The organism is Streptomyces sp. NPDC001903, from assembly GCF_042891345.1.
Classification (GTDB): Bacteria; Actinomycetota; Actinomycetes; order Streptomycetales; family Streptomycetaceae; genus Streptomyces.
Window position 1 is genome coordinate 436,824 of sequence record NZ_JBIASZ010000004.1, and the last position, 55,742, is coordinate 492,565.

Annotated in this window: 52 protein-coding genes and 1 tRNA gene (2 of these 53 cut by a window edge); 32 read left to right on the forward strand and 21 right to left on the reverse strand. The window is 72.9% G+C overall.

All coding sequences use genetic code 11. The annotated features are described in order from the left end of the window. Window positions 1–73, reverse strand: the start of a protein-coding gene (locus ACFYZS_RS11675) for a MarR family winged helix-turn-helix transcriptional regulator (protein ID WP_389009808.1). 479 nt of this gene lie to the left of the window's left edge; the window shows 73 of its 552 coding nt (coding positions 1–73); its start codon is at window positions 71–73; the stop codon falls past the left edge of the window. After that, on the reverse strand, window positions 66–779 hold the full coding sequence (locus tag ACFYZS_RS11680) for a DJ-1/PfpI family protein (protein WP_389009811.1): 714 nt from the start codon (window positions 777–779) through the stop codon (window positions 66–68). Before ACFYZS_RS11680 ends, ACFYZS_RS11675 begins: the two co-directional genes overlap by 8 nt. Before the next feature lie 173 nt (window positions 780–952). On the opposite strand from ACFYZS_RS11680, the gene ACFYZS_RS11685 reads away from it, so the two are divergent. The 4 genes from ACFYZS_RS11685 (at window position 953) to ACFYZS_RS11700 (ending at window position 6,377) form a co-directional block, all read left to right on the forward strand. Further along, window positions 953–2,326: an aspartate aminotransferase family protein gene (locus ACFYZS_RS11685; RefSeq protein ID WP_389009814.1), complete on the forward strand. Its 1,374-nt coding sequence runs from the start codon at window positions 953–955 to the stop codon at window positions 2,324–2,326. A 119-nt stretch (window positions 2,327–2,445) separates the two neighbouring features. Then, a complete protein-coding gene (locus ACFYZS_RS11690; protein WP_389009817.1) occupies window positions 2,446–3,126 on the forward strand; it encodes a GntR family transcriptional regulator in 681 nt (226 codons plus the stop codon). Beyond that, window positions 3,123–5,630 (forward strand): glycosyltransferase, encoded by a 2,508-nt coding sequence (locus ACFYZS_RS11695; RefSeq protein WP_389009820.1) that lies wholly within the window; start codon window positions 3,123–3,125, stop codon window positions 5,628–5,630. The genes ACFYZS_RS11690 and ACFYZS_RS11695 overlap by 4 nt, the downstream gene beginning before the upstream one ends. A 96-nt stretch (window positions 5,631–5,726) precedes the next feature. Then, entirely contained in the window at window positions 5,727–6,377 is a 651-nt protein-coding gene (locus ACFYZS_RS11700) for a hypothetical protein (protein WP_389009823.1), read from the forward strand. 57 nt (window positions 6,378–6,434) lie between these two features. Here ACFYZS_RS11700 and ACFYZS_RS11705 read toward each other — a convergent pair whose 3' ends face one another. Then, the gene (locus ACFYZS_RS11705; RefSeq protein ID WP_132758370.1) at window positions 6,435–7,199 is read right to left on the reverse strand and encodes an SLATT domain-containing protein; all 765 of its coding nucleotides are present in this window, start codon (window positions 7,197–7,199) and stop codon (window positions 6,435–6,437) included. 266 nt (window positions 7,200–7,465) lie between these two features. On the opposite strand from ACFYZS_RS11705, the gene ACFYZS_RS11710 reads away from it, so the two are divergent. From ACFYZS_RS11710 to ACFYZS_RS11720, 3 genes are all read left to right on the forward strand, one after another. Next, window positions 7,466–7,810, forward strand: coding sequence for a YbaB/EbfC family nucleoid-associated protein (locus tag ACFYZS_RS11710; RefSeq protein WP_078987490.1), 345 nt, complete (start codon window positions 7,466–7,468; stop codon window positions 7,808–7,810). Between the two features lie 82 nt (window positions 7,811–7,892). Beyond that, window positions 7,893–8,492, forward strand: coding sequence for a recombination mediator RecR (gene recR, locus ACFYZS_RS11715; protein WP_030152816.1), 600 nt, complete (start codon window positions 7,893–7,895; stop codon window positions 8,490–8,492). Then, the gene (locus ACFYZS_RS11720; RefSeq protein WP_389009828.1) at window positions 8,485–9,147 is read left to right on the forward strand and encodes a DUF5063 domain-containing protein; all 663 of its coding nucleotides are present in this window, start codon (window positions 8,485–8,487) and stop codon (window positions 9,145–9,147) included. Before recR ends, ACFYZS_RS11720 begins: the two co-directional genes overlap by 8 nt. Window positions 9,148–9,221: 74 nt before the next feature. Here ACFYZS_RS11720 and ACFYZS_RS11725 read toward each other — a convergent pair whose 3' ends face one another. Further along, window positions 9,222–10,133, reverse strand: coding sequence for a hypothetical protein (locus tag ACFYZS_RS11725; protein ID WP_389009831.1), 912 nt, complete (start codon window positions 10,131–10,133; stop codon window positions 9,222–9,224). A 234-nt stretch (window positions 10,134–10,367) separates the two neighbouring features. Between ACFYZS_RS11725 and ACFYZS_RS11730 the strand changes: the two genes are divergently transcribed. From ACFYZS_RS11730 to ACFYZS_RS11745, 4 genes are all read left to right on the forward strand, one after another. Beyond that, window positions 10,368–11,642, forward strand: a complete 1,275-nt coding sequence (locus ACFYZS_RS11730) for an aspartate kinase (protein WP_389009834.1) — start codon at window positions 10,368–10,370, stop codon at window positions 11,640–11,642. Then, on the forward strand, window positions 11,639–12,715 hold the full coding sequence (locus tag ACFYZS_RS11735) for an aspartate-semialdehyde dehydrogenase (RefSeq protein ID WP_389009837.1): 1,077 nt from the start codon (window positions 11,639–11,641) through the stop codon (window positions 12,713–12,715). Before ACFYZS_RS11730 ends, ACFYZS_RS11735 begins: the two co-directional genes overlap by 4 nt. Window positions 12,716–12,884: 169 nt before the next feature. Beyond that, window positions 12,885–13,661, forward strand: coding sequence for a SigE family RNA polymerase sigma factor (locus ACFYZS_RS11740; protein WP_389009840.1), 777 nt, complete (start codon window positions 12,885–12,887; stop codon window positions 13,659–13,661). After that, window positions 13,658–14,749 (forward strand): hypothetical protein, encoded by a 1,092-nt coding sequence (locus tag ACFYZS_RS11745; protein WP_389009843.1) that lies wholly within the window; start codon window positions 13,658–13,660, stop codon window positions 14,747–14,749. The genes ACFYZS_RS11740 and ACFYZS_RS11745 overlap by 4 nt, the downstream gene beginning before the upstream one ends. On the opposite strand, the gene ACFYZS_RS11750 is transcribed toward ACFYZS_RS11745, so the two are convergent. Both ACFYZS_RS11750 and ACFYZS_RS11755 read right to left on the reverse strand, forming a co-directional pair. Further along, a complete protein-coding gene (locus ACFYZS_RS11750) occupies window positions 14,721–15,581 on the reverse strand; it encodes an SURF1 family protein (protein WP_389009846.1) in 861 nt (286 codons plus the stop codon). The genes ACFYZS_RS11745 and ACFYZS_RS11750 overlap by 29 nt on opposite strands. A 79-nt stretch (window positions 15,582–15,660) precedes the next feature. Next, the gene (locus ACFYZS_RS11755) at window positions 15,661–17,454 is read right to left on the reverse strand and encodes a prolyl oligopeptidase family serine peptidase (protein WP_389009849.1); all 1,794 of its coding nucleotides are present in this window, start codon (window positions 17,452–17,454) and stop codon (window positions 15,661–15,663) included. 108 nt (window positions 17,455–17,562) lie between these two features. On the opposite strand from ACFYZS_RS11755, the gene ACFYZS_RS11760 reads away from it, so the two are divergent. From ACFYZS_RS11760 to ACFYZS_RS11835, 16 genes are all read left to right on the forward strand, one after another. Next, entirely contained in the window at window positions 17,563–17,730 is a 168-nt protein-coding gene (locus ACFYZS_RS11760; RefSeq protein WP_385573759.1) for a hypothetical protein, read from the forward strand. Window positions 17,731–17,823: 93 nt separating this feature from the next. After that, window positions 17,824–17,991 (forward strand): hypothetical protein, encoded by a 168-nt coding sequence (locus tag ACFYZS_RS11765; protein WP_158734350.1) that lies wholly within the window; start codon window positions 17,824–17,826, stop codon window positions 17,989–17,991. Window positions 17,992–18,066: 75 nt separating this feature from the next. Beyond that, window positions 18,067–19,362, forward strand: a complete 1,296-nt coding sequence (codA, locus tag ACFYZS_RS11770; protein ID WP_389009853.1) for a cytosine deaminase — start codon at window positions 18,067–18,069, stop codon at window positions 19,360–19,362. A gap of 32 nt (window positions 19,363–19,394) precedes the next feature. Next, the gene (locus ACFYZS_RS11775; RefSeq protein ID WP_389009855.1) at window positions 19,395–19,934 is read left to right on the forward strand and encodes a DUF5956 family protein; all 540 of its coding nucleotides are present in this window, start codon (window positions 19,395–19,397) and stop codon (window positions 19,932–19,934) included. Window positions 19,935–20,516: 582 nt separating this feature from the next. Then, the gene (locus ACFYZS_RS11780) at window positions 20,517–21,299 is read left to right on the forward strand and encodes a hypothetical protein (protein WP_389009858.1); all 783 of its coding nucleotides are present in this window, start codon (window positions 20,517–20,519) and stop codon (window positions 21,297–21,299) included. After that, entirely contained in the window at window positions 21,299–21,610 is a 312-nt protein-coding gene (locus ACFYZS_RS11785; RefSeq protein WP_389009861.1) for a PqqD family protein, read from the forward strand. The genes ACFYZS_RS11780 and ACFYZS_RS11785 overlap by 1 nt, the downstream gene beginning before the upstream one ends. A gap of 64 nt (window positions 21,611–21,674) precedes the next feature. Then, window positions 21,675–23,708, forward strand: a complete 2,034-nt coding sequence (locus ACFYZS_RS11790) for a BTAD domain-containing putative transcriptional regulator (RefSeq protein ID WP_389009864.1) — start codon at window positions 21,675–21,677, stop codon at window positions 23,706–23,708. Between the two features lie 94 nt (window positions 23,709–23,802). After that, window positions 23,803–25,110, forward strand: a complete 1,308-nt coding sequence (purB, locus tag ACFYZS_RS11795; RefSeq protein ID WP_389009867.1) for an adenylosuccinate lyase — start codon at window positions 23,803–23,805, stop codon at window positions 25,108–25,110. Then, on the forward strand, window positions 25,097–25,501 hold the full coding sequence (locus ACFYZS_RS11800) for a GNAT family N-acetyltransferase (RefSeq protein WP_389009870.1): 405 nt from the start codon (window positions 25,097–25,099) through the stop codon (window positions 25,499–25,501). The genes purB and ACFYZS_RS11800 overlap by 14 nt, the downstream gene beginning before the upstream one ends. Window positions 25,502–25,588: 87 nt before the next feature. Further along, window positions 25,589–27,316: a hypothetical protein gene (locus tag ACFYZS_RS11805; RefSeq protein WP_389009873.1), complete on the forward strand. Its 1,728-nt coding sequence runs from the start codon at window positions 25,589–25,591 to the stop codon at window positions 27,314–27,316. Further along, entirely contained in the window at window positions 27,306–28,772 is a 1,467-nt protein-coding gene (locus tag ACFYZS_RS11810; RefSeq protein ID WP_389009876.1) for an amidase, read from the forward strand. The genes ACFYZS_RS11805 and ACFYZS_RS11810 overlap by 11 nt, the downstream gene beginning before the upstream one ends. Then, on the forward strand, window positions 28,769–30,340 hold the full coding sequence (locus ACFYZS_RS11815) for a glutamine synthetase family protein (RefSeq protein ID WP_389009878.1): 1,572 nt from the start codon (window positions 28,769–28,771) through the stop codon (window positions 30,338–30,340). The genes ACFYZS_RS11810 and ACFYZS_RS11815 overlap by 4 nt, the downstream gene beginning before the upstream one ends. Beyond that, window positions 30,318–32,270 (forward strand): FAD/NAD(P)-binding protein, encoded by a 1,953-nt coding sequence (locus ACFYZS_RS11820; protein ID WP_389009881.1) that lies wholly within the window; start codon window positions 30,318–30,320, stop codon window positions 32,268–32,270. Before ACFYZS_RS11815 ends, ACFYZS_RS11820 begins: the two co-directional genes overlap by 23 nt. Then, window positions 32,267–33,766, forward strand: a complete 1,500-nt coding sequence (locus ACFYZS_RS11825; RefSeq protein WP_389009884.1) for a lyase family protein — start codon at window positions 32,267–32,269, stop codon at window positions 33,764–33,766. Before ACFYZS_RS11820 ends, ACFYZS_RS11825 begins: the two co-directional genes overlap by 4 nt. Window positions 33,767–33,774: 8 nt before the next feature. Beyond that, a complete protein-coding gene (locus ACFYZS_RS11830) occupies window positions 33,775–34,458 on the forward strand; it encodes a thymidylate kinase (RefSeq protein ID WP_389009887.1) in 684 nt (227 codons plus the stop codon). Beyond that, window positions 34,458–35,693, forward strand: a complete 1,236-nt coding sequence (locus ACFYZS_RS11835; protein ID WP_389009890.1) for an MFS transporter — start codon at window positions 34,458–34,460, stop codon at window positions 35,691–35,693. Before ACFYZS_RS11830 ends, ACFYZS_RS11835 begins: the two co-directional genes overlap by 1 nt. Before the next feature lie 47 nt (window positions 35,694–35,740). Here ACFYZS_RS11835 and ACFYZS_RS11840 read toward each other — a convergent pair whose 3' ends face one another. From ACFYZS_RS11840 to ACFYZS_RS11895, 12 genes are all read right to left on the reverse strand, one after another. Beyond that, window positions 35,741–36,967: a GNAT family N-acetyltransferase gene (locus tag ACFYZS_RS11840; RefSeq protein WP_389009893.1), complete on the reverse strand. Its 1,227-nt coding sequence runs from the start codon at window positions 36,965–36,967 to the stop codon at window positions 35,741–35,743. Window positions 36,968–37,019: 52 nt separating this feature from the next. Beyond that, complete coding sequence (locus ACFYZS_RS11845) at window positions 37,020–38,069, reverse strand: methyltransferase domain-containing protein (RefSeq protein WP_389009896.1); 1,050 nt, start codon at window positions 38,067–38,069, stop codon at window positions 37,020–37,022. Continuing rightward, entirely contained in the window at window positions 38,066–39,028 is a 963-nt protein-coding gene (locus tag ACFYZS_RS11850; protein WP_389009899.1) for a TauD/TfdA family dioxygenase, read from the reverse strand. Before ACFYZS_RS11850 ends, ACFYZS_RS11845 begins: the two co-directional genes overlap by 4 nt. A gap of 6 nt (window positions 39,029–39,034) precedes the next feature. Next, a complete protein-coding gene (locus ACFYZS_RS11855; protein ID WP_389009902.1) occupies window positions 39,035–40,345 on the reverse strand; it encodes a biotin carboxylase N-terminal domain-containing protein in 1,311 nt (436 codons plus the stop codon). Between the two features lie 9 nt (window positions 40,346–40,354). Continuing rightward, a complete protein-coding gene (locus ACFYZS_RS11860) occupies window positions 40,355–41,119 on the reverse strand; it encodes a metallophosphoesterase (RefSeq protein WP_389009904.1) in 765 nt (254 codons plus the stop codon). Next, window positions 41,116–42,228, reverse strand: a complete 1,113-nt coding sequence (gene aepY / locus ACFYZS_RS11865; RefSeq protein WP_389009906.1) for a phosphonopyruvate decarboxylase — start codon at window positions 42,226–42,228, stop codon at window positions 41,116–41,118. Before aepY ends, ACFYZS_RS11860 begins: the two co-directional genes overlap by 4 nt. Continuing rightward, entirely contained in the window at window positions 42,225–43,079 is an 855-nt protein-coding gene (locus tag ACFYZS_RS11870) for an isocitrate lyase/phosphoenolpyruvate mutase family protein (RefSeq protein ID WP_389009909.1), read from the reverse strand. The genes aepY and ACFYZS_RS11870 overlap by 4 nt, the downstream gene beginning before the upstream one ends. Beyond that, complete coding sequence (locus tag ACFYZS_RS11875; protein WP_389009912.1) at window positions 43,079–43,780, reverse strand: class I SAM-dependent methyltransferase; 702 nt, start codon at window positions 43,778–43,780, stop codon at window positions 43,079–43,081. Before ACFYZS_RS11875 ends, ACFYZS_RS11870 begins: the two co-directional genes overlap by 1 nt. Before the next feature lie 35 nt (window positions 43,781–43,815). Continuing rightward, complete coding sequence (asnB, locus tag ACFYZS_RS11880; protein WP_389009915.1) at window positions 43,816–46,074, reverse strand: asparagine synthase (glutamine-hydrolyzing); 2,259 nt, start codon at window positions 46,072–46,074, stop codon at window positions 43,816–43,818. A 257-nt stretch (window positions 46,075–46,331) separates the two neighbouring features. Further along, window positions 46,332–46,919: a DUF4352 domain-containing protein gene (locus tag ACFYZS_RS11885; RefSeq protein ID WP_389009918.1), complete on the reverse strand. Its 588-nt coding sequence runs from the start codon at window positions 46,917–46,919 to the stop codon at window positions 46,332–46,334. A 207-nt stretch (window positions 46,920–47,126) separates the two neighbouring features. Continuing rightward, window positions 47,127–47,200 (reverse strand) — tRNA-Pro (locus tag ACFYZS_RS11890). A gap of 102 nt (window positions 47,201–47,302) precedes the next feature. After that, window positions 47,303–48,241, reverse strand: coding sequence for a metallophosphoesterase (locus ACFYZS_RS11895; RefSeq protein WP_389009921.1), 939 nt, complete (start codon window positions 48,239–48,241; stop codon window positions 47,303–47,305). 67 nt (window positions 48,242–48,308) lie between these two features. Between ACFYZS_RS11895 and ACFYZS_RS11900 the strand changes: the two genes are divergently transcribed. Further along, window positions 48,309–48,770: a GatB/YqeY domain-containing protein gene (locus tag ACFYZS_RS11900; protein WP_053690981.1), complete on the forward strand. Its 462-nt coding sequence runs from the start codon at window positions 48,309–48,311 to the stop codon at window positions 48,768–48,770. A 79-nt stretch (window positions 48,771–48,849) separates the two neighbouring features. Here ACFYZS_RS11900 and ACFYZS_RS11905 read toward each other — a convergent pair whose 3' ends face one another. Continuing rightward, window positions 48,850–51,168, reverse strand: a complete 2,319-nt coding sequence (locus ACFYZS_RS11905) for a transglycosylase domain-containing protein (RefSeq protein ID WP_389009924.1) — start codon at window positions 51,166–51,168, stop codon at window positions 48,850–48,852. A 397-nt stretch (window positions 51,169–51,565) separates the two neighbouring features. Here ACFYZS_RS11905 and ACFYZS_RS11910 point away from each other — a divergent pair, with 397 nt between their 5' ends. Continuing rightward, window positions 51,566–51,925: a WhiB family transcriptional regulator gene (locus tag ACFYZS_RS11910; protein WP_053690983.1), complete on the forward strand. Its 360-nt coding sequence runs from the start codon at window positions 51,566–51,568 to the stop codon at window positions 51,923–51,925. A 46-nt stretch (window positions 51,926–51,971) separates the two neighbouring features. Here ACFYZS_RS11910 and ACFYZS_RS11915 read toward each other — a convergent pair whose 3' ends face one another. Both ACFYZS_RS11915 and ACFYZS_RS11920 read right to left on the reverse strand, forming a co-directional pair. Continuing rightward, window positions 51,972–53,258, reverse strand: a complete 1,287-nt coding sequence (locus tag ACFYZS_RS11915) for an ArsA family ATPase (RefSeq protein WP_389009927.1) — start codon at window positions 53,256–53,258, stop codon at window positions 51,972–51,974. Then, window positions 53,255–54,235 carry an ArsA family ATPase gene (locus ACFYZS_RS11920; protein ID WP_389009930.1) on the reverse strand — a complete coding sequence of 327 codons (981 nt, stop codon included), beginning with the start codon at window positions 54,233–54,235 and terminating at the stop codon, window positions 53,255–53,257. Before ACFYZS_RS11920 ends, ACFYZS_RS11915 begins: the two co-directional genes overlap by 4 nt. Before the next feature lie 100 nt (window positions 54,236–54,335). Between ACFYZS_RS11920 and ACFYZS_RS11925 the strand changes: the two genes are divergently transcribed. From ACFYZS_RS11925 to ACFYZS_RS11935, 3 genes are all read left to right on the forward strand, one after another. Then, a complete protein-coding gene (locus ACFYZS_RS11925; RefSeq protein ID WP_007264966.1) occupies window positions 54,336–54,497 on the forward strand; it encodes a DUF4177 domain-containing protein in 162 nt (53 codons plus the stop codon). Beyond that, window positions 54,494–54,964, forward strand: a complete 471-nt coding sequence (locus tag ACFYZS_RS11930; RefSeq protein WP_389009934.1) for a RidA family protein — start codon at window positions 54,494–54,496, stop codon at window positions 54,962–54,964. The genes ACFYZS_RS11925 and ACFYZS_RS11930 overlap by 4 nt, the downstream gene beginning before the upstream one ends. A 175-nt stretch (window positions 54,965–55,139) precedes the next feature. After that, window positions 55,140–55,742, forward strand: the 5' portion of a protein-coding gene (locus ACFYZS_RS11935; protein WP_389009937.1) for an NUDIX hydrolase. Its footprint extends 297 nt past the window's final position; 603 of the gene's 900 nt are visible here — the first part of the coding sequence; its start codon is at window positions 55,140–55,142; its stop codon lies off the right edge, out of view.

Below are 55,742 nucleotides of genomic sequence, written 5' to 3' on the forward strand. Positions count from 1 at the left end.
CAGGAGACGCAGGAGGCAGCGAAGAGGACGAAGAGGACGAAGAGGACGAAGGGGCGGGCGAAGCCTCAGGCATCGCCGCGCTCCGCCGCCGCCATCAGCACCGGGAACGCGCTCGCGTCCGAGTCGTGGAACAGCCGGTACCAGGCGTCGAGGACCTCGGGCCCGTAGACCTCCAGCCGGGCGAAGACCTCCCGGGCGAAGGCGACCGGTTCCGTCGGACCCGCCGTGATCAGGTCGCCGTCCGTCACCGCGTCGGCCTCGACGTACCGCCCGCCACCCGCGTACCCCGGCTGCGCCGCGAGGTATTCGGCGGCCCCGCTGGTGTGGGCGTGCGCGTCGAGCAGCCCTTCGCGGGCCAGGCCGGCCGTGGCTCCGCAGATCGCCGCGACGGGAACACCGGCCGCCAGGAACTCCCGCGCCTTCGCCGCGAAGGGGGCCAGTTCGTCGCCGGAGTCCCACAGCGAGGCGCCGGTCAGGATGAGGAGGGAGGAGTCCTCGGGCGAGAGGTCCGCGAGGGCCAGGTCGGGCTGGACGCGGACGCCGCCCATCGTGGTCACCGGCGTCCCGGCGGCGATGCCGACCGTACGGACCTGCCGGCCCCGCTGGGTCAGGTGCGCGGTGGTGTGGCCGGTCTCCCAGTCCGCGTAGGTGTCGTACACCGCGAGGTGGACCGGCCGTGCGGCGGGAGCGGAGGGAGCAGAAGGAGCGGTCGCCACGTCGGTCGTCGCATCAGGCGTCACACCGGTCGTCGCACCGGTCTTCGCATCGGTCGTCGTCATCGTCATCGCCTCTTCCGTCGGTACGGCAGGTATGACAGTAGGCTGTCACTTCGACAGTGTGCTGTCAATCACCTTGTTCCCCCTTCCGCGCCGACAGACTGCCGAGACCCGGCCCCCACCCGCAGACAGTCCGCCGATATCCCTTCCCACCTGCGCACTTTTAGCGTGGCGGCATGACCCCTCACGTCACCACGGGCGACACCGCCGCCACCGGCGCGGCCGTCAAGGCCGCCGACCGCGCCCACGTCTTCCACTCCTGGTCCGCCCAGGCCCTGATCGACCCGCTCGCCGTCGCCGGGGCCGAGGGTTCGTACTTCTGGGACTACGACGGCCACCGCTACCTCGACTTCTCCTCCCAGCTGGTGAACACCAACATCGGCCACCAGCACCCCAAGGTCGTCGCCGCGATCCAGGAGCAGGCCGCCCGGCTCTGCACCCTCGCGCCCGGCTTCGCCGTCGACGTCCGCTCCGAGGCCGCACGCCTCATCGCCGAGCGGACCCCGGGCGACCTGGACAAGGTCTTCTTCACCAATGGTGGCGCCGAGGCCGTCGAGAACGCCGTCCGCATGGCCCGTCTGCACACGGGCCGGCAGAAGGTGCTGTCGACGTACCGCTCGTACCACGGGGCCACCGCCGCCGCGATCAACCTGACCGGCGACCCGCGCCGCTGGCCCTCCGACACGGCCGCCGCCGGGGTCGTGCACTTCTGGGGCCCGTTCCTCTACCGCTCGCCGTTCCACGCCACCACCGAGGCCGAGGAGTGCGAGCGCGCCCTCGCGCACCTCGCCGACACCATCGCCTTCGAGGGCCCGGCGACCATCGCCGCGATCATCCTGGAGAGCGTGCCCGGCACCGCCGGGATCATGACCCCGCCGGCCGGCTACCTCGCGGGCGTGCGCGAGCTCTGCGACCGCCACGGCATCGTCTTCATCCTCGACGAGGTCATGTCCGGCTTCGGCCGCACCGGCAAGTGGTTCGCCGCCCAGCACTGGGACGTCACCCCCGACCTGATCACCTTCGCCAAGGGCGTGAACAGCGGGTACGTGCCGCTCGGCGGCGTCGCCATCTCCGGCGCCATCGCCGAGACCTTCGCCACCCGCCCCTACCCCGGCGGCCTCACGTACTCCGGCCACCCCCTGGCCTGCGCCGCCGCCGTGGCGACGATCAACGCCATGGAGGAGGAGGGCGTCGTCGAGCACGCCGCCCACCTCGGCGAGAACGTGATCGGCCCGGCGCTCGCCGAGATCGCCGAGCGGCACCCGTCGGTCGGCGAGGTCCGCGGCCTCGGCACGTTCTGGGCGCTGGAGCTCGTACGGGACAAGAAGACGCGCGAGCCGCTCGTCCCGTACAACGCGGCCGGGGCCGACAACGCGCCGATGGCCGAGTTCGCGGCGGCCTGCAAGGCCTCCGGCCTGTGGCCCTTCGTGAACATGAACCGGACGCACGTCGTGCCGCCGTGCACCATCACGGAGGCGGAGGCCAAGGAGGGCCTGGCCCTGCTGGACGAGGCGCTGACGGTCGCGGACCGGCACACCACGTCTGCCTGACCGACGGCGGCCGACGGGAAACCGAGGGACGCCGACGGGAAACCGTCGGCGTTCGATCGGTTTCAGCCTCGCTGCCTGGCCTAAGGTGTCCGAAAGTTCTACCGAGGAGACGGACCCCTATGTCAGGCAGCGGCGCTGTCACCCGCAACACACTTCGCCAGCAGATCGCGGACGCGCTGCGCGACGAGGTGCTGGCGGGACGCCTGCCACCGGGCACCGAGTTCACGGTCAAGCAGATCGCCGAGCAGTACGAGGTCTCCGCGACCCCGGTACGCGAGGCACTGGTCGACCTCTCCGCCCAAGGGCTGCTGGAATCGGTCCAGCACCGGGGCTTTCGCGTGCGCGTCCTCTCCGTGGACGACTACCGGGGCATGATCGAGGCCCGTACGCTCATAGTGGACGGGATCTTCCGGCGGCTCGTCGAGCGCGGCACCGCGCCCGGCTCCGGCGAAATGCTGGTGTCGGTGCGCCGTCGTGCCGAGGAGGCGTGCAGGGCCGCGCAGAGCGGTTCCCTCGAAGTGCTGATCGGCTACGACCTGCGCTTCTGGAGGGAGCTGAGCGGGCTGGTCGGCAACACGTACATCTCGGAGTTCCTGCACCGCATCCGGGTGCAGTGCTGGGTCTTCGCCGTACCGCACCTGAAGACGGCGCCGGACCTGCACACCGGACTGTGGTCCGGCCACAACGAGCTGGTGGACGCGGTCACCCGGGCCGACGCCGACGAGGTGCGCCGCCTCGTCTACGCGTACAACCAGCACGCACTGGACTGGGCCGCGGGCCTGAAGGCGGTCGGCGCATGACCGACACCACCACGACCGAAGCGGCCGACGGAACCGGAGCAGCGGGCGGAACCGGAGCAGCGGGCGGAACCGGAACGGCCGGCGGAGCCGAAGCGGCCGCGGCCGCCGCACCCGCCTGGCTCGGGGCCGTCGGGCTCTCCGTCGTCATCCCCGCCCACGACGACGCGCACCGGATCGGCCCGGCCCTCGACGCCTTCCGCGCCCACCTCGACGCCCGCCTCGGCAGCGGCCCCGGCGACTGGGAGCTCGTCGTCGTCGACGACGCCTCCACCGACGCCACCGCCGCCCTCGTCGAGGCCGCGGCCGCAGACGAGCCCCGGATCCGGCTGGTCCGCTCGGCGGACCACCGCGGCAGGGGCGCTGCGCTGCGCACCGGAGTGCTCGCCTCCGCCGGGGAGCGGGTGCTGCTGGCCGACGCCGGAGCGAGCACCCCGCCGGCCGAGCTGGACCGCCTGGAGCGGGCCTTCGACGAGGAGCGCCGGGAGGACCAGGGGACGACCGCCGTCCTCGGCCGGTCGGGAAACCGCCTGGTCCGCACCCTGGGCGTCCCCGGGATACCGGGCTTCCGCGCCGACACCTGCGGCTTCGCCCTCTTCGACGGGGACCGGGCGCGCGCCGCCTTCGGTGCCTGCGTCCTCGACGGCCCGGCCGTCGACGCCGAGGTGCTGCGCTGGGTGCGCCGCCAGGGCTGGCACGTGGCCGAGGTACCCGTACGCCGCGCCCCGAAGCCGGCCGCACGCGCCCGCGCGGCCAAGGCACCGGGCGACCGGCGCCGCGCGCTGAGGGAGCTCTTCCGGCTGAACGCGGGCGGCCTCACCGTCGCCGCCGTGTTCATCGCCCTCTCCGCGTACGTCTTCCACGGCCTGTGGGCGGATCTCGACGGCCGCTACCTCAAGGACGCGCTCCAGGACCAGAACCAGTGGGAGTGGTTCGTCGGCGTCGCCACCGACAACATCACCCACCTGCGCAATCCGCTCTTCACCCTGGCCCAGGGCATGCCCGACGGCGTGAACCTGATGGCCAACGCCACCATGCTCGGCCTGACCGTCCCCCTCATCCCGGTCACGCTCCTGTTCGGAGAGACGGTCACCTTCGCGCTCGTCCTCACGCTCGGCATGGCCGCCAGCGCCTGGACCTGGTACTGGCTGATCCGCCGCCGCCTCGTGCGGAGCCGCTGGGCCGCCGCCGCGGGCGGGGCGCTCGCCGCGTTCGCGCCGCCGATGGTCTCGCACGCCAACGGCCACCCGAACTTCGTCGTCCTGTTCATGCTCCCGCTGATCATCGACCGGGCCCTGCGCCTGTGCGAGGGCAGGAACGTGGTCCGCGACGGGGTGCTGCTCGGCCTGTTCGCGACGTACCAGATCTTCATCGGCGAGGAGCCGCTGCTCATCGCCGCGCTCGGCATGCTGGTCTTCTCCCTCGCCTACCTGCTGGTCGACCGGCAGCGCGCGCTCGCGGCCGCCCGACCGCTGGGCCTCGGCCTGGTCATCGCCGCGGGCGTCTGCGTACCGCTGCTGATCTTCCCGCTGTACTGGCAGTTCTTCGGCCCGCAGAGCTACCACTCGGTGCTGCACGGGGACAACGCCGGAAACAGCCCGCGCGCCCTGGTCGAGTACGCGGCCCGCTCGCTCTTCGGCGATGCCGAGACGGCCGGGCGGCTCTCCCTGAACACCACCGAGCAGAACGCCTTCTACGGCTGGCCGCTGCTGGCGCTCGGCGCGGCCGTGTGCGTGTGGATGTGGCGTCGCAGGGTCGTCCGCGCGCTCGCGATCACCGGCGCCGTGGCGCTGGCGCTGTCCCTCGGGCCCTGGGTGCCCGTTCCGCGCACGGACGTGGTGCTGCCGGGGCCCTGGCGGCTGATGGTGAAGCTGCCGCTGTTCGAGTCGGTGATCGAGGGGCGCGTGGCGATGGTGTGCGCCCCCGTCCTGGGCGTGCTGCTCGCGCTCGCGCTGGACCGGATCGTACGGATGCGCACGCGCGAGCTGCGCACGCTCGGCCTGCTCGCGGTGGCGGCGGCGCTGATCCCGGTGCTGCCGCTGCCGCTGGCCGTACGGGAGCGGGCGCCGGTGCCGGCGTTCATCACCTCGGGGGCCTGGAAGGGCTACGTCAAGGACGGCGAAGCACTCGTTCCGGTACCGCTGCCGGACCCGGGACAGGCGGACGCGCTGCACTGGCAGGTCGAGGCGGACTTCGGCTTCCGCCTGGCCGGGGGCTACTTCAACGGCCCGTGGGGGCCCGACCGGATCGGCATCTACGGGGCCACGCCGCGCCACCTCTCGAACCTCCTGCGGGACGTCCGGTACGGGCAGCAGCCGCCGGAGATCACCCCGCAGTGGCGGGAGCAGGCCCGGCGGGACCTGGAGTTCTGGAAGGCGGGCGCGGTCGTGCTGCCGTTCCAGGACCGGGGCCTGGAGCTGCGGGACATGATCAGCGAGCTGCTGGGCCGACAGCCGCAGAAGGTCGAGGACGTCTGGGTCTGGAGGGTGGGTCCGGGGCAGATGTAGCCCAGGGTTCCACCCCAGGTTCTGCGCAGCCCTTCGCGGAGGGTGTTCGGCGCACTACGCTGGCCGGATCGGCGGCATCGACTGATCGGAGCCCGCGTGGCCTGTGACCTGTGGCTGGTCCCCCTTGTCGACGTGCTGTGCCACAGCCCCGACAACCCGTTCGCGGAAGAGATCGCCTCGTACGACAAGGCGCTGGGCGAGGCGGGCCTCCCGTCGGTGCCCGTGTTCGCGTACATGCCGGGCCTGAGCGGGGACGTGGCCCCCGTCGCCGGCTTCGACTACGACGCCCTGCACTTCCTGCGGCGGGCGTACCTGCTGCAGATCTGCGGGCTGCCGGTCACGCCGGTGGACGAGCTGGGCGGGGACTACGAGCAGCTGCTGGAGATGTTCGAGTCGACGGCGCAGCAGTCGCACCTGGTGTGGCACTACGACCACGCCGGGGCGTACGTACCGGTGGACTTCGCGGTTCCGCTGGCCAACGAGGAGCTGTTGGCCGGGGGCGGGCCGCTGGGGTCGGCGCAGGGGCTGCTGCGCGAGCTGATGGTGGTGGCGCCGGCCATCGGGATCGACCCGGGGAATCCGCCGGTGGCGCCCGTGGCTCCGGGGCGGCCCACGTCCCTGGAGGAGCCGGCGGGGCCGATTCCGTACGACGAGAGCCCCTTCGCGCGGGAGCGGCACGTGTGGCTCGGGCTGCACGCGGCGGCGACGCGGAGCCTCGGCCAAGGCTCGATGATCATCTTCAGCTGACCGCGGCCGGGTCGGGGGCCCGCCCCCGACCCCCTCGCACGCGGGGCGGGGCCGCTTTCAGCGGGGCTGCTCCGGGGGCCGCTGGCGGGGCATGTTGGGACGGGTGCCCGGGGGGAGGGGGAACCGGGTGGGGGGCAGGCCCGCCTCGGCGCGGGAGGACGGGGCGCCGAGCGACTGCATCACCAGCGGCGCCGGGCCCGAGGAGAACTCCACCATCCACTCCGCCGTCTCGGAGCGGACCAGTTCCGTCACGTCCTCCGAGAAGCGGCGCAGCACGGTCAGGCAGCGCTCCGCCGCCTCGCTCGCCGTGCCCTCCGTGGGCCCCAGGACCTCCCGCACGTTCTCCGAGGCCCAGTCGAACTGCAGCGTCTGCAGGCGGCGCTGCACCGCCTGCGCCGTCGCCACGTCCCGCATCCAGCCCGAGGTCAGGCCGAAGAACCGGTCGCAGGCCAGGCAGGCCGCGGCCAGCAGCAGCGAGAGGTAGCCGTACGAGGCCACGCCCGGCGCGGACCCCGTCAGCTCCAGCAGCGGCATCGCGGCCCCGGCCACGGCCCCCGCCGCCGCGCCGACCCGCAGCACCCGCGCGCCCCGGCGCTTCCACGCCCGGTCGGACAGATACCACTCGGCGGTGCGCAGCGCATCGGCCTCGACCCGCCGGTAGAGCTCGTCCAGCCGCTCGGCCGGCTCGCCCCAGTCCCCGAGGGGGAACGGTCCACCGGTCAGATCGCCCGCCGCCATCGGTCCGCTGCCCTCCTCCCGGGAGTCCTGGGGTTCCCGGGGATCCCGGGGTGGCCCCTCGGGCTGCATCTCCGGCTGGCTCACCCGGCACTCCCTCTGCCTGCGCTGACGTGTGGTGGTGCGCGTGTGCGCAATGATGCGCATGCTCTTCCTACCTTCGAATGGCGGCCGATGGGCGACGAATCCCCGGTTTTCCGCCCGCAAGGAGGTCTCCATCAGGTACGCGCATGCCCCGTCTCTCACTCGAAAGAGTTGGTCCTCACGGCGTAGGGCGCGCCGAGCGGGGAGCACGTAGGCTCGGATTGACCAAGCTGCCCAGCCTTGGACCGACGAAACGGAGTGAGTGACCTGTGATTCCCGGTGGTGGCCAGCCCAACATGCAGCAGCTGCTCCAGCAGGCCCAGAAGATGCAGCAGGACCTCGCCGCGGCCCAGGAAGCGCTCGCGCAGGCCGAGGTCGAGGGCCAGGCGGGCGGCGGTCTGGTGAAGGCGACCGTCACCGGTTCCGGTGAACTGCGCGCGCTGGTGATCGACCCGAAGGCCGTGGACCCCGAGGACACGGAAACCCTCGCCGACCTGGTCGTCGCGGCGGTCCAGGCGGCCAACGAGAACGCGCAGGCGCTCCAGCAGGAGAAGCTCGGCCCGCTGGCCCAGGGCCTGGGCGGCGGCAGCGGCATCCCCGGCCTCCCGTTCTAGCCCGTAGTCCGACCAACCCGTAGTCCGACCGATCCGACCGATCCGACCCCCGGCGAAGACCGAAAACGAAAGAAGGCAGTCCGTGTACGAAGGCGTGGTCCAGGACCTGATCGACGAACTGGGCAGGCTGCCCGGCGTCGGGCCCAAGAGCGCGCAGCGGATCGCCTTCCACATCCTGCAGGCCGAGCCCACCGACGTCCGCCGCCTCGCGCACGCGCTGCTGGAGGTCAAGGACAAGGTCCGCTTCTGTGCGGTGTGCGGCAACGTGGCGCAGGAGGAGCGGTGCAACATCTGCCGCGACCCGCGCCGCGACACCACGGTCATCTGCGTGGTGGAGGAGCCGAAGGACGTCGTCGCGATCGAACGGACCCGCGAGTTCCGGGGCCGGTACCACGTCCTCGGCGGCGCCATCAGCCCGATCGAGGGCGTCGGCCCGGACGACCTGCGCATCCGCGAGCTGCTGGCGCGCCTCGCGGACGGTGAGGTGACCGAGCTGATCCTCGCCACCGACCCGAACCTGGAGGGCGAGGCGACCGCCACCTACCTCGCCCGCATGATCAAGCCCATGGGCCTGAAGGTCACCCGCCTGGCCAGCGGGCTCCCCGTCGGGGGAGATCTGGAGTACGCGGACGAGGTCACGCTCGGGCGGGCCTTTGAAGGAAGGCGACTTCTCGATGTCTGACGCAACGCTGCACGCCCTGGGCCAGGATCCGGACGACTTCGCCGTCCAGATCGCGGACCAGATCGAGTCCTTCATCGTCGCGGTCACCGAGGTGGCCAAGGGCGAGGACCCGGACAGCGCGGTGCCCTTCCTCCTCCTGGAGGTGTCCCAGCTGCTGCTGGCGGGCGGCCGGCTGGGCGCGTACCAGGACGTCCTGCCCGACGAGCGCTACGAGCCCGACCTCGGTCCGGAGCCGGACGTGGACGAGATGCGCGAGCGGTTCGCGTACCTGCTGGAGCCGGTCGACGTGTACTCGGAGGTCTTCGACCCCTACGAGCCGCGCAAGGCCCCGGTCGCGCACCGGATCTCCGACGACCTGGCCGACGTGGTGGCGGACCTGCGGCACGGCCTGGCCCACTACCGGGAGGGCCGGACCACCGAGGCGCTGTGGTGGTGGCAGTTCTCGTACTTCACCAACTGGGGTCCGACGGCCTCGGCGACCCTGCGGGCCCTGCAGTCGCTGGTGGCCCACGTACGGCTGGACCAGCCGCTGGAGGCCCTGGACGGCCTGGACACCGACGAGGACCTGGCCGAGGACGACCTCGCCGAGCAGGCCGGCCGGGTGATGGCCGAGGAGCTCGGCACGATCGGCCTCGACCCGGCCCGCCGGCCGTAGTGACGGGTTGAGCGGTCCGCCCGGCCGATGCGGCGGGCGGACCGCTCAGGTGTGTTGCGGGGGCTCGGCGCGGCTCAGGAGCACGTCAGCTTGAACGCGGCCTCGTTGGACTTCATGAGGACGTTGGGCTTCAGGATCTCGATCTTCTCCCAGCCGTCCACGACGGTGCCGGCCGTGTGGGGTCCCCTGGACCACGTGTCGGTGACCGACTTGGCTCCTGCGGCGTCGAAGTTGACGATCTCGGGCTGTCCGATGGCGCCGTCGCTCCGGGTCCACCGATAGATGACCTGCCCCGGGCCCGTGGACGTGATGGTCCCGTTGAAGGTGATCTTCGTGGGCGGGTCGCATTTCACCGACCCGCTGATCGGCGTGGCCACGGCGGTCACCGAAGCGATCTGCGCCGCCGACGTATTGGGGTCCTGCGGCTTCGTCCCGGTCCCGCAGAACGCCTTGAGGGCCTCCGCGGAGCCGTCGTTGTAGCCCTTCTCGTAGTTCGGGTCGACGGCGGTCAGGCCGGGCGCCTTCGGCTTGGTCTCGCAGCTGGCCTTGGTCTGGTCGAATCCGGCCTTGCGGCCCGCGGCGTACTGCTCCTCGGGCGTCTTGGACTTGTCGGTCTCTCCGGCCGGCTTCTCCCCCGGCTTCGCCGGTGAGGTGCACTTCACCGCGGCACCCTGGCCCGGGGTCGCGCTGTACTGGCCGTAGGGCAGGTTCTTCGCCCGGAAGTTCCCCGACTTCGACACGCCGACGGTCCTGCTCTGGCCGGTGTCGGAGGTGACGGTGACCTTGCCGGCCCCGCTGAACCCGGAGCCCGTGAGCGTGTAGCGGGCGCTGCTGTCGGACTTGCCCCCGCTCTTCTGGAGGGCGCACTGGCCGCCCGTGGGTGCGGCGGCGGTTCCCGCCGTGGTCAGGGCGGCCGCGGCCGGGGCGAGGGCCACGGAGGAGGCCAGCAGGGTGGCCAGGAGCGTGATGCGACGCGTGCGGTTCATCATTCTTTCCTCCTGTCGGAAAGCGAACCGAGACAGGGTGGACGGGCAGGAGAACCCTTGCGTGGCATGCCGCAGATCATTTTACGCCGGACGGGCCCACCGGCCACGGGACGGCGGCCGCGCCATGATCACGGGATGAACGGGATGTCTCATGATGTGGTACGCGTCGGCCGCATCGCGGGCGCTCGTTAGACTGGCCCGCGACCGCAGTACTGGATTGAGCGAGGAGCGCACGTGGGCCTTGTCGTGCAGAAGTACGGAGGCTCCTCCGTAGCCGATGCCGAGGGCATCAAGCGCGTCGCCAAGCGGATCGTGGACGCCAAGAAGAACGGCCACCAGGTGGTCGTCGTGGTTTCCGCGATGGGCGACACGACGGACGAGCTGATCGATCTCGCCGAACAGGTATCCCCGATGCCTGCCGGGCGTGAATTCGACATGCTGCTGACGGCCGGAGAGCGGATCTCCATGGCCCTGCTGGCCATGGCGATCAAAAACCTGGGCCACGAGGCCCAGTCGTTCACCGGCAGCCAGGCAGGCGTCATCACCGACTCGGTCCACAACAAAGCGCGCATCATCGATGTCACGCCGGGCCGTATCCGCACCGCGCTGGACGAGGGCAACATCGCCATCGTCGCCGGCTTCCAGGGCGTGTCGGCGGACAGCAAGGACATCACCACCCTCGGCCGCGGCGGCTCGGACACGACCGCCGTCGCGCTCGCCGCGGCGCTGGACGCCGAGGTCTGCGAGATCTACACCGATGTCGACGGCGTCTTCACCGCGGACCCCCGCGTCGTGAAGAAGGCCCGGAAGATCGACTGGATCTCCTCCGAGGACATGCTGGAGCTCGCCGCCTCCGGTTCCAAGGTGCTCCTGCACCGCTGTGTCGAGTACGCACGCCGATACAACATCCCGATCCACGTCCGTTCGTCCTTCTCGGGACTGCCGGGCACCTGGGTCAGCAACGAGAATCCGCAAGGGGCAGAGCAGGTGGAGCACGCCATCATCTCCGGAGTCGCTCACGACGTCTCCGAGGCCAAGATCACTGTCGTCGGCGTTCCGGACAAGCCGGGCGAGGCCGCGGCGATCTTCCGCGCCATCGCGGACGCCGAGATCAACATCGACATGATCGTGCAGAACGTGTCCGCCGCGTCCACGGGCCTGACGGACATCTCCTTCACCCTCCCCAAGACCGAGGGCCACAAGGCCATCGACGCGCTGGAGAAGGCCAAGGGCGCCATCGGCTTCGACTCCCTGCGCTACGACGACCAGATCGGCAAGATCTCCCTGGTCGGCGCGGGCATGAAGACGAACCCGGGCGTCACCGCCTCGTTCTTCCAGGCGCTGTCCGACGCGGGCGTCAACATCGAGCTGATCTCGACCTCCGAGATCCGCATCTCGGTCGTGACCCGCCAGGACGACGTCAACGAGGCCGTCCGCGCCGTGCACACGGCCTTCGGCCTCGACTCCGACAGCGACGAGGCCGTCGTCTACGGAGGCACCGGACGATGACCGAGACCCGGTCGACCCCGGCTCCGGCGCTCGCCGTGGTCGGGGCGACCGGAGCGGTCGGCTCCGTCGTGCTCCAGATCCTGTCCCAGCGGGCGGACGTCTGGGGCGACATACGCCTGATCGCCTCCGGGCGCTCGGCCGGCCGCATGCTGGCCGTGCGCGGGCAGGAGTGCGAGGTGCTCGCCCTCACCGAGGACGCCTTCGAGGGCATCGGTCAGGGCGATGTGGTGCTGTTCCTGACCCCGGCCGAGATCTCGGCCCGCTGGGCCCCGGTCGTCGTCACGCGCGGAGCCGTGGCCGTCGACCAGTCCGCCGCCTTCCGCGAGGACCCCGAGGTGCCGCTGGTGGTGCCCGAGGTCAACGCGCAGGCCGTACGGAAGCGGCCGCGCGGGATCGTCGCGAGCCCGGACTGCGTCACCGCCGCGATGATCGCGGCCCTGGGCGCGCTGCACGCCGAGTACGGGCTCGCCGACCTGACCGTGTCCTCGTACCAGGCCGCGAGCGCGGCCGGGCGGGCCGGCGCCGAGGCGCTGCGCCGCCAGCTGTCGCTGGTCGCCGGGACCTCGCTGGGCGAGCAGACCGGGGACGTGCGCCGCGCCGTCGGCGAGGACGCCGGGCCCTTCGCGGCCCCGCTCGCGCTGAACGTGGTGCCGTGGTCCGGGGAGCTGCGCGAGGGCGGCTGGTCCTCGCACGAGCTGGCCGTACGGGCGCAGACCCGCCGGGTCCTGCACCTGGACGCGCTTCCGGTGGCGGTGACCTGCGTACAGGTGCCCGTGCTGACCGGGCATTCGCTGAGCGTACGGGCGCGGTTCGAGGCCGAGGTGGGGGCCCCGCACGCCCGGGAGATCCTGGAGGCCGCCCCCGGCGTGGTCGTGGTGGACGACCCGGCGGCCGGGGAGTTCCCCACTCCGGTGGACGCCGCGGGCACGGATCCGGCGTGGGTGGGGCGGCTGCGGGCCTCCCTCGACGACCCGCGCTCGCTGGAGTTCTTCGTGTGCGCGGACAATCTGCGCAACGGTGCAGCCCTGAATGCCACTCAGATCGCGGAACTGATCGCTGGTGAATTCGCGTAATTCACTTTGTAGGATCAGCACTGATCCCTTGATCAAGGTGATGGCCTGACTGCCGCCTGGACGGGCGGGGCAATCAGGAAGAGCGGGTGCGCATGAGGGCTATGGGGATTTTGCTGGTGAGGCGGCCTCACGCGTACAACCCTGGTGGGGGGACGCGTGTCCAACTGGCGTGGCAGAGGCACTTCTCGACTTCGCCGTCGTCCCGGCGCGCAGCGCACTCGGTGCGCCGCGCCGGCCTTCCCGCACGCCCGCGACCGGCGGGTTCCCCGTGATCGTTCCCGTTCCGCCGGCCGCGGCGCCGATCGCCGTGCCCTCCGCCGTACCGACCCGGGGCGGCCGCGTGCCCGCGCCCCGCGATAGCGCGGAGGCCGCGGGGAGCGGGGAGGAGGCGACCGCCCGGTCCGCCGGCGCCGCGTCCGCATCCGCTGCCGCCGAGCCGGTCGTCGTCGCCGGCACCACGGTCGACCACCTCACCGAGACCTACCAGGCCCACTACCGCTCACTGCTCGGCCTGGCCGCGCTGCTCCTCGACGACACCGCCTCCTGCGAGGACGTGGTCCAGGAGGCGTTCATCCGGGTCCACTCGGCCCGCAACCGGGTTCGCGATCGGGACAAGACACTGGCGTATCTGCGCCAGACCGTCGTCAACCTCTCGCGCTCCGCGCTGCGCCGCCGCATCCTCGGCCTCAAGCTGCTCTCGAAGCCGATGCCGGACATGGCCAGTGCCGAAGAGGGCGCGTACGACCAGCTGGAACGGGACGATCTCATCAAGGCGATGCGCGGACTCCAGCGGCGTCAGCGCGAGGTGCTGGTGCTGCGGTACTTCGCGGACATGACGGAGGCCCAGGTCGCCGAGACGCTCGGCGTCTCGCTCGGCTCGGTCAAGGCGTACGGATCGCGGGGCATTGCCGCGCTGCGGGTGGCGATGGAGGCTGCGCAGTCATGATGGACGACCACACCCCGCCGGACGGGGCGGGCGAGGAACAGGCGCTGCGGAGCCTGCTGCGCGGAGCCGTCGAGGGCCTGGAGCCCTCCGAGGGCGCGCTGGAGCGGCTGCGGCACGCCGTCCCCGTACGCAGGACCCGCAAGCGGCAGGCCCTCGTCGGGGCGGCGGCGGCCGCGCTGCTGGCCGGTACGGCCATCCCGGCGGCCCTGCACCTGCACATCACCGGCGGCGAGGGCACAGCCGCCGACCACTCCGCGATGGCCGGCCACGGCGAGCAGCCCGGGACCGGCGCCGGCGGCGGCACCTCCGATCCGCACCAGGACGGCGCGGGTGCGCAGCCCCGGCCCGGCAAGGCCGCCGGCAAGGGCGCGGAGACCGCCGGCACCGGCGCGCAGCCCGATCCGCAGGAGGGCGGAGCCCGGACCGGCGGCGGCACGGCCGGCCCGGACGCCTCGGGCGCCACCGCGGGTGCCTCGGCCGGCACCGGCCCGCAGCCCCCGGTGGCGGCGGCTCCCGGCGTCCCCGGGTGCAGTGCGGAGCAGCTCGGGGTGCAGGGCAGCGCCCGGGCCCCGGAGGCCGACGGCAAGGTGTACGGCAGCTTCAAGGTCACCAACGTCTCGGCGCGCGGCTGCACGGTCGTCGGCCCGGACACCGTGACGGCGGCCTCGGTGTCGGCGCCCGGTCGGTCCTCGGGGGTCACCGTGGTCGGCCACACGGCGGGGGATCCGGCGGCCGGGCTGCCCGATCCCTCGGCGGAGACGCCGCTGCTGCTGCTCCAGCCGTACACGGCGTACGAGGTGCGCTTCGCGTGGGTGCCCTCGGCGCAGTCCTGCCCGGCGGCCACGCCCGATCCGGTGACCAAGCCGCCGGTGGGCGGCCCGGACAGCGGGCAGGGCACGGCGGCCCACGCCACCGGCCAGGAGCCGGAAACGGGCGCCAAGGCCCCGGAGCCGACCGGGGTGGAGGTGACGCACACCCCGCACACGACGCTGCCGGGTGCGCCGACCACGCAGACGACGATCCCCGCGGCCTGCGGCGGGACGGTCTACCGGACGGGCGTCATTCCGTTGGACGCGCCGAAGCCGTAGTGGAAGCCGTGGCAGTGGCCGTGCCCGTGGGCGCGGCCGTGGTCGTGGCGGCGGGATCCGACGACCGGTCGGCGGGGGCCTGCGGCAGCAGCCCCGCCTCGGCGTCGCGCAGGGTCTCCACCTCGCGGCGGTAGAGCCGGAACCACATGAACAGCACGAACGCGGCGAAGACGAACCACTCGCCGGTGTAGCCGAGGTTCTGGAAGGCCTTCAGGTCCAGCCCGGTGTTGCTCGGCGCCTGCGCGGGCACCGGGGTCAGCCCGTCCGCCGGGGTCTGCACCGTCAGCCAGGCGTCGTACAGCTCGTACGGCACGAGGTTGACCAGCGAGGCCGCCCCGATCACCCCGAGCTGCCCGGCCGGCAGCCCGCCCTCGGCGTACACGCCCTTGCTGGTGGCGCTCTCGGAGGCCTGGAGGGCGCCCGTCACCTCGACCCGCCCGGTCGGCGCGGCCGGGGCCCTCGACGCGTCAGCGGCGCCCGGCAGCCAGCCCCGGACCACCGGGACGGTCTTGCCGGAGTCGGTCCTGAGCAGGGTCAGGACGTAGAAGCCGGTCCTGCCGTCGAGCCGCCGCTCGGGGACGAGCAGCTGCTCGGCGTACTCGCCGGAGGCGGAGGCGAGGCGTCCGGAGGTCTTCTTGTCCACCGGGAGCAGCGACTCCAGCGGCGCGGCGGCCTCGGCCGCGGGCCGTCCTTCGGTCGCCTCCCTGTGGCTGTCGACGCGGTCCTCGAACCGGCCGAGCTGCCAGGTCCCCATGAACAGGCAGACGGGAACGGCGAGCGCGACGAAGACGTTGATCCCCCACCAGCGCGGGGTCAGGAGAAACCGGTGCACCCCACCACCGTACGGGGGGCGCACCGGATCACCGGGGCCGGGGCCGCCGCTCCGGCCCCGGAGAGGCCGGGGTACGCCCCTATTGCGGCAGGTGCTTCTGGGCGAACTCCAGCTCCATCCGGACCTGCTTGATCCGCTCCTCCACGACGAGCGAGCCGTGCCCGGCGTCGTAGCGGTACACCTCGTGGACCGCCCCGCGCGCCGCCAGCCGCTCCACGTAGTTCTCGATCTGCCGGATCGGGCAGCGCGGGTCGTTGACGCCCGCCGAGATGTACACGGGGGCCTTGACCGCGTCCACGTACGTCAGCGGGGAGGACGCCTCGAAGCGGTCCGGGACCTCCTCCGGCGTACCGCCGAAGAGGGTGCGGTCCAGGGACTTCAGCGCCTCCATCTCGTCGTGGTACGCCGTCACGTAGTCGGCGACCGGTACGGCGGCCAGCCCCACGGCCCAGGCCTCGGGCTGCGTGCCGAGCCCCAGCAGGGTCAGGTAGCCGCCCCAGGAGCCGCCGGAGAGCACGAGGCGCGCCGGGTCGGCGAGGCCGCAGGCCACCGCCCACTCCCGGACGGCCGCGACGTCCTCCAGCTCGATCAGGCCGACGCGGTGCTTGAGGGCGTCGGTCCACTCGCGGCCGTAGCCGGTCGAGCCCCGGTAGTTGACCCGGACCACCGCGAACCCGTGGTCCAGCCAGGCCGCCGGGGTCGCCGCGAAGGCGTCGCTGTCGTGCCAGGTCGGCCCGCCGTGCACCTCGAAGATCGTCGGGAAGGGGCCGTCGCCGTGGCCCACGGGCCGCTGCGCCAGCGCGTGGATCCGCCCGCCCGGGCCCTCCACCCACACGTCCTCCACCGGCACCGAGCCGGGCGGCCGGAATCCGGGCGGGTCCAGGACGATACCGCCCGCGGTGGACCGTACGGCCGAGGGCTCGGCCGCCGAGGACCACTGGTACTCCACCGTGCCGTCGGGCCGGGCGCTCGCGCCGGAGACGGTGCCGGGCGGGGTGTCGACCTTGACGAGCTCCCGCGCGGCCAGGTCGTAGCGCCAGAGCTCGCTGCGCGCCTCGAAACTGTGCGCGATCAGCAGCGCGGAGCCGTCCGGGTACCACTCGGCGCTGACGTCGCCCGGCAGCTCGATCGCCAGGTCCTGCTCGGTGCCGGCGGCCACGTCCCACACCATCGGCTCCCAGCGGCCGCGCCGCTGGTGGCCGACCAGCAGCCGGGTGTCCCCGGCGACCGGGGCGAAGCCGAGCACCTCCAGGCCGAGCTCCACCGTGCCGTCCCGGGAGTCGTCGAGCTCGGCGACGGTGGCCCCGTCGAGGGTGACCACGCGCAGCGCGGAGTGCATGGCGTCCCCGTGCTCGGTGTGCTCGATCGCGATCAGGGTCCCGTCGTGGGAGAGGTCGCCGACGCCGGCCGACTCCCGGTGCCGGTAGATCACCGCGGGCTCGGCGCCGCCCGGCCGCACGACGTGGATGGTGGTCCCGTCCTCGTCGGTGGACCGGCCGACGACGGAGGTCCCGTCGCGCCCGATCGCGAGCCCGGCGGGGTACGAGGGCTCCAGCCCGGGGGCGGCCGGCTCGTCGGGGCCGCCCCCGAAGGGCTGGCGCACCCAGACGCCGAACTCGTCGCCGTCGGTGTCGGAGAACCACCAGATCCACTCCCCGTCGGGGGAGAGGGTCCCGTCGGTGGTCCCGTTGGGCCGGTCGGTGGCCTGCCGCTGGCCGCCGGTGGCCCGGTCCCAGGCGTAGAGCTCGTACGTCCCGGTGGCGTTCGAGACGAAGAGCGAGCGGTCCGGAGCGTCCTCGGCCCAGTCGGGCAGCCCGACGCGCGGCGCCCGGAAGCGCTTCTCCCAATCGGGCATGGCCGTGTTGTCAGTCATGTCACCCATGTAACCCGATTGGCGCTGTCGAATGGTCGTGGCGGGCGGGAGGAGGCAGCGTGGGCGGGGTCCCACCCAGCCGTTTTCCAGTTCCAGTGAGGAGTGATCATGGCGAAGCAGCGCAAGGAACAGACTCACGAGGACCGTCGGTCGTCCGACTCCGGGATGCCGAGCAAGCCGGCGATGCTGGTCGAGGACGTGCGCGAGGCGCAGACGATGGCCATGAAGGAGGACCGGATGCGCGAGCAGCAGCGCCGCAAGGGCGGGCGCGGCTGACCCTCGCTCCGGATGCCGCCTCCTCCGAACGGAGGGACAGTGGAGGGCGTACGCCCTCCGGTGCGTCCCGATGTGTCCCGAGGAGGAGTGATCATGGCCAAGAAGGCTCGTGCCGGCACCTCACAGGCCGCGGAGCGCGAGCGGGAGCGGGCGAAGAACACGGCGGCCGAGGCACGCGCGAAGGCCGCGGTCAGAGACGTGCAGTCCGTCTCCGCGAAGACGCGGGGCATGCAGCAGAAGGCCCAGGCCAAGCGCGGCTGAGCCATGCATGCGGTGCAGGACGTCGTGGCCCGCGGTTTCCCCGGAAACCGCGGGCCGCGGTCGTAGGGTGGCCGCATGCGGATGATCGTCCGGGGTGCCCGGCTGCTCCACACCGATGGCCTGTCCGACGTGGAGGTCGCCGAGGACGGGCGGATCGCGCGCGTGCTCCCGTACGACGACCAGAAGGAGCCGCCGGCCACCGGCGTGCTGATCGAGGCGCACGGCGGGCTGCTCAGCGCCCCCTTCGTGGAGCCGCACATCCACCTGGACACGGCCCTGACCGCCGGGGAGCCGCGCCCGAACGCCTCGGGAACGCTGTGGGAGGGCATCGCCTGCTGGAGCGAGCGCAAGCGGACCCTGACCCGTGAGGACGTCATCGCACGGGCCACGCAGGTGCTGCGCTGGCAGGCGGCCCAGGGCGTGCTGCACGTGCGCACGCACTGCGACGTCACCGATCCGGCGCTCACCGCGCTGGACGCGCTGCTCGAGGTCCGCGACCGGGTCCGGGACTTCATGACCCTGCAGATCGTCGCGTTCCCGCAGGAGGGCATCGTCTCCTTCCCGGACGGCGAGGCGCTGCTGCGCGAGGCGGTCGCCCGCGGCGCCGACGTCGTCGGGGCGATCCCGCACTTCGAGGACACCCGCGAGGACGGGGTCGCCTCGCTCGGCATCGCCTTCGCGGTGGCCGAGGAGCACGGGCTGCGCGTGGACGCCCACTGCGACGAGATCGACGACGAGCAGTCCCGCTTCGTGGAGGTGCTGGCCGCGCTCGCGCTGCGCACGGGGCTGCGGGAGCGGGCGACGGCCTCGCACACGACGGCGATGGGCTCCTACGGCGGCGCGTACAGCTTCAAACTCCAGCGGCTGCTGTCCCGCTCCGGGATCAACCTGGTCTCCAACCCCTTCGCCAACCTCAACCTCCAGGGCCGCTTCGACGGCTACCCCAAGCGGCGCGGCCTCACCCAGGTCAAGGAGATGCTGGCGGCGGGGGTGAACGTGGCCTTCGGCCACGACGACGTGATGGACCCGTGGAACGCGCTCGGCACCGCCAACCCCCTCCAGACCGCCCTCGTCGGGCTGTACGCCGCCCAGCTCACGGGGGCGGACGAGATCCCGGTGGCGTTCGAGATGGTGACGGAGCGCGCGGCGCGGGTGCTGGGCCTGGCGGACGCGGAGTACGGGATCGCCGAGGGCGCCCCCGCCTCCTTCGTGCTGCTGCCGGCCGAGAGCCCCGCCGAGGCGGTGCGCCGCCAGGTCCGGCCGCGGTACGTGGTCGCGCGGGGGACCGTACTCGCCGAGACCCCGTCCGCGCCGACCCGGCTGCACTGGCCGGGGGAGGGCCCGGCGGAGGTGGACTTCCGCCGGTCGTAGGCCGGCGCCGGCTCCGGCGGTAGCCTGCGCGCATGGCGAGGGACTCGTGGGACTCGTGGGACGAGGACGGAACACCGCACCCGCTCGCGCTGCGCCGCACCGGCCGCAGCGAGCAGGAGCCGGACCGGCTCCCCGAGGTCCGGGAGCTGGAGGTGCTCGGCTGGGAGCCCGCGCCCGAGGACACGCTGTGGGCGTTCCTCCCGTACGTGTGGCCCCCGGCGGCCCGGACCTGGATCCCGGACCGGTCCACCCACTGGGCCGTGGAGACCCGGCTGGACGGCCACGGGCACATCACCGACGTGGAGGCCGCCCCGCTGGCGGACCCCGATCTGCACGACCTCGACCGGGAGGCCGAGGAGGTTCTGGCCGCCCTCGGGCTCCCGCGCCGGCCGCCGGGGCGCCTGTGGCTGCTGCGCCCGCCCGGCTCCCTCCCCACGCTCGGCGCGGTCCTCGACCACCTCCGGGCGCGCGCGCAGGAGCGGGGGGTGGAGGTCCGGCCCTCGGCCGCCTTCCTCGCACTGGTCCGCGCCGAACTCGCCGCGGTGGCGGCCGAGTCCGATAGCGAGGGGTAGGCAACAGCCGGGTCCGGCACGCCGGTTCACGCCCCTGCGCCGGTGAAGAACCGGCTCCACCTCGGCCTCGCGGTCCACGAGATTGCAGCCGCGACCCCGGGAAGGCAAATATTTCTTGGCCGCCACCGGCCGCCGGCGGGGCCGCGTATGGCGAGAACCGGTGGTTTGTCCCCGCCCCGGACGCGCCTTCCGGGCGCCGCCGTGCGCGGGAGCGCCGTTCCCCGGCCGCGGCCGGGCCCTCCGCGCACCGTGGATTTCCGCGGCTCAACTGGGCCGTACACGATTCCTGATGCGCCCTTTACGGACAGTAAACCCCTGAATGTAAAGTCCAATTCGCGCCACCAGATTGTTCTGGACTCAACTGAAGGTTTGTCAATATGCTGGGCCGTGCCGAAGTCCAGGACTTCTGCGTGGCCAGCCGATTCTTCGGGTGAGCCGGAATTTGTCCCCGGGGTCGGAGATCACCTTTCCGGGGCGTGCCGCCCGTTCCGACGCCGTGGCGGCGATCCAAGGAGAACCAGAGCGCGCCGCCGTCCGATGATCTCGGTCGCGGTGCGCCGAGACGGGGAAGGGCCGTGCCTCATGACGTATGACACCTCCGGGGTTGTCGCCGAGCTCAAGAGCCGCAATCTGCTCCCGGACGCGTACGAGACGGTGTTCGCGAGCGGTTCCCTGATCAGAGGCTGGGGCAACCCCACCAGCGACCTCGACGTCCACGTCGTCACCCGGGACCTCTGGACCAGCACGATCGACGAGACCAACCACGTCGCGCTCGAACCCAACACGCTCCAGTACGAGGGCACGTTCGTCGACGGCCGCCGCTGGGACGTCGAGTACTGGACCGCTTCCCAGATCGAGCAGGTCCTCTCGAAGGTCTCCCGGGAGCAGTTCGCCGACGGCCAGGGCACCTGGCGCACCCTGAGCTACCACGAGATCGCCATGCTGGAGCGGCTCCCCTACGCCGCGGCCGCCGACGACGGGGCCTGGCTGGAGGGCACCCGCGAGCGGCTCGCCGCCTCGGCCCACCGCTCGGTGCTGATCGTGAACTCGCTCAAGCAGGCCGACAGCTACACGGAGGACGCGGCCGGCCAGGTCGCCCGGGGTGATCTGCACAGCGCGGTCCTCGCGACGAAGAACGCCTTCAACCACTCCGTGGACGCGCTCCAGGCCAGCCTGGGCCAGTTCGGCAGCCTGTGGCCGAAGTGGCGGGCCCGGCGGATGGAGATCCTCGATCCCGGCCTGCTGCCGTTCGAGGCGTACTGGGCCATCGAGACGATGCGCTCCTTCGACCCGGACCATCCGCGCAAGTGGGTCGAGGAGACCATCGCCGTCTGCCAGCGGATCTCCATGGAGGTGTCGGTCTGATGCCGCTCGACGCGACGGACCCGCAGGTGGGCCCCGGTTCGGTGGCCTCGCTCCCGTTGAACGTGAAGATCCGCAACCACCGCGGTACGACGGTGGTCGGCGGGTACGAGCACTTCTTCGAGCTGACCGCCTCCGCCGCCCACATCTGGCGGCAGATCGACGGGAAGCGCACCGTGAGCGACATAGCCGCGCTGGTCGCCGAGGAATACGACATCGATCAGGAATCCGTGGTGCGGGACATCATCGAGCTCTTCACGGAACTCGCCCGGCACGATGTCGTGAACATCGCCCAGGGTGATTCCCGGGGCTGAATTCCCTCAGGGGCCACCGCCCCTGCGTATTTTCCCGTGGGCGAGACATTACGGGGGCCATCACATGCTGGACGATCTCCAGTTCGATGTATTCGGTCCGCTGACCGTACGGCGGAACGGAGAGTTATTGGAAATTCCGCGGGCCAAGCACCGCGTCGTTCTGGCGGCCCTGCTGCTGCACGCCCCCCGCACGCTCACCGCGGAGGAGCTCATCCAGCAACTGTGGGGAGGGGAACCCCCGCTGACCGCGCGCAAGACCCTCCAGGGGTACATCGCCCGCCTGCGCAAACTGCTGGGCGCCGACGCGGTCGTCAGCCGGGCCTCCGGCTACGCGATCGCAATCGGCGCCGAGCGGCTCGACCTCGACCGGTTCAATACCTTCCTGCAGAAGGCGGAACTCACCGACGAACCCGCCGAGCGCGCACGCCTGTTCCGGTCGGCGCTGGAGCAGACCAACGGGACGCCGCTCGTCGGCATCCCCTCGGAATACCTCCAACAGGGCGACGGGGCAGCCTTGCTTGAACGCTGGCTGAATGCCACGGAAAGCTGGGCCGACGCGGAAATGGCGGTGGGTCGCCACACCGACGTGCTGCCCCGGCTCAGGGCTCTCGTATCGGAACACCCGTTCAGGGAAAGCGCGTGGAGCCGGCTCATGACGGCCCTGTACCGGGCCGGCCGCCAGGGCGAGGCACTCGCCGCGTACCAGGAGGCCCGCCGGCTGCTGGCCGACGAGCTCGGAGTGGAGCCGGGCGAGGAACTCCGCGCCGCGCACCGGCGGATACTCGCCGGGCCCACCCGGTCCGCCGCGGACCCGGACCCGGCGGCGGTGCCGGCCCGGCCCGCCCCCGCCGCTCCCGCCCCCTCCGGTTCCCGTCCGGGCGGCGCCGCCGAGGCGCCCGCGCGCCGGGGAGGTCCGTACACCCTGCCGCCGCGCCTCGCGGAGTTCGCCCGGCCCGGCATCGAGGCGGACCTGATCCGGCGGCTGCGCGAGGTCTCCCGGGAGGGCGCCGGGCGCACCGCCGCGCAGACGCTCAACCTGTACGGGGCCGCGGGCGTAGGCAAGACCACCATGGCGGTCCGCGTCGCCCACGCGGTCAGCGCGGCCTTCCCCGACGGCCAGCTGTACGTCGAGCTCCAGCGCGGCGACGCCTTCCGCGAACCGGCCGACGTACTGGGTGAGTTGATCCGCGCGCTCGGGGCCGGTCCCGGCGCGGTGCCCGCCGAGACCGGCGAGCGGGTGGCCCTGTACCGGGGGCTGCTCTCCCACCGGCGCGTGCTGATCGTGCTGGACGGGGCGCGCGACGAGGCGCAGGTACGGCCGCTGCTGCCGGCCTCGCCGACCTGCGCGGCCGTGGTGACGAGCCTGGAGATGCTGTCCACCCTGGGCGGCACCCGGCACGTGCGCCTCGGGCTGCTGACGGCGGAGGAGTCCCGCGAGATCCTGGCCCGGATCATCGGCCGCGAACGGGTGGCGGCCGAGGAGGGGGCCGCGCAGGACCTGGTGCGCTCGTGCGGCCGGCTGCCGCTGGCCATCCGGATCGTCGGGGCGCGCCTGCTGGAGCGGCCGCACTGGCGGCTGGAGACGCTCGCCCGGCGGCTGGAGTCGCAGCGCAGGAGGCTCGACGAGCTGGCGGTCGGCGACCTCGCCGTCCGCGACAGCCTGGCGGTCGGCTACGCGGCGCTGGAAGCCCCGGAGCGCAGGGCGTTCCGGCTGCTCAGCCTGTTGGAGACGGCCTCGTTCCCGGTACGGGTGGCAGCGGCCGCGCTGGGGCTGCCGGACGACCGTACGGAGGAGGCCCTGGAGCGGCTGACCGCGCAGCACCTGCTGGACGCCGACTTCGTCAAGGGCAGCGGGGTGCGCTTCTCGTACCACCCGCTGGTCCGGCTGTACGCGCGTGAGCTCACCTTCGACGTGGACTCGATGCAGAGCCGGCACGGCGCGGTGCAGAACGCGCTGGCCGCCTGGTACGCGAGACCGGCCGGAGCGCTCGTACCCCTGCGGGCCACCCCGTCCGCGAGCGGCTCGGCGGCCCGCGCCGCGGCCGTCGCCGCGGCCGAGGGCGGCCTGTTGCCACCGGAGCTCGGCTTCACCGCCTGAGCCGCGCGTGCCTCGCGGCCCCCACGAGCCCCGTTTCCCCCACGTCCCGTCCCCCGCCCTGCCGCCCGACGGGGAGAGCCGAGGAGAACCGACCTTGATCGAACGCTATTCCACTCCGGAGCTGGCCGAGCTCTGGACCGAGGAGCACAAGTACGCCATCTGGACGCGCGTCGAGGTACTGGCGACGACGGCCCAGGCCGGACTCGGCGTCGTGGACGAGGCCAGCCTGGCGGACATCCGCCGCGCCCCCGTCCCCGCCGTCGCACGCGTCCGCGAGCTGGAGCTCACCCGCGACCACGAGATCCTCGCGTTCCTCGCGGCGTACACGGAGACGATGCCCGTCGCCTCCGCGCGCTGGGTGCACCACGGGATGACGAGCTACGACCTCGTCGACACCGCCCTGGGACACCTCCTGGCCCGCTCGTGCGACCACGTGCTGGATGCCGCGCGCACGTTCGCCGCACTGCTCGTGGAGCGCGCCCTGGAGCACTGGGACACCGTGTGCATCGCCCGCACCCACGGCATCCACGCCGAGCCCACCACCTTCGGGCAGAAGCTCGCCGTGCACGCCTTCGCCCTCCACCGCTGCACCGCCCGGCTGACCGCCGCCCGCGCCGCCGTGGCCGTCGGCACCATCTCCGGGCCCGTCGGCACGTACGCGCACATCTCGCCGTACGTGGAGGAGTGGGTCTGCGGGCGGCTCGGGCTCGCGGTGGAGCCGATGCCCACCCAGGTCGTGGCGCGCGACCGGCACGCCGAGCTGCTCTCCGCGCTCGCCGTGACGGGCGCGGTCGTCGAGCAGTTCGCCCTGGAGATGCGGATGCTGCAGCGCACCGAGGTCGGGGAGGTCGACGAGCCGCGGACCAGTGCCTACCAGGGTTCGAGCGCGATGCCGCACAAGCGGAACCCGACGACCAGCGAGCGGCTGTGCGGTCTCGCCCGGATCCTGCGCTCCAACGCCGGGGCGGCCTACGAGAACGTCGCCCTGTGGCACGAGCGGGACCTCGCGCACTCCTCCGTGGAGCGGGTCATCCTGCCCGACAGCTTGACCGTGTCCCACTACCAGCTCGTCTCGGCCGCCGCGCTGCTGCGCGGACTGCGGGTCTTCCCCGAGCGCATGGCGCGCAACATCGACGCCACCCGGGGCCTGGTCTACAGCTCCGAGGTGTTCCTGGACCTCGTCGACGGGGGCCGGGACCGCGAGGAGGCCTACCGGCTGGTGCAGGCCGCCGCCACCGAGGCCTGGGAGCGCGGCACGAGCCTGGCCGAAGGGCTGGGCTCCCGCGGGGTGGACGTCACCGCCGATCACATGGACCCGCGGCGCTTCCTCAAGAACCGCGAGCACCTCAAATCCCGACTGGACGAACTGAGCAAGGAGCTGCAGCAGCATGTGGAAGTGTGAGCCCGTCGTCGGTGCCAGCCTCGACGTCGCCGAAGTCACCGCCCTGTACCGCGCGTCCACCCTCGGCGAGCGCCGTCCCGTCGAGGACGTCGAGCGGTTCACGCGGATGCTGGCCGGCGCCAATCTCGTGATCACGGCCCGCCTGGACGGGCGGCTGATCGGCATCGCGCGCTCGATCACGGACGGCTCGTACGTCACGTACCTGAGCGACATCGCCGTGGACGCCGAGTTCCAGCGCAGAGGCGTGGGCCGGGACCTGATCCGGGCCACCCGGGAGGCCGCGCCGCAGGCCAAGCTCGTGCTGCTCTCGGCCCCGGCCGCCGCCCTGTACTACCCGCACCTGGGGTTCAGCCGCCACGAGTCCGCATGGACCCTCGATGCGCTCGGCTGAACCCGGGTCCCGCGGGGCGGACCGGCCCGCCGGGCGGCCCGCCCCGATCCCGAACCGCCGTCGAATGACCTTCCGTAGGTGACGACAATGCAGCTGAAGACGCCCGGATTCGATGCCCAGGTCAAGGCCGCCGCCGAACGGGCCCGTGCCTGCGGCCTGGCCGCCGACGCGATACGGATAGCGGCCACCCTCGACGGGATGGTCCCCGAGCAGATCGGCCGAGCGGCCATGGGGCTCGGCGAGCGCGTGTACACGGAGATCGCCGAGTCCCAGGTCGCGGGCTTCGCCCCGACCGGCGGCCCCGAGACCACGCCCGACGACGGCGGCGGGGACCTGCTGGTGCTCACCGGGACCGGGCGGCTGCGCGTCGTCCCGGCCGGCACCCGGCCCGCCGGTCCCGAGGAGGCCGAGCCGCTCGGCACCCTCAAGTGGCAGAACCGGCCGGCGTCCCTGGGCCGGCTGTGGGCGCTGGCCCAGGACGTGCAGCGGATCCAGTTCGAGGAGGTCCACCGCTGGCTCGCCCAGCAGGACGCCGATTCCGTCCGGGCGCGGATCGACGCCGTCGGGCACGCCCTGCTCCACATGGCCCCCGTACTGCTCTACGTCGGCGACCGCTTCTACAGCAACCTCGGCAAGTTCAGCAATCTGCCCGGCCGTTCGCTGGCGGCCGGGGCCCAGGGCTCCGTGCTCACCGCGCTCCGGGCGGCCCCGGCCGCGCGGTGGGCCCCCGAGGACGCCACCTTCGTCGTCTGTCTGAACGCGCTCATCGGCTCGGGCTCCCCGGTCCGCGCCGAGGAGTTCAACGGCGTCCAGCTCACCCCGGACCTGCTCGCGGGCTTCCTCCGGGAACGCATCGAGACGTACGGGGCCCCGGTCCCGGACCTCGCCGGCCTGCCGACGGGCGCCGCGCTCGACGCCCTGGCCGCCGCCTGCGCCGCCGCGCGGGCGGAGCGGTTACGCGCGGGCGCCGTGTTCTACCGCGAGATCAACGGGGCCTCCCTGCACAAACGCGAGCGGATCATGGACGAGCCGCTCGGCTGGGACGAGCTCCCGGCGCCGGTGGCGGGGCTGCTCGCCGCCGCCGCGGGCCGGCCCTTCCCCGCGGCGGCGGCGCCCGCGACGGCCGCGGCGTACGCCGCGGAGGTCGTCGAGCGCGTCGTACGGCCGGCCCCGCCCGCCGGGTTCACCAGCGCGTACGAGGGGTTCCTGCACCGCTTCTTCGAGACCCTGGCCGGGGCCCTGGACTGCGACGTCGTGATGGGCCGCGGCCCCAAGAGCGTCGCCGTCCTGCACAGCGGCCACCCGGCCGAGGACCGGATCGCCCTGGCCACCCGCGATTTCTACTGCTGCGTCGCGCCCGGCACCGCCTTCGCCCGGAAGTTCGGCGAGGACCGGGCCGCGCTCGCCCGCACCCTCTCCGCGTACAGCGCGCGGATGCGCTACAACACCTGGCACTACCTGCCGCACAGCATGTCGTGGACCGAGGAGACCCCGGGCCGCGAGGACTGGTTCTTCGCCCCGATGACGGCCGACATCACCAACTGGTCCGACCAGCACCACACCGGGCACGTCACCTTCGGCGTCCGGCACGCCCTGCGCATCCCGCTCGGCATCGAGCTGGAGGGCGCGTACCGCCCCGGCCTCTACGACCTGCGGCTGCTGCGCACCTCCGGCGCCGAGTTCGAGCGGGCCGACCTGCGGGCGGCCATGGTGGCCGGGCGGATCCAGGCGCTGCTGCACCAGGCGGCCGCCGACCGGGGCCTGGAGGTCCGCGACTTCGACAACGGCTGGTACCGGGATTTCCATGGCGCCTGACCCGGCCGGACCGCCGTACGCGGACATCCCCGGGCTCCGCGCGGCCTACGGGGACGGCAGCCTGCTGCCCTCGGAGCACCTGGCCGCCACCTTACGCCTGCTGGACCGGTGGGAGCCGCGGATCGGTGCCTTCCTCACGCTAGCCCGCGAGCGCGCCACCGCCGAGGCGAAGGCCGCGGACCGGCTGCTCCACCGGTACGGGAACACCGTCTGGCGGGACCGGCCCCTCCTCGGCATGCCCGTCTCCGTCAAGGACCTGACCCCGACGGAGGGCATCCGGACCACCCGCGGCTCCCTGCTGCACGCCGACGCCGTGCCCGACCGGGACGCCCCCGCCGTGGCCCGGCTGCGGGCGGCGGGCGCCATCGTCATCGGCAAGACCAACACCTCCGAGGGCGGGTGGAGCGCGGCCGGCGTGAACCGGCTCCAGGGCCCGACCCGCAATCCGTGGGACCCCTCCCGCACCCCCGGCGGCTCCAGCGCCGGCGCGGCCGCCTCGGTGGCCGTGGGCATCGGGGTCGGCGCGACCGGCACCGACGGCGCCGGGTCGATCCGCATCCCCGCCTCCTTCTGCGGGGTCGTCGGGTTCAAACCCTCGCTGGGCCGGATCCCGTACGTGCCCCAGAGCCCGGAGGAGCTCTCCCATCTGGGCCCGCTGACCCGGACGGTGGCCGACGCGGCCCTGCTCACCCGGGTGATGTCCGGCTACCACCCCGCCGACCCGCTGTCCTTCGGGGCGTCCGGCGAGCCCCTCCGGGATCCGGGGGAGGCGGCCGGGCACCTGCCCCGCCTGCGCATCGGCTGGATCCCCTCGCTCGGCGATCCCGCGCCGCGGCCCGGCATCGCGGCCGTCGCCCGCCAGGCCGTGGAGGCGCTGGCGGCCCGGGGGCACGAGGTCGAGGAGATCCAGCCGCCGTTCGAGGACCCGTACCCGGCCCTGGAGACGATCCTGGCGGGCTGGGAGGCGGCCGCGCACCCCCACGACCTCGACGAGGTCGCGGGCCGGCTCGACCCCGGCCGCCTGCGCGTCATCCGGTACGGGCGCACGCTCAGCGCCGCCCGGCTGGCCCGGGCGTACGAGGCGCGCGCGGTGCTGCGGGCCCGCAGCCAGGCCCTGATGGAGCGGCACGACCTGTTGGCCATGCCGACCGTGGCCATCGAGCCGTTCGCCGCCGACCGGCACGAGCCGCCCGACCCGGTCCGCAAGGGCGCCCTGTCCTGGCTGGCCTGGGCCCCCGAGGCCTACACCTTCAACCTGACCGGCCAGCCCGCCGTGTCCGTCCCGGCGGGGCTCTCGCCCGAGGGCCTGCCCGTGGGCCTGCAACTGGTCGGCGGGCGGTGCGAGGACCTGCGGGTCCTGGCCGCCGCGTACCAGCTGGAGCAGGCGCGGCCCTGGCACCACCACTACGCGGAGCTCTCGGCGCGATCGCCGGAACCGGAGAAGGAACCGACATGACCAAGGCCACCACCGCCCGCGAGACCGCCGAGCGCCGCTACGCCCGCTTCGCCACCGGCAGCGTCGGCTTCGTCGAGCGCCACGGCCTGTGGAGCGCGGACCAGCGGGCCGCGGCGCAGGCCCTGGAGGAGACCCTGACGGAGCTGGAGTTCGTCCGGGTCGGCTTCGGTGATCCGCACGGGCTGATGCGCTCCAAGACCCTGACCGTCGACGCCTTCCGCACGGCGCTGGCCAACGGCATCGACATGAGCCCGGGACCCTTCGTCTTCGACACCGGGCACGCCGTGGGCGTCGACTTCTTCGCCCCCGGCGGCGGCATCGGCATACCCGAGCTGACCGGCGCCGGGGACTTCCTGATCGTCCCCGATCCGCTCACCTTCAAGGTGCTGCCGTACACCGAGGCGGCCACCGGCTGGGTCATCGCCGACGAGTACCTGCGCGACGGCACCGCCCACCCGCTCTCCAGCCGGGCCGTGCTGCGCCGCCAGTGCGCCCGCGCCGCGGAGCGCGGCCTGGGCTACGTGGTCGGCCTGGAGGTGGAGTGGTACGTGACCCGGCTGACCGGCCCGGAACACGGCCCGGGAGCCGCCGCGAAGGCCGCCGCGAGCGTCGGCGGATTCGGCGTCCAGGGGGAAGCGCCCGCCGTCGAACCGGTCGACGGCGGCTACCAGTTCAACCTGGACACCTTCACCGACGGCCTGATGCACCTCATCACCCCCCTCGCGCGGGCCCTGCGCGAGCTGGGGCTGCCGCTGCGCACCGTCGAGCACGAATCGGGGCCTGGCCAGCTGGAGTTCACCTTCAGTCCGATGGACGGCCTCGACGCCGCCGACGCGATGCTGCTCTTCCGTACGGTCGCCAAGCAGATCTGCGCCCGCCTGGGCCACCACGCCTCCTTCATGGCGCTGCCGCGGCTGGAGCGCTTCGACCCGAGCGGCTGGCACCTGCACCAGTCGCTGTTCGACACGGCGGCCGACCGCAACGTCTTCGTGCCGCTGCCGGGCGAGGGCGCCGTGCCGCTGTCGGAAGAGGGCCTGGGCTATGTCGCCGGACTGCTCGAACACGCCGCGGACACCGCCCTGTTCTGCATCCCGACCGTCAACGGGTACCGGCGGCTCGACGAGCGGTTCTCGCTCTCCCCGGACCGGATCGTGTGGAGCGCCGAGAACCGGGGCGCGCTGGTCCGGGTCCTCGGCGGTCCCGGCGAGGAGTCCACGCACGTGGAGAACCGGATCGGCGAGCCCTGCGCCAACCCGTACCTCTACCTCGCCGCGCAGCTCGCCGCCGGTCTGGACGGCATCGAGCGCGGTCTGCGGCCGGGCTCCCTCGCCGAGGACCCGCACGCTCCCACGGCGGCGGCGCTGCCGCGCGACCTGGCGGAGGCGGTGTCGGCGATGGAGGGCAGCGCCCTGGCCCGGGATCTGCTGGGCAAGCCGCTCCAGGACTGTCTGGCCCAGCTCAAACGCAGCGAGGTGGCCCGGTTCGGGGAGTGGCTGGCCGTCGCGGGGCCCGCCGGACCGGGCGAGACCACCGCATGGGAGCACCGTGAGTACTTCGGCACGTACTGACGAACACCCCGACGGGAAGGACTGGTTGACGGTCTGCGTCGTCGGGTCGGGCCCGCGGGGGCTGTCCGTCCTGGAGCGGCTCACGGCCAACGCCGGCGAGCTGCTGCCGGCCGGGGTGCGGCTGCGGGTCCACCTCGTCGACCCGCGGCCGGGCAGCGGACGGGTCTGGCGCTCCGACCAGTCGCGGCACCTTCTCATGAACACGGTCGCCTCCCAGGTGACCCTGTTCACCGACGACAGCGTGACGATGGCCGGTCCGGTGCGGCCCGGCCCGAGCCTGGCCGCATGGGCCGCCGACCCGGCCCTGCACGGCGGGGCCGCCCCCGCCGGGGACGAGGTGCCGGGGCCCGACGGCTATCCGACCCGGGCCCTGTACGGGCGCTACCTGGAGTGGGTGCTGCGCACGGTGGCCGGGCGGGGCCCGGCGGACGTCCGTACGCACGCCGCGCGGGCCGTCCGGCTCGACGCGGACACCTCCGCGCGGGGGCGGGACCGGGTGACCCTGGACGACGGCACGGTGCTGTCCGGGCTCGACGCCGTGGTCCTGGCCCAGGGGCACCTGCCGGTCTCCCCGACCACCGCCGAGGCCGCCCTCGCGCGGTTCGCGGCCCGGCGCGGGCTGCGCTACCTGCCGCCGGGGAACCCCGCGGAGGCCCGGCTCGACGGGGTCGCGCCCGGGGAGCCGGTCCTGCTGCGCGGCCTCGGGCTCAACTTCTTCGACCACATGGCCCTGCTGACGGAAGGCCGCGGCGGGGTCTACGAGGCCAAGGACGCCGGGCTGGTCTACCACCGCTCCGGGCGCGAGCCCGTGCTGTACGCCGGATCGCGCCGGGGCGTGCCGTACCAGGCGCGCGGGGAGAACCAGAAGGGCGCGCACGGCCGCCACCTCCCGCTCGTCCTCACCCCGGCGACGGTGGCCCGGCTGCGCCGCGGGCCGCGCCGGCCCGGCTTCCGGCGCGACATCTGGCCGCTGGTCTCCCAGGAGGTCGAGACCGTCTACTACGCGGCCCTGCTGCGGGCCGACGGCCGCCCCGAGGCCGCGGCGCGGCTGCTCGAACGCAGCGCCGCGGGGCCCTGGAGCCCGTACGACCGCGACCGGCTGCTCGACGCGCTGGGCGTGCCGCCCGGGCGGCGCTGGGACTGGGAGCGGGTCGCCCGGCCCTGCGGGGAGCGCCGCTTCGCCGACCGTGCCGCGTTCACCGGATGGCTGTTGGAGCACCTGCGCCGGGACGTGGCCGAGGCGCGTGCCGGGAACGTCGACGGCCCGTACAAGGCCGCCCTCGACGTACTGCGCGACCTGCGCAACGAGGTGCGGCTGCTGGTCGACCACGGCGGGATATCCGGCGCCGACTACCGCGACGAACTGACGGCCCGGTACGGGCCGTTGAACGCCCACCTCTCGATCGGCCCGCCTCCGCGGCGGATCCGGGAGGCGATCGCGCTGATCGAGGCCGGTGTGCTGACCGTGCTCGGCCCGGGCGCGGAGTTCGGCGCGGACGAGGCCGCCGGCCTCTTCACCGCCCGTTCGCCCCGGGTCGGCGCGGCCGCGGTGCACGCGCGGGCGTTCATCGAGGCCCGGCTGCCCGAGCCCGACGTGGTGCGCACCGAGGACCCGCTGCTGGGGTACCTGTACGCCACCGGCCAGTGCGTCCCGTACGTGATCGACGACGAGCACGGCCCCTACCGGACCGGCGGGATCGCGGTCACCGGGCGCCCCTACCACCTCGTCGACGCGGCCGGGGCGGCGCACGAGCGGCGCTTCGCGTACGGCGTGCCCACCGAGGGCGTGCACTGGGTGACCGCCGCGGGGGCCCGGCCGGGCGTCGACTCGGTGATCCTCGGCGACTCCGACGCGATGGCCCGCGCCGTCCTCGGCCTCGCCCGCGGGGCGGAGCGCCGCCACGACACGCTGACGAGGAGCACCACGTGACCGACCGCCCGACCACGCCCCCGGACGCGCCGCGGACCACGCCCCCGGACGCGCCCCCGGACACGGGCCTGCTCTCGCCGGTGCGGGCCGCCGCCGCCACCGAGGCGGCCCTCACCGACACCGCCTGGGCCCAGGCGATGCTCGACGCCGAGGCCGCCCTGGCCCGGGCCCAGGCCCGGCTGGGCACGGTCCCCGCGAAGGCCGCCGAGACGATCACGGCGTGCGCCCGGGCCGGGGCGGTCGACCTGCCCGCGCTGGCCGTACGGGCGCGCGGCGCCGGCAACCCGGTGGTCGCCCTGGTCGAGGAGTTCACGGCGGTGGTCGCGGCCGAGGACCCCGCGGCGGCGGAGTACGTGCACCGCGGCTCCACCAGCCAGGACATCCTCGACACCGGCGCGATGCTGGTCACGGCCCGCGCCCTGCGCCTCGTACGCGCCGAACTCGACCGGACGGCGGCGGCCCTGGCCGGCCTGGCCGACGCGCACCGGGGCACGCCGGCGGTGGCCCGCACCCTCGGCCAGCACGCCGTCCCCACCACCTTCGGCCTCAAGGCGGCGGGCTGGCTCGTCGCGGTGGTCGACGTACGGCGCCGGCTGGAGGCGCTGCTCGACGGGGGCCTGCCGGTCCAGCTCGGCGGGGCCGCGGGCACCCTCGCGGGCTACCTGGAGTACGCGCGGACGGCGGGGGCCCCCGCGGAGGCGGGCGCGTACGCCGGGGAGCTGATCGCCCTCTTCGCCGCCGAGACGGGACTCGCGGAGCCCGTGCTTCCCTGGCACACCCGGCGCACGCCGATCGGCGACACGGGCGCCGTCCTCGGGCATGCCGCGGCGGCGCTCGGTAAGTTCGCCACCGATGTGCAGACCCTGGCCCGCACCGAGCTCGCCGAGGTGGCCGAACCCGCCGGGGCCGGCCGCGGGGTCTCCTCCGCCATGCCGCAGAAGCGCAACCCGGTGCTCGCCGCGATGATCCGCTCGGCCGCCCTCCAGGTGCCCTCGCTGGTCCTCACGCTGACGCACTGCGCGGCCGCCGCCGAGGACGAGCGGCCCGCCGGGGCCTGGCACGGCGAATGGCAGCCGCTGCGGGAGGCGCTGCGGCTGGTGGGCGGGGCCGCGTGCACCGCGGCGGAGCTGGCCGAGGGGCTGGAGGTGCGTCCGGCGCGGATGGCGGCCAACCTGCGGCTCACCGGCGGCGCCGTCGTCACCGAGCGGCTGGCCGCCGTACTGGCCCCCGTACTCGGCAAGGCGGATGCGAAGCGCCTGGTCGGCCGGGTGGCCGTGGCGTCCGCCGAGAACGCGGACCCCCTCGTGGACCGGCTCCTCGCGCAGGCGCCCGAGCTGGCCGAGGAGTTCACCGCCGAGCAGCTGGAGCGGCTGCTCGGCCCGGCGGGGTACACGGGCGCCGCCGAGGCGCTGATCGACCGGGCCCTCGCGTACCACCGCATGGCTTCCGTACGGCGACAGCCCGTGGCGGATCTTCCGAAGGGAATCGAACAGTGATCGTTGCGATGGACGGACCCGACGGCGCGGGCAAGAGCACGCAGGTCAAGCGGCTGCAGAGCTGGGCCGAGGGCCAGGGCCTGTCGTTCCGCGTCGTCGGCAAGTGGCAGGTGTTCGCGGAGTCGGAGGTACCGCAGGCCCGCTTCCTGCGCGGCACCAGCCTCGACGAACTGCGGGTCTGCATCGCCGAGATGCCGAACCCGGCCCGGATGCTCTTCCTCGGCTGGCTCAACACCCTGGCCGCGGAACGCGCCCGTGCCGCCGAGGCGGACCTCGTCGTCCTCGACGGCTACTGGGTCAAGCACGCCGCCACCGAACTGCTGGCGGGCTGCCCCGAGGAGCTGGTCGACGCGATCGTCCACGCCATGGCCCCGGTGGACAGCGTCGTCTTCTTCGACGTGACCCCCGAGGAGGCGCTGCGCCGCAAGAAGGGCGACATCACCCCGTACGAATGCGGCCGGGACCCGCAGTGCCGGCCGGAGAGCTTCCTGAAGCACCAGGCGGCCGTCCGGGACGTCATGCTCGACTGGGCGGCCCGGCGCGGCTGGGACGTCGTACGGGCGAACACCGCCGAGGCGGCGGCGCAGCGGCTGCGCAAACTGCTGGCGCCCAAGCTGGGCGTCGAGGTCAACCCCCGTCCCGCGGAGGCCGCCCCCCGTCCGGCCGCCGTCGAAGCCCCGGCGGGCCACTGATGCTGCGCGACGGACGGAGCCTGAGACGCGGCCTGGCGGCCGCACTGTTCGTCCGCTATCTCGGGGCGGGCAGCTGGGCCCCTCTCCAAGTCCTGTTCTTCGTCCGGTCCGTGGGCCTGTCCACGGGCAACGTGGTCATGGGGCTGACGGCGGCCGGACTCGCGGGCCTGGTCGCCGGTCCGGTCGTCGGCCGGCTCGCCGACCGGTTCGGGCCGCGTGAGGTGGGGATCGCCGGACTGATCGCCCAGGCGGCCGCCGCCGGCGCGCTGCTGCTGGTGGAGGGCATGGCCGGGTTCCTCGTGGTGATCACCCTGATCGCCCTGGGGCGCGGCGCCTTCCCCGCGATCAGCGGGGCGCTCATCGCCTACGTCGGCGGTGAGGACCGGGTCGCCTACCGGGCGCGGATCTACTCCCTCCAGAACCTCGCCATGGTCTCCGGTTCGCTGCTCGGCGGGCTGGCGCTGCAGGCCGACACCCGGACCGCGTACGTGATCGCGATCTGCGCCGACGTCGTCTCGTACCTCGTCGCCGCGGCGCTGGTGGCCCGGCTGCCGCATCTGCCGCCGATCCCCAAGGAGCCGGGGAGCGGCCGGCACCACGCGCTCGCCGACCGCCCGTTCCTCGCGGTCAGCGTGCTGGCGGGGACCCTCGTCATGTTCGACGTCTTCATGACCGTGCTGATGCCGGTGTGGATCGCCGAGTACACGAAGGCGCCGCGCTGGACGGTGTCGCTGGTCTTCGCGCTGAGCTGCGCGCTGGTGGTCCTGCTCCAGACCAGGGTCGCCAAGGGGGTCGAGACCCCGCGCGACGGGGCGCTGGCCATGCGGCGCAGCGGTCCCGTCATCGCGCTGGCGATAGGGCTCGTCTTCGCGGCCGCGCACGTCCCGATGTACGGGGCGATGGGGCTGGTCCTGATCGGCACGGCGGCGCTGACCTTCGGGGAGATGCTGTTCACGGCCGGGGAGTACGCGCTGTCGTTCGGGCTGGCCCCCGAGCACGCGCAGGGCGAGTACCAGGGCGTGTTCTCCGTCGGGGTGGGCATCGGCGGGGCGGTGGCGCCGACCGTGCTGAACGCGCTGTGCCTGAGCGCGGGACCGCTGGGGTGGGCCGTGCTCGTCACGCTCATGGTCGCGGCCGGGGCGGCGGTGCCGCCGGTGGCGGCGATCGCGGAGCGCGGGCGCGACCAGCGCGAGAGGGAGCGGGAGGAGGAGCGGGAGCCCAGACCGGCCGGGTGAGCGTCGCGGCCGGCCTGGGCCGTCTTCGGGGCGGGCGAAGCGGGCTCCTACCGGCCGCGCGCGTCCACCAGCCGCGCCACCCGCGACTCGATCCCCGGGTCGTGGGAGGCGAACTCCCGCCGCCGCGCCGCCTCCTCGGCCCGTACGCGCTCCAGGACCGGCCCCGTCCACGGGGCGTCGAGGACGACCCCCCACAGGGGCTGGAGCCGGGCGGCCCGGGACACCTTGGCCTGGAAGGCGTCGCAGCTCAGGTCCACGCAGTGGTAGCCGTGGGCCGCCGCGTACTTCACGGCCTCGTAGTAGGTGAGGTTGAAGTAGAGCTTGGCCTCGCGGGCGATGGAGTCGTCGAGTCCGTGCGAGCGGGCGTACATGGTGTTCCCCCAGAAGAAGTACTGGGTGAAGCCCACCATCCGGTCGCCCTGGTAGGCGCCCAGGATCCGGCAGTTGTCGTCGAACAGCGTGGCCTGCTGGGCGAAGCGCTCCGACTCGCTCGCGTCGGTGACGGGGTGCCCGTACCGGATGAGCACCTGCGCGGAGAGCGGGCCGAGCAGGTGGTGGCACTCGGAGAGGCGCTTGACCTCGGTGCGGCAGCCGGCGTCGGTGTAGCGGCGCATCTCGCGGCGGATGGAGGTGAACTGGTGCGAGGTGAACCGCCTGCGGTACCCCTCCAGGCCGTCGGGGTCGACGGGCAGGACGGCGGTCGCGTCCATCATCACGACCTGGTCGCGGGGGCCCAGGTGCGGCAGCAGCCGTTCCACCGACTCGTCGGTGAGGTAGAGCAGGGCGGCGAGGCCGCCGTCGTCGGCGCCCAGCGTGCGGAACCGCTCCAGTACGGTCCGTACGCCCGCCGCGGCGAGCGGCTCGGGGGTGCCCGGGGCGACGATCACCTCGCTGGTGTAGCCGAGGCGGGTGCCGCCGAGGAGCAGCGGGCGCTCGGGCGTGGCGGGCTCGGCGGCGCCGGGGAACAGGACGGCGGGATCGTAGAAGTGCGGGACCTTCCCGGTGAAGCGGTGGGTGGGGAGCCCGACGGTGTACGAGCCGCCCGGGGCGGCGATCAGGTGGCGGGAGGTGGCGTCGGCCAGCTCTTCGCCGTAGAGCAGCCAGCGGTGGGTCGAGTAGAGGGCGGCGTCGCCCGCGAGGGCGTTCCACCGGTCGGTTTCCGCGTCCCGTATCGAGGTGAGCTCGACGAGCCCTGGGCTCCGCGAGCCGTTCCCTTCGTCGCCCGTGTCCCGCGTCCCGCCGCTGCCCGCGCCTTCCGTCCCTGCCGTCGTCACGCTGTGCGTCCTTCCCGATCGCGATCGAGTGCGCCGGTCACGGTAGCCACGTTCACGCGCCCGTGCGGTCGAGGACACGAAAGTCGGCCATCCCGGCGTCGATCCGCAGATAGGCCAGCCGGGCGGCCGTCGCGCCCCGGCTCGCGTACATGCCGACGGCGGCCGCGGTGAGCTCCTCGGGGTCGGCCTGCGGGTCCGTCTCCAGGTGGTCCGAGACCGTCGTCTGGACGAGGTCGGAGTCGGCGTCCACGGCCATCCGCTCGGTCAGCGTGACCGTCAGTCCGCAGCCGTTCGCCGCCGCCCAGGAACGCAGTTCGCCGTCGGTGACGAGCCGTTCGCCCGCCTGGAGGAGGAGCGCGGTCAGATGGGCCGTGCCGCCCGCGGCCAGGTGCCGGGTGAGTCCGGCGAGGACCCGGCGGCCCACGCCGAAGCCGTCCTCGCCGCCCTCGTGGGCGGCCTCCCGGCCCGGGGCCGCGAGGGTGGGCAGGAAGGGGATGTTCGCGATGACGTGGTCGTACGGTTCCGCCCCGGCCGGCAGCGGCTCGTACAGGTCGCCCACGAGGACCTCGATCCGGTCGGCCACCCCGTTGATCTCCGCGTTGAGCCGGGCCACTTCGGCGGTCTCGGGCAGCAGCTCCACCAGCGTGGCCCGGGCGCCGCCGCGGGCGGCGACGAGCCCCTGGAAGCCCGGACCGGAGCACAGGTCGAGCACCCGTGCCCCCGCCCGGAAGCCGGTGCGCCGGGCCAGCGCGACGGAGTCCCGGCCGAAGTAGTGGCGGACGGGGAAGGGGCTCGGGGGCTCCGCGAACAGCCACACCCCGGCGCAGCGGAACAGGCTGACGTCGATCAGCCGGACCTCGGCCCCGCTCTGGTGCGCGACCCCGCTCTTGACCAGGGCCGGCAGCGCCCCGGCGAGGGCGGGCGGCAGCCGGTCGGCCGCCGCGGCCTCCCCGAGCAGCAGGAACCCGGCGAGGGTGCGCAGTTCCCCGTCGAGGCCGCGGGCGCCGGCGGCCCACTGGCGGCGGTCCACCGAGTCCCCGGGGAAGTCGGCCAGGAATTCGGCGAGGCCGAGCCGTTCGAGCTCGGTGACGACCCGGGTCACCGGACGCCCCCGGCGGCGGTCCCGGCGTCGGCGGCGGGGGCGGCGGCGGTCCCGGCGGTTCCGGCGCCGGCCCCGGCCGCGCGCTGCGCCGGGAGACCGATCCAGGTGCGGAGCATCAGCCGCCCGCCGTCCGCCGCCCCGCCCTCGTCGAACGCGGTCCGGCCGTGCACGATCGAGCGGTTGTCGATGAAGATCATCTCGCCCGGTGCCAGCCGCCCGTGCGTCTGCAGATCGCGCCGCTCCAGCAGCGAGTCGAGCAGGTCCAGCGCCTTGACCTGCTCGGGCGTCAACTGCGGTACGTGCGGGTGCCGGTGCCCGATCTCGATGTAGTCCCGCAGGTAGTACATGCGCTCCCGGCCGTCCTGGAACTCCAGTACGGGGCGCTCGGTCGTGAGCGGAACCCCCGGCGTGTCGTCCCGGGTGTCGAAGTGGACGGGCAGCCGCAGCGTCGCGAGCTCCTCGGGGTGGCCCCGGAGGATCTCCAGCAGATCGCTCACGTGCACCGTGACGAGGGCCCCGCCGCTGGCGGCCTGCCGGACGCAGAACAGCGTGAAAATGTCCGGAAGCCGCCCCGGCCGGTGCGCCGCGTCCGTGTGCAGGCTGCCGCCCTGCCGGCTGTCCGAGTAGCGTCCGGTCGCGCCCTCGCCGAGCCGCACCCCCCGGTCCCGCACGTCCCGCAGCAGCGCCCCCGCGCCGTCCTGCGGCAGCAGGTCCCCCGCCAGCCGGGAGACCGCGACCGTGAACCGGCGCGCCTGCGCCTCGCTCAGGTGGTCCAGGCCGCTGAGCACGAAATAGCCGGGCCGGGCGTCGAGGTGGCGCCGTACGAGGTCCGCGAGGGTCTCCCCGAACTCCCGGTACCAGCAAGCGCGTACGTCCTCCTCCCCGCTGTCGGCGACGGCGGTCGCGAGCGCGCGGTCGACGGGGTGGCGGACGGTCGAGAACGGATCGTTGCTGTGCATATCGGATCAGACTCCCAAGGCCTGGCTGCCGAGGCGTTCCGGGGCCACCAGCCCCGAACCCCGCAGCCACACGGCTATCTCTTCCGCGCAGGTCGCGACCCCCGATATCCCGCTGCCCTCGACGGCACGCAGCACCGCCCCGGCCGCGGCCCCGCGGCTCCCGCCCAGGGCCAGGACCTGCGTAACGATGTTGTCGAGGACCACCGGCCCGCGCACGTCCAGCGCGCAGTTGTACGTCACCCCCGGCTCGGGCGCCAGATCCAGGGCGGTGATCCGGCCCGGCGCCCCGCCCGCCGCTGGCTCGATGAACAGACGGGCCTCCAGGCAGTGCGTGTCCCGGTCGACGCGGATGCGGCCGGGGGCGGGCAGCGCGCCCTGGGCCAGCTCCATCTGGAGGGCCACCACGTCCAGGCCGGTCTGTGCCTCGCACATCCGGTAGGCCAGCGGCAGCCGCCCGTTGACCTCCAGGAACCAGTGGCTCCGGGCGCCGGTCGCCCCCTCGGAGCCCGCACCGGCGATGAACTCGACCGTCGCCACGCCCCGTAACCCCATCCCGGTGACGAGCCGGGCCGTGTCCGTCCGCATCCGCTCGACCAGCTCCGGCGGCACGCCCCGGACGGGCGAGGCCTCCAGCAGCTTCATGCTGCCGTCGACCAGCAGGCTCTCCCGCTCGCCGAGCGGGTGCACGGTTCCCGCGTCGTCGACGGCGACGGTGACCCCGACCACCGCCCCGCGCTCCACGTACCGCTCGGCGTACCAGTCGTCGCCCCCGTCCGCACCGATCAGCGCGAGCGCCCGCTCCGCCTCGGCCTGCGTGTGCACGATGCGCACGCCGAGGCCCCCGCACCCGGTCACCGGCTTGAGGATGACCGGAGGCCCGATGTCCGCGACCAGCTCGGCGATCGCCCCGTGCCCGGTCGCGTGCGGCAGTACGGGCAGGCCCAGCCGGTCGGCGGTGGCGACCGCATGGTCCTTGTCGCGGGCCGCCGCGAGCACCTGCGCGCTCGGTCCGACGAAGGCGATGCCCGCCGCCGCCAGCCGCTCGGGCAGCTCCGGATCCTCCGCCAGCGCCCCGTAGCCCGGGTAGACGGCCTCGGCACCGCAGCGCAGGGCCGCCTCGGCGATCCGGCCCGCGTGGTCGTACGTCTGCGCGAGCCCGGTGCCTTCGAGGTACTCGCACCCGTCCGCGGCCAGCGCGTGGAGCCGCTGGGGGTCCGACGAGGCGACGACGGCGATCGGCGACCAGCCCAGCATGCGGAAGGTGTCGACGGCCCGGGCCGCGATCGCACCCCGGTTGGCGATCAGGACTCTTCTCATGGCCTTCTCTCAGTGGTCGGGATGCGGCAGTCCGAGCGTCCTGTAGTGCGTGACCAGCCGCCGCCGTTCGTCCAGTACGTGGAAGGCCAGCGCCGGAGCCAGCTCGTAGTCCACGGCCGGCCGGCCCTCGAAGGGCAGCGGAACGGTCGAGGCCACCCCCGGCGCCACGAGCAGCGGCCGCCCCGCGAACGTCGTGGCCGCGGCGACGTGCGCGTGACCGCACAGCAGGGCCACCACCTGCGGGTGCCGTTCCAGCACCGCGGCGAGGCGCTCCTCGCCGAACTGCCGGACCCGGTCCACGTAGGGGGTGTGCAGGTCCACCGGCGGGTGGTGGAAGCAGACGAAGACGGGCAGCTCCCCGCCCTCGGCGGTCAGCGTCCCGTCCAGCCACCGCAGGGTGAGGTCGCTCAGCAGGCCCTCGTCGCTGCCCGGGATCGTGGAGTCGCACAGCAGGAAGACGGCCCCGGGCGTGCGGACGACCTGGTTCAGCTCCCCGTCCTCGGGCGCCGCGTCGAGCAGGCCCGTACGGAACGGGCCCCGCCGGTCGTGGTTGCCGGGCAGCACCAGCACCGGGTACGGCAGGTCGAACAGCTTGCGGGCCTGCGCGTACTCGTCGGCCGTCGCGTGGTCGGCGATGTCGCCGGAGACCAGGACGGCGTCGACGGGTCCGGGCATGTCGCGCAGGTGGTTCATGACCGTCAGCGCGCGCTGCGTGGCGCGCTCCGAGAGGTCCAGATGCAGATCGCTGACATGGGCGATGACGGTGGTCGTCACGGCAGGTCTTCCTTCCGGGCTTCGGTCGCCGCGGCCTGGAAACGGGCCCTGACCTCGGCATTGGTGTGCGCCGAAGTTACCCGCGGGGGAGTGGGCCCACCCCTGCCGATGCGCAGTGCCACCAGATGCGGGCCGGGCCGCCCCTTGATCTCGCCCAGATGGGCGGTGACTTCCCCGGCCGTACGGCAGACGCTGCCCGTGCGGTATCCGGCCGCGAGTGCCAGCGCGTCCCAACGCATGGCCGTGGCGCGGGTGCGCTGGCCGCCGGTGGAGTCGTACGCGCCGTTGTCGAGCACGAAGTGGGTCAGGTTCGGCGGCCGTCGCTCGCCGACGAGCGCGAGCCCGCCGAGGTGCATGACCGCGGCGCCGTCGCCGTCGATGACCACCACGTCCCGGTCGGGGCGGTTCAGCGCGGTGCCGAGGCCCAGACCGATGGCGTGCCCCATGGAGCCCTGCATGTAGAAGTTGCGCGGGTCGTCGACGACCCCGAACAGTTCCCGGCTGATCATGCCGGTGGTGCTGTAGACCAGCGCGTCGCCCAGGTGCCCGGCGATCACGGAGACCGCCGCCCGGCGGTCCATCCGAGGGTCCGGGGCGGGCGCCGCGGCCGGGTGGGAGCCGACGGTCTTCGCCGGTACGAGGACGACGAAGGACCGCCTCTCGCACCGGGCCCGCTCCGCCCGGTCCAGGAGCGCGCGCAGGCTCTCCTCGGCGGGGTCCAGGATGCCGTGGTCGACCCCGAGGGCCTCCAGTACGCCGATGGTCCCCGCGCCCATCGCCGCGTGGTGCGGCTCGTCGTCCTCGGCGTGCGGCCAGCCGCGCAGGCTGACGAAGAGCAGCAGCGGGATCTCGTACGCCATGGTGAGCGAGGTCAGCGGGTCGAGGAGGTTGCCGAGCCCCGAGTTCTGAGCCAGCACCACGGCCCGGGTCCCGCCGAGCTCGGCGCCGGCGGCCATGGAGAGCGCGATGCCCTCGTTGGGCGCCGGTACGTAGCCGGCGCGCTGTTCCAGCACCGCGAACGGGCCCTTGAGGAAGGAGCAGGGCACCCCGCTGAAGAACCCGTACCCGCGGCGGTCCAGCTCCGCGCAGAAGAACTCGGCGCCGATCATGCGCTCCACTCCTCCCACCGGTTCACCTGGGTGAGGCCGAACAGCTCCTTCATCGGCGCGATCGTGTCCTCGACCCCGCCCGTGCCGCCCTGGAGCCGGATCTCGCCGAGGACGTCGCGCATCGCGGAGACCGAGGCGCGCAGCGCGTGGTTCGCGTAGATCACCATCGAGACGCCCGCCGCCTCGGCCTCGGCCAGGTCCCAGTGCGGATAGGTGGTCGGTACGACGACCACGGGCGTGCGGCGCTGCCAGGCCTGGAGGAACTCCAGGATCTCGATCGGCGTGGACTTCTTGGAGTGCATCAGCACGGCGTCGGCCCCGGCGTCCGCGTACAGGTGCGCCCGGCGCAGTGCCTCGGCGAGCCCGGCCCCGGCGATGAGCGCCTCGACGCGGGCGACGACGGTGAAGTCGGCGGTGGTCCGGGCCCGCACGGCGGCCTGGATGCGGCCCGCGAACTCGCCCGCGTCCTCCAGGTTCTGGCCGCCTCCGAGGAAGCTGTTCCGCTTGGGGAACACCTTGTCCTCCAGGCAGATGCCGCCGATGTCGGCCGCCTCGAACTGGCGGACCGTGCGGACGACGTTGATGTTGCCGCCGAAGCCGGTGTCGCAGTCCGCCAGCAGCGGCAGTCCGGTCGCCTGGTTCACGTGCGAGCAGGCTTCGAGCAGCTCGGACATGGTCAGCAGGCCGAGGTCGGGCAGGGCCCGGGAGGCGGAGATCTCGAAACTCGACGCCCACAGACCGTCGAAACCGGCCTCCTCGACGAGCAGGGCGGTCAGCGCGTCCCGGGATCCGACGATCCGGGCCAGCGCCCTGCGTTCCAGCAGCTCGCGCAGTCGCGTCGCCTTCGACACTATTCCCCGGCCCTCTGCGCGAAACGGCCGTGGCGCGTCCCCGCCACGTCCTCCCCCGCCGACTCGAACACGCAGTGCCAGTGGAAGGAGCCGGGCTCGGCGTGCTCGGCGTCGGTCGCGCTGAGCAGGCGGAACCCGGGGTGCAGGCGCAGCAGGTCGGCGGCGTCCACGTACAGGTGCGGGTGCACCTTGTCGTCGGCGGCCTCCGGCTGGCGGAAGGTGTTGGGGCTCACCTCGGTGCCGCGCCCGTACTCGCCGTTGCGCTTGGAGAGCATCGTGGACTGGTAGACGCCGCCCGGGCGCAGGACGCGCCGGACCTCGTCGAGCACGCGGCCGAGCCCGGCCTCGTCGTTGTGGTAGACCACGTTGAAGGCGAGGACGTAGTCGAAGCTGGCGTCCGGGTAGGGGAGTTCGCCGAAGTCGCCGATGTCGAGGGTGACCCGCACGCCGCGTTTGTCGCCCTCCTCGCCGGCGGCGCGTATCGCGGCCTCGCTCGCGTCGGTGCCGAAGCTGGTGAACCCGGCCTCCGCGAACCACACGGCGTGCCGGCCCACGCCGCAGCCGAGGTCCAGTACGTCCTGCGCGCCGAGCTTGCGCAGTCGCGCGGCCTCGTCCACGACCCACGGGTGCGGCCGCGACCAGTCGCCTGTGCGCCCGCTGTCGGTGCGCCAGACCTCGTCCCAGTAGAGATGGGCTGTCATCGGATGACCTCACTCGTGACACTCGTGATTGCTTTTCAGGGGGCGTCGACGGGCTCCAGCAGGCCGGCTTCGAGCGATCCGTCCAGCAGCGGCCGCATCGCGTCGAGTGCGCAGCCGGCGGCGGCGAGCGCCTCCGACAGCGGCCGGCGTCCGTCGAACCCACGCAGCAGCCGCAGCCAGTCCGCGTGGGTGAGGTGGTCGATGACGAAGCGGATGCCGCCGTCGACCACGACGTACGAGGTGTTCGAGCCCGGTACGTCGTCGAGCACGAGGACGCCCTCGGCGAGGCGGAACACCGAGGCCTCCTCGATCCGTTGCCGGGGGAAGAGCAGCTCCTGGACCTCGGGTCCCTCGAAGTCCGTGACGCGCAGTTCGTAGGGGACGGGCCCGTTCGGTGCCCGGCTGCCCGGGACGTCCACGGCCATCAGGTCGAGGATGCCCAGGTTGACCACGCGCAGCAGCAGTTCGACGTGCCCGGAGCCCTGGTCCCGCTCCAGCCGGCGCAGGGCGCGGTGGATGTTCGTACCGTCGAGGTACTGGGCGGCGCGCGGGGAGGAGAGGGCCTGCTCGACGAGCTCGTCGCCGTTCTGCGCGAGCATGCGGGTGAAGACGCGGTGGGTGTGGCGCACGCCCTCGCCCTCGTAGAAGGCCAGCTTGGGCCGGCTGATCACCTCGGCGGGCAGGATGTCCCGTACGGCCTCGCGGATGACCCGCTTGTCCCAGAACAGCCGCTTGCGGTAGGCGCGCGGCACGGTCGCGAACAGCTCGATGATGCGGTGGTCGAGGAAGGGGACCCGGGCCTCGACCCCGTTGCCGGAGGCGGTGCGGTCCTCCACCCAGAAGTTGTACTGCTGCATGTCCCGGAACTTCCAGGCCAGGTAGGAGCCGTACGGGTCGTCCACCGCGCCCGGGGCGTACGCGCCGACCGCGTCGTCGCTGAGCAGCGGCAGGTCGGTGCCCTCCCACCACGCGGAGAGGGCGGACTGCGAGCCGAGGGCCTTGCGGCGGGCCATCGTCCGCAGATTGGCCTCGAAGTCCTCCCAGTCGCCGCCTCCGGAGAGGGCGACGCTGTAGCCGCCGCTGAACTCGTCGGCGCCGGAGCCGAGCAGGATCGCCTTGAGGTCGGGGCGCTCCGCACGGGCGAAGCGGTACATCTCGCTCTTGTAGAACTGCTCGGGGCCGCACAGCGGCGTCTCCATCAGCCAGAGCAGCCGCCGCCACTCGTCGGGCGAGGGGATCCGGTCGGCCCCGAAGGCGACCTGGTGGTTGGGCAGTCCGAGCAGGTCGGCGGTCTCGCGGGCGTACTGCGCGTCCTTGTTGGCGACGGTGGCGCCGGTGAGCGCGGAGAAGGTGTGCAGTCCGGTGTGCGCGGCGAGGGAGGTGATCGCCGCGGAGTCCAGGCCGCCGCTGAGGAAGACCCCGATCTCGGCGTCGGCGATCAGGCACTCCCGTACGGAGGAGGCGAGCAGGTCGCCGGTGCTCTGCACGAAGAAGCTCTCGGGAAGACCGCCTGCCTCGGCCGGCGTGGGCAGCTCCCAGTACCGGTGCACACGGGTGTCCCCGCCGCGCAGGCTGATGTCGACGATCGCCCCGACGGGAACCTGATCGACGCCGACGAACCAGCTCATGGCCTCGTCGTGGCTCATCACCGGCGCGGAGCTGAGCCCCTGGTCGGCGAGGGCACGCGCCCAGTCCAGCTCGCGCGGGCAGTCGGGGTGCGCGAAGAGGGCCTTGACCTCGGAGCCGAAGAGCACGGTGTCGCGGTTGCGGTGGATGAACAGCGGCTTGATGCCGAGCCGGTCGCGGGCGAGCAGCAGCCGCTGCTCCCGCAGGTCGATGACGGCGATCCCGAACATCCCGCGCACGTCGTCGAGAAAGCCGATCCCCTTCTCCAGGTAGAGATGGAGGAGCACTTCGCAGTCGGACTCGCTCCGGAAGCGGACCCGCCCCTCGAACCCCTTCTTCAACTCCCGGTAGTTGTAGATCTCCCCGTTCGCCGCGAGGATGACGTTCCCGTCCTCGCTGATGAACGGCTGCCTGCCGCCTTCGGGGTCGATCAGCGCGAGCCGGGTGAAGGACATGCACGCCGGCCCGGTGTGGTGGAACTGCATGTCATCGGGCCCGCGCGGCCGCAGCGCATGGGCCATGTCACGGAGAATCGCGTCGGCCGAGCCGGCGAGAGCGCTTCCGTCCGTGTGGGCGAATCCAGCAATTCCGCACATAAGCCTTCCGATTCCCCTGTGGCTGATGACTGGAGCGGACATGCCACGCCCCCCGAACGGGAGGCGTGGCATGGGGGTCGCTGCTAGCGGACAGCGGCGACGATGGTGCCCTGGTCGACCTTCTTGGCCTCCGGCTTGACGTAAACCTTCATCTGATTCACCTCCGCTCGGCGTCAGCGGTCACCTACTGCTGAACAGCATCCCCACCCCCGGTGTCCCCCCGGTGGCCCCCCAGTGGCCCCCCGCCGTCCGACAGCCTCAACAGGTGTGCCGGAAACGAGAATCGCCCTGCCCCCGAGGCGGGAGACAGGGCGGTACGACCACGGGCGTCAGGACACGTCGGCGCGGACCGCCTTGCCGATCAATCCGTCCGTGTACGTCACCGTCTTCGCGGTGAAGGCGCCCTTCCCGGTGATCGCACCGGTCGTGTTCTCGCCCGGGGCCAGCTCCATCGTGGCGATCTGGTCCTCGTCGGCTCCGAGTTCGGCCGTGTGCTTGGTGCCGTTCGTGTCGGTGATCGCGAAGTAGAGGGGGTTCACGTTGATCGGCTTGCTGCTGTTGTTCGTGATCGTGACGGACACGCTGGTGTAGTCCTCGCCCTGCGCGATGATGCTCTTCTTGAACTCCGCCTTCTTCGCGACGACCTCGACCGCGGCCTTCTTCTCCGGCGCGGCTGAGGACGGCTTGGAGTCGGGCGCCTTCGCCGTCACGGCGGTCGCCGGAGCGGACTCCTTCGCCGTCTTGTCGCCGCTCTCGCCGCCGAGGACCGCCGCGATGACGCCGAGGAGTACGACGAACCCCACGATGCCCAGACACGAGAACCCGACGATCTTCCCCGCGCCGGACTTCTTCGGCGCCGGGGGCGGGTAGCCGTAGCCCGGCTGCGTCTGGCCGGGCGGCGGGAACTGCTGAGACATGGAAACCCCCACGGTGACTGGTGCGAATCCGGTCACCGTATGGGGACATGACTCCTCGTGTGCGGTAATACCCAAACCGTGACGACCGAAGGTCCAACCGCCCGTTCCAGGGCCGCTCGACCCGCCCGTAGTCATCAGTTAGTCACCCAAACGCAGAGAGAGCCGGTGCAGGTTTCCCTGCACCGGCTCTCACCTGGTACCTCAGCGTCGGGGTGGCGGGATTTGAACCCACGACCTCTTCGTCCCGAACGAAGCGCGCTGCCAAGCTGCGCTACACCCCGATCGTCGCCTTGCAGCGGTTGCTGTCCTGGCGACATCGATTACTTTAGCGGACCCTCGGCCGGAGACGAAATCCGGTTTTCGCGAGGGGGTCGGCGGGGGTGCTACGCCTTCGGGGTCAGCGTCAGGAGGGTGGCCTCCGGGGGGCAGGCGAAGCGGACCGGGGTGTAGCGGTTCGTGCCGCAGCCCGCCGAGACGTGGAGGTAGGCGCGGTGCCCGTCCGCCTCGTGCGTGGAGAGCCCCTTCACCCGCTTCGTGTCCAGGTCGCAGTTGGTGACGAGCGCCCCGTAGAAGGGGACGCACAGCTGCCCGCCGTGCGTGTGCCCCGCCAGGATCAGCGGGTACCGGTCGGCCGTGAAGGACTCCAGGACCCGCAGGTACGGGGCGTGCACGACCGCCATCGAGAAGTCGGCGTCCGGCTCCGGCCCGCCCGCGACCCGCTCGTACCGGTCGCGCTTGATGTGCGGGTCGTCGAGCCCGGTGAAGGCGAGCTCCAGGCCGGGCAGTTTCAGGCGGCCGCGGGTGTTGGTCAGGTTCACCCAGCCCGCCGCGTCGAAGGCGTCCCGCATCTCCTCCCAGGGGTTGTGCACGGCGCCGACGACCGGCTTGTTGCCGTTCAGCCCGTGCCGCCCCTGGACCTTCTCGATCAGGTAGCGCCCGGGGTTGCGCAGCCGCGGCCCGTAGTAGTCGTTCGACCCGAAGACGTACACCCCGGGGAAGGACATCAGGGGACCCAGGGCGTCCAGCACCTCCGGTACGCCCTCCGTGTCGGAGAGGTTGTCCCCCGTGTTCACCACGAAGTCCGGCCGCAGGCCGGCCAGCGACTGCAGCCAGGCGCGCTTCTTGTGCTGCCCGCCGACCATGTGGATGTCCGAGACCTGGAGCACCCGCAGCGGGCGCATCCCGGCGGGGAGCACCGGCACGGTGATCCGGCGCAGCCGGAACGACCGCGCCTCGAAACCGGCGGCATAGGCCACACCGGCGGCCCCCACTGCCGCGATCGATGCCGTGACCTTCAGGGGTACTCCGTAACGCGCACGCATGGCCCCATCGTCGCAGACGCGGAAAACCGGCGGGCGCCACCGCCCCTCCACCTGGCAGACTCAAGTCATGACCACGCTCAAGGCCAAGCTCCAGGAAGACCTCACCACCGCCATCAGGGCGCGCGACGAGCTGCACTCGTCCACGCTGCGCCTGACCCTCGCCGCCATCACCAAGGAGGAGGTCGCGGGCAAGGAGGCGCGTGTGCTCTCCGATGACGAGGTCCTCAAGGTGATCGCCAAGGAGGCGAAGAAGCGCCGCGAGGCCGCGGAGGCCTTCGCGCAGGGCGGTCGTCCCGAGCAGTCCGCGCGCGAGACGGCGGAGGGCGAGTTCCTCGACACCTACCTGCCCAAGCAGCTCAGCGACGAGGAGCTCGGCGCGATCGTGGCGCAGGCCGTCGAGGAGGCCAAGGCCGCGGGTGCCGAGGGGCCGCGGGCCATGGGCGCCGTCATGAAGATCGTGAACCCCAAGGTGGCCGGTCTGGCGGAGGGCGGCCGCGTCGCCGCCGCCGTCAAGAAGCACCTTTCCTGAACGGACGACGCACAGGGACACAAGAGGGCCCCGCCCGCGCGACGCGCGGGCGGGGCCCTCCCTCTGCCTGTCTGGCCGGCTAGTCCTCGAGGCCGCCGATCACGCCGCCCGGGAACGGGTCGGTCGGGTTGTTGCCTCCCGTCGCACCGCCCGTCGCCCCGCCCGTGGCGCCACCCGTCGCACCTGCCGCCGCGCCGCCCGTGGCTCCCGCCGCGGTCTGGCCGCCGGGGCGGCCGCCGGGCTTGTTGTCGCCGCCCGGCTTACCGGGCTTCCCCGGCTTGTTCGGGTTCGGGTTCGGGGTGCTGGGCCGGCCGCCGCCCGTCGGCACGCCGGTCTCCGGCCCGAGGCCGACCGTGACGAAGCTCGGCGCCTCCCGGCCGTCCAGCGCGCCCGAGACCGCCTGCTTCCAGATCGGACCGGGCAGCCCGCCGCCGTAGACCTTGTCGTAGTACTGGCCGCCGATGGTGATGTTCTCCATCGACACCTGCTTCGCGCCGCCCGAGCCGACCCACGTCGCACCCGCCATGTTCGGCGTGTACCCGACGAACCAGGCGTTGTAGCGGCTGTCGGTGGTGCCGGTCTTGCCCGCGTTCTGCCGGTCGGTCAGACCCGCCGCGGTACCCGTACCGGAGTCGATCACGCCGAGCAGCAGCGTGTTGACGGTGTCCGCGGTCTTCTCACTCATCACGCGGTCGCACTGCGACTTCGGCACGGCCAGCGCCTTGCCGTGCGCGTCGGTGATGGACTCCAGGGCGACGGGCGTGCAGTACACGCCGCGGTTGGCGAAGGTCGCGTACGCGTTCGCCATGGTCAGCGGGGACATGCCCTCGGTGCCGAGCGCGATCGCCGGGACCTCCGGCAGCTTCGTCCCGTCGGCCGGGATCACACCGAGCTTGGTGGTCATGTCGGTCACGGGGCAGAGCCCGTTCTCGGAGATCATCTCCACGAAGTAGGTGTTGACCGACTTGGCCATCGCCTCCTGCATGCCGTACGGGCCGCGCTCGGACTCCGACTCGTTCTCCACCCGGTCGTGCGAGGTGTTGACCCACGGCTTGTCGCCGCAGGTCTGCACCGGGCTCGGGTACTCCATGTCGTGCGGGGACGGGTAGGTCTTGCCCGCGGGCACGCCCTTCTCCAGGGCCGCGGCCGCGACGAACGGCTTGAAGGTCGAACCGGTCGGGAAGCCGAAGTTCGATCCGCCCATCCGCTTGTCCACGGAGAAGTTGATCTGCGTCTCGTTCTTCCCGAAGCCGTACGGCTTGGACTGGCCCATCGCGAGCACCCGGCCCGTGCCCGGCTGCACCAGGGTCACGGCCGTGGCGACCTTGTCGTCCTGGTTGACGTGGTCCTTGATCGATTCGTTGACGGACTCCTGCGACTGCGGGTCCAGCGTCGTCCGCACGGTCAGGCCGCCCTGGTTCCAGAGCTTGGCCCGCTCCTCGCGGGTCTTGCCGAACACCGGGTCGGTCAGGAACGTGTTGCGCACGTAGTCGCAGAAGAAGCCCGCGCCCTTGACCGCCGTGATGCAGCCGTTCTTCGGCCGCGTCACCTTCAGCGTGACCGGCTTCTTCTTCGCCTCGTCCGCCTCGGCCTGCGAGATGTCCTTCATGTCGGCCATCCGCTGGAGGACGACGTTGCGGCGCTTCATCGCCTCCTGCGCGTCGTTCACCGGGTCGAACCGGCTCGGCGACTGCACCACGCCGGCCAGCAGCGCCGACTCGTCCAGGGTCAGGTCCTTGGCCGGCTTGCTGAAGTAGCGCTGAGCGGCGGATTCGATTCCGTATGCCTGCTGGCCGAAGTACGTGATGTTGAGGTAGTTCTCGAGGATCTTCTTCTTCCCGAGCTCCTCCTCGACCTGGATCGAGTACTTCAGCTCGCGGATCTTGCGGCCGAGGCTCTTCTCCTGGGCCTCGCGCACCTTGGTCTCGTCATCGCCGGCCTCTTCGACGAACACGTTCTTCACGTACTGCTGCGTCAGCGTGGAGGCGCCCTGCGCGGCGCCGCCTTCCTGCGCGTTGCGGTTGACCGCGCGCAGGATGCCCTTCGCGTCGATCGCGCCGTGCTCGTAGAAACGCGAGTCCTCGATCGCGACGATCGCCTTCTGCATGTACGGGGAGATGGCCGTCAGCGGCACCACCTGCCGGTCCCGCGAATAGACCGTGGCGATCAAGCCACCCTCGGCGTCCAGAATCGTCGTGCGCTGACTCAGCGGCGGTGTCTTGAGATTGGCCGGGATCTCGTCGAATCCCTCGACCGTTCCCTTGGCGGCGAGCCCGAGGGCGCCTGCGCCCGGGATCGCGATGCCGGCCAGCACAACTCCGGAGAGAACGGACACCCCGAGGAACTTGGCGGCCTGCTGCGGCCCCGTGAGCCCGGCGCCCGAGCGCTTCTTTCCCATGGAGGGCAGCCTACGTTCTCATTCGCCGGACACGCGCGAATGCCTTGGCCTAAGCTGTCCCCAACTGTCACAGCAGTGCGGTGCGACATCAACCCCTCGGCTTGATTTTCACCCTTCCCGAATGGGGTGGACTTATGTCCGAATCTCGCCCCTCACTCCGACGGCCGCCCCTCCATGATCCGCCGATTCCATCCGAATTGCCGGAATGGTCGGGCATGTCGCCGGATCACTCCGTCGGGTGATCTGCCGCTTACCCATAGTCCGTTCGGACCATTCAAGATTGGGCCCGTCGGGGGTGTTGCACTGTGCCCGCCTTCCGTAACGTCCTCAACTGGCAGCGGTGAATATGCCGCTACCGCCGTGGGGGAGCCTCGATTCGGGAGAGGACGGCGCCGGGATGGGCTGGGTTACCGACTGGAGTGCGCAGGCAGCCTGCCGCACTACCGATCCGGATGAACTGTTCGTTCAAGGAGCGGCACAGAACAGGGCCAAGGCGGTGTGCACCGGATGTCCGGTGCGGACCGAGTGCCTGGCCGACGCGCTCGACAATCGTGTCGAGTTCGGAGTATGGGGCGGAATGACAGAGCGGGAGCGTCGCGCACTGCTGCGCCGGCGTCCCACCGTCACCTCGTGGCGACGGCTGCTCGAAACCGCCCGCACGGAGTACGAGCGCAGTACGGGCATCCTCACCGTGGACGTCGATGCGGACATGGCGGAGATCGACGTGCCGTACGAGACGTACGCGGCAGCCGGGTAGGCCCGTACGACGGGCGGGCCGTACGGCACGCAGGCCGTACGAACGCCTACGCTCCGGCCGGCATCCCGGTCGCGAGTCGCTCTCCGATGGCCCGCAGCCCGGCGAGGTCGTGCACATCGCCGGGCAGGGCGGCCACCTGGGCCACCGCCACTTCGGGGTGCAGCGAGGTGAAACGATCGCGTGTGCGCTGTTCACGCGCGATCACCTGCATCCGCTCGGCATGCAGACGCAGCAGACCCGCGGTGATCTCGTCCACGTCGGCGTCCGCACGGGCGTCCGCGCCGTCGGCCCCCGCCGCGTCGGCCTCCGCGGCCGAGTCACGAAGTCCAGCATTCCCGGACTCCTGATCGACAATGCCGCCTTCTTCAAGATTCTCTGCGGCGGCCAACGCCCGTTCCGCGGACAGCTGGTCGGCGCCGCTGCCGTGCACCCGGTTCAGTACGAGCCCGGCCAGCGGCATGTTCTCCGCGGCCAGCCGCTCCACGAAGTACGCCGCCTCCCGCAGCGCGTCCGGCTCGGGCGCCGCGACCACGAGGAAGGCCGTACCCGGAGCCTGGAGCAGCCGGAACGTCGCGTCCGCGCGGGTGCGGAAGCCCCCGAACATCGTGTCCATCGCCGCCACGAACGTCTGTACGTCCTTCAGCAGCGAGGCGCCCATCAGCTTGCTGAGCGTGCCGGTCATCAGGGACATGCCGACGTTGAGGAACTTCATCCCCGCCCGGCCGCCCACCTTCGCCGGAGCCATCAGCACCCGGATGAACTTCCCGTCCAGGAAGGACCCCAGCCGCTTCGGCGCGTCGAGGAAGTCCAGCGCGGACCGGCTCGGCGGGGTGTCCACGATGATCAGGTCCCAGTCGTCGCGGGCCCGCAGCTGGCCCAGCTTCTCCATCGCCATGTACTCCTGCGTGCCCGCGAAGCCGGCCGACAGCGACTGGTAGAAGGGGTTGGCGAGGATGGCCTCGGCCCGCTCGGCGTCCGCGTGCCCCTCGACGATCTCGTCGAAGGTCCGCTTCATGTCCAGCATCATGGCGTGCAGTTCGCCGCCGTCGGCGCCGTCGACCCCCTGCACCTTGCGCGGGGTGTTGTCCAGCGAGTCGATCCCCATCGACTGGGCGAGCCGCCGCGCCGGGTCGATGGTCAGCACGACCACCTTCCGCCCGCGCTCCGCCGCCCGTACGCCGAGGGCCGCGGCGGTCGTGGTCTTGCCGACCCCGCCCGCGCCGCAGCAGACGATGATCCGCGTCCCGGGGTCGTCGAGCAGCCGGTCCACGGGGAGCCGCGGGGGAGCGTCCATGCGGGTGCCGGCCTTCGTTCCGGTCGTGGCCTCGGTCATTCCTCGCCCGCCTGCTTCCGCAGCTCCGAGGCCAGCTCGTAGAGTCCGGCCAGATCCATCCCCGCGCCGAGCAGGGGGAGTTCGTACGTCGCCACGTCCAACTGCTCCAGTACGGTGCGCTGCGCGCGCTCCAGCTCCACCCGGCTCGCGTGCTCCGCGGCCTGCGCGAGCAGCGGGTCCACCAGCCGCTCCGCGAGCCCGCCGCGGCGCGCGCCGCCCAGGCCGGCCCGGGACAGCGCCTTGGCCACGTCGGCCCGGCGCTCCCCGGCGGCCGCGCGCAGGGTGTCTTCGTCCAGGTGGTGCGGCCGCACCATGTTGACGACGACCCGGCCCACCGGCAGTCCGGCCTCCTGCAGCTCGGCGATCCCGTCGGCCGTCTCCTGGACGGGCATCTCCTCCAGCAGCGTGACCAGGTGGACGGCCGTCTCCGGGGACTTGAGCACCTTCATGACGGCCTGCGCCTGGTTGTGGATCGGCCCGAACCGGGCCAGCCCGGCCACCTCGTCGTTGACGTTGAGGAAGCGGGTGATGCGCCCGGTCGGCGGCGCGTCCATGACCACGTGGTCGTAGACGTAGCGCCCGGCCTTGTCCTTGCGCCGGACCGCCTCGCACGCCTTGCCGGTCAGCAGGACGTCCCGCAGCCCGGGCGCGATGGTCGTCGCGAAGTCGATGGCGCCGAGCTTCTTGAGGGCGCGGCCGGCGGAGCCGAGCTTGTAGAACATCTGGAGGTAGTCGAGGAGCGCCCGCTCGGCGTCGATGGCCAGGGCGTGGACCTCTCCGCCGCCCGGGGCGACGGCGATCTTCCGCTCCTCGTACGGGAGCGCCTCGGCCCCGAAGAGCTGCGCGATCCCCTGCCTGCCCTCGACCTCGACCAGCAGCGTCCGTCTGCCCTCGCGCGCGAGGGCGAGCGCGAGTGCCGCGGCGACCGTGGTCTTGCCGGTTCCGCCCTTGCCGCTGACCACCTGGAGCCTGCTCACAGCGTCTGAGCCTAACCACTCGCCCCTCGGGCCGCGCATGAGCCTCCCCCAACCTTCGGCCGGGCGGACCCCCGCGCCGTCACGCGTTACGCTCGCCCCCATGACCAAGAAGTTCGAATACGCGACGGTCCCGCTGCTGGTCCACGCCACCAAGCAGATCCTGGACACCTGGGGCGAGGACGGCTGGGAGCTCGTCCAGGTCGTGCCCGGCCCCAACAACCCCGAGCAGCTCGTGGCCTACCTCAAGCGGGAGAAGGCATGAGCGGCGCTGTCGAGGCGAAGCTGGCCGAGCTCGGCCTGACCCTGCCGGACGTCGTCCCGCCGCTGGCCGCGTACCAGCCGGCCGTGCGGTCGGGCGCGTACGTGTTCACCGCGGGGCAGCTCCCGATGGTCAGCGGCAGCCTGCCGACGACCGGCAAGGTCGGGGCGGAGGTCTCCGCGGAGGAGGCCAAGAAGCTGGCCGCGGTCTGCGCGCTGAACGCCCTGGCGGCGGTCAAGTCCGTGATCGGCGACCTCGACAAGATCGAGCGCGTCGTGAAGGTCGTCGGCTTCGTGGCCTCGGCCCCGGACTTCACGGGCCAGCCGGGCGTGCTGAACGGTGCGAGCGAGCTGCTGGGCGAGGTGCTCGGCGACAAGGGCGTCCACGCCCGCAGCGCCGTCGGCGTGGCGGTCCTGCCGCTGGACGCCCCGGTCGAGGTCGAGCTCCAGGTGGAAGTCTCGTCTTCCTGACGCACCCCTCGTGCGCTCCGGCCCTGGCGGGCCCGTCGGCCCGCCGGGGCCGTTCGCGTTCCCGCGCGCGGCACCGGCCCCGTTCCCGGCCCCGACGCCGTTTCCGTTCCGCCTCGCGACCGGCCCGCCCCGGTGGGCTCTCGAACATCGGGCCGGATACCCGTAGCATCCCGACATGCCGAATGGTCAGCACGGTCAGCAGCCAGCCCCCGCCGGAGGCCAGTGGTACCCGCCGGAGTGGCCCGACCGCATCCGCGCGCTCATGGACGGTTCCCTCGTCCCGGTGGAACCCCGCCGCGCCGCCACCGTCATGCTGCTCCGCGACACCCCCGCCGGCCCCGCCGTGCACATGCTGCGCCGCAAGGCCTCCATGGCCTTCGCGGGCGGCGCGTACGCCTACCCCGGGGGCGGGGTCGACCCGCGCGACGAGGACCACCTCGTCGGCTGGGCCGGTCCGAGCCAGGACGACTGGGCCTCCCGCCTCGCCACCGACCCCCGCACCGCCCAGGCGATCGTCTGCGGCGCCGTCCGCGAGACCTTCGAGGAGGCCGGCGTCCTGCTCGCCGGCGAGTCCCCCGACACGGTCGTCGGCGACACCACGGGCGACGACTGGGAGGCCGACCGGGTGGCCCTGGTCGCCCGCGAGCTCAGCTTCGCCGAGTTCCTCGACCGCCGCGGCCTGCTGCTGCGCTCCGACCTGCTCGGCGCCTGGGCCCGCTGGATCACCCCGGAGTTCGAGCCGCGCCGCTACGACACCTGGTTCTTCGTCGCCGCCCTC

Excerpts from the sequence above, each read along its gene's own strand:
- ACFYZS_RS11680 (WP_389009811.1), bottom strand. The coding sequence starts at position 779 with ATGACGACGACCGATGCGAAGACCGGTGCGACGACCGGTGTGACGCCT.
- ACFYZS_RS11780 (WP_389009858.1), top strand. The coding sequence starts at position 20,517 with ATGACGTATGACACCTCCGGGGTTGTCGCCGAGCTCAAGAGCCGCAAT.
- ACFYZS_RS11805 (WP_389009873.1), top strand. The coding sequence starts at position 25,589 with ATGCAGCTGAAGACGCCCGGATTCGATGCCCAGGTCAAGGCCGCCGCC.
- ACFYZS_RS11720 (WP_389009828.1), top strand. The coding sequence starts at position 8,485 with ATGTCTGACGCAACGCTGCACGCCCTGGGCCAGGATCCGGACGACTTC.
- ACFYZS_RS11755 (WP_389009849.1), bottom strand. The coding sequence starts at position 17,454 with ATGACTGACAACACGGCCATGCCCGATTGGGAGAAGCGCTTCCGGGCG.
- ACFYZS_RS11905 (WP_389009924.1), bottom strand. The coding sequence starts at position 51,168 with ATGGGAAAGAAGCGCTCGGGCGCCGGGCTCACGGGGCCGCAGCAGGCC.
- ACFYZS_RS11855 (WP_389009902.1), bottom strand. The coding sequence starts at position 40,345 with ATGAGAAGAGTCCTGATCGCCAACCGGGGTGCGATCGCGGCCCGGGCC.
- ACFYZS_RS11725 (WP_389009831.1), bottom strand. The coding sequence starts at position 10,133 with ATGAACCGCACGCGTCGCATCACGCTCCTGGCCACCCTGCTGGCCTCC.
- ACFYZS_RS11915 (WP_389009927.1), bottom strand. The coding sequence starts at position 53,258 with ATGACCGAGGCCACGACCGGAACGAAGGCCGGCACCCGCATGGACGCT.
- asnB (WP_389009915.1), bottom strand. The coding sequence starts at position 46,074 with ATGCCACGCCTCCCGTTCGGGGGGCGTGGCATGTCCGCTCCAGTCATC.
- ACFYZS_RS11790 (WP_389009864.1), top strand. The coding sequence starts at position 21,675 with ATGCTGGACGATCTCCAGTTCGATGTATTCGGTCCGCTGACCGTACGG.
- ACFYZS_RS11735 (WP_389009837.1), top strand. The coding sequence starts at position 11,639 with ATGACCGAGACCCGGTCGACCCCGGCTCCGGCGCTCGCCGTGGTCGGG.
- ACFYZS_RS11925 (WP_007264966.1), top strand. The coding sequence starts at position 54,336 with ATGACCAAGAAGTTCGAATACGCGACGGTCCCGCTGCTGGTCCACGCC.
- ACFYZS_RS11900 (WP_053690981.1), top strand. The coding sequence starts at position 48,309 with ATGACCACGCTCAAGGCCAAGCTCCAGGAAGACCTCACCACCGCCATC.
- ACFYZS_RS11850 (WP_389009899.1), bottom strand. The coding sequence starts at position 39,028 with ATGCACAGCAACGATCCGTTCTCGACCGTCCGCCACCCCGTCGACCGC.
- ACFYZS_RS11875 (WP_389009912.1), bottom strand. The coding sequence starts at position 43,780 with ATGACAGCCCATCTCTACTGGGACGAGGTCTGGCGCACCGACAGCGGG.
- ACFYZS_RS11835 (WP_389009890.1), top strand. The coding sequence starts at position 34,458 with ATGCTGCGCGACGGACGGAGCCTGAGACGCGGCCTGGCGGCCGCACTG.
- ACFYZS_RS11685 (WP_389009814.1), top strand. The coding sequence starts at position 953 with ATGACCCCTCACGTCACCACGGGCGACACCGCCGCCACCGGCGCGGCC.
- ACFYZS_RS11765 (WP_158734350.1), top strand. The coding sequence starts at position 17,824 with ATGGCCAAGAAGGCTCGTGCCGGCACCTCACAGGCCGCGGAGCGCGAG.
- ACFYZS_RS11885 (WP_389009918.1), bottom strand. The coding sequence starts at position 46,919 with ATGTCTCAGCAGTTCCCGCCGCCCGGCCAGACGCAGCCGGGCTACGGC.
- ACFYZS_RS11745 (WP_389009843.1), top strand. The coding sequence starts at position 13,658 with ATGATGGACGACCACACCCCGCCGGACGGGGCGGGCGAGGAACAGGCG.
- ACFYZS_RS11930 (WP_389009934.1), top strand. The coding sequence starts at position 54,494 with ATGAGCGGCGCTGTCGAGGCGAAGCTGGCCGAGCTCGGCCTGACCCTG.
- ACFYZS_RS11830 (WP_389009887.1), top strand. The coding sequence starts at position 33,775 with ATGGACGGACCCGACGGCGCGGGCAAGAGCACGCAGGTCAAGCGGCTG.
- ACFYZS_RS11815 (WP_389009878.1), top strand. The coding sequence starts at position 28,769 with ATGACCAAGGCCACCACCGCCCGCGAGACCGCCGAGCGCCGCTACGCC.
- ACFYZS_RS11690 (WP_389009817.1), top strand. The coding sequence starts at position 2,446 with ATGTCAGGCAGCGGCGCTGTCACCCGCAACACACTTCGCCAGCAGATC.
- ACFYZS_RS11800 (WP_389009870.1), top strand. The coding sequence starts at position 25,097 with ATGTGGAAGTGTGAGCCCGTCGTCGGTGCCAGCCTCGACGTCGCCGAA.
- ACFYZS_RS11775 (WP_389009855.1), top strand. The coding sequence starts at position 19,395 with ATGGCGAGGGACTCGTGGGACTCGTGGGACGAGGACGGAACACCGCAC.
- ACFYZS_RS11695 (WP_389009820.1), top strand. The coding sequence starts at position 3,123 with ATGACCGACACCACCACGACCGAAGCGGCCGACGGAACCGGAGCAGCG.
- ACFYZS_RS11785 (WP_389009861.1), top strand. The coding sequence starts at position 21,299 with ATGCCGCTCGACGCGACGGACCCGCAGGTGGGCCCCGGTTCGGTGGCC.
- codA (WP_389009853.1), top strand. The coding sequence starts at position 18,067 with ATGCGGATGATCGTCCGGGGTGCCCGGCTGCTCCACACCGATGGCCTG.
- ACFYZS_RS11760 (WP_385573759.1), top strand. The coding sequence starts at position 17,563 with ATGGCGAAGCAGCGCAAGGAACAGACTCACGAGGACCGTCGGTCGTCC.
- ACFYZS_RS11910 (WP_053690983.1), top strand. The coding sequence starts at position 51,566 with ATGGGCTGGGTTACCGACTGGAGTGCGCAGGCAGCCTGCCGCACTACC.
- aepY (WP_389009906.1), bottom strand. The coding sequence starts at position 42,228 with ATGATCGGCGCCGAGTTCTTCTGCGCGGAGCTGGACCGCCGCGGGTAC.
- ACFYZS_RS11895 (WP_389009921.1), bottom strand. The coding sequence starts at position 48,241 with ATGCGTGCGCGTTACGGAGTACCCCTGAAGGTCACGGCATCGATCGCG.
- ACFYZS_RS11810 (WP_389009876.1), top strand. The coding sequence starts at position 27,306 with ATGGCGCCTGACCCGGCCGGACCGCCGTACGCGGACATCCCCGGGCTC.